Origin of the sequence: Pseudomonas sp. DR208, assembly GCF_019823005.1 — a bacterium.
In the GTDB taxonomy this organism is placed as follows: Bacteria; Pseudomonadota; Gammaproteobacteria; order Pseudomonadales; family Pseudomonadaceae; genus Aquipseudomonas; species Aquipseudomonas extremorientalis.
In genome coordinates this window covers 55,368-113,038 of sequence record NZ_CP081944.1, presented here as the reverse complement: position 1 = coordinate 113,038, position 57,671 = coordinate 55,368, and the positions used below count along the sequence as shown (strand labels likewise).

The 57,671-nt window shown below is 60.7% G+C and carries 46 protein-coding genes and 3 pseudogenes (2 of these 49 cut by a window edge); 22 read left to right on the top strand and 27 right to left on the bottom strand.

Annotated elements, in window-relative coordinates:
- From K5K89_RS00520 to K5K89_RS00500, 5 genes are all read left to right on the top strand, one after another.
- Window positions 1–475, top strand: the 3' portion of a protein-coding gene (locus K5K89_RS00520; RefSeq protein ID WP_071490828.1) for a LysR substrate-binding domain-containing protein. It extends 434 nt beyond the left edge of the window; only the last 475 of its 909 coding nucleotides appear in the window; the start codon falls outside the window, past its left edge; its stop codon occupies window positions 473–475.
- 239 nt (window positions 476–714) lie between these two features.
- On the top strand, window positions 715–1,206 hold the full coding sequence (purE, locus tag K5K89_RS00515) for a 5-(carboxyamino)imidazole ribonucleotide mutase (protein WP_003176980.1): 492 nt from the start codon (window positions 715–717) through the stop codon (window positions 1,204–1,206).
- Window positions 1,207–1,217: 11 nt separating this feature from the next.
- Window positions 1,218–2,303, top strand: a complete 1,086-nt coding sequence (locus tag K5K89_RS00510; RefSeq protein WP_222540668.1) for a 5-(carboxyamino)imidazole ribonucleotide synthase — start codon at window positions 1,218–1,220, stop codon at window positions 2,301–2,303.
- A gap of 106 nt (window positions 2,304–2,409) precedes the next feature.
- Complete coding sequence (locus K5K89_RS00505; protein WP_058424295.1) at window positions 2,410–2,655, top strand: GlsB/YeaQ/YmgE family stress response membrane protein; 246 nt, start codon at window positions 2,410–2,412, stop codon at window positions 2,653–2,655.
- A 78-nt stretch (window positions 2,656–2,733) separates the two neighbouring features.
- Window positions 2,734–3,270 (top strand): DUF3299 domain-containing protein, encoded by a 537-nt coding sequence (locus K5K89_RS00500; protein ID WP_071490826.1) that lies wholly within the window; start codon window positions 2,734–2,736, stop codon window positions 3,268–3,270.
- A 62-nt stretch (window positions 3,271–3,332) separates the two neighbouring features.
- On the opposite strand, the gene K5K89_RS00495 is transcribed toward K5K89_RS00500, so the two are convergent.
- Window positions 3,333–4,232, bottom strand: coding sequence for a D-hexose-6-phosphate mutarotase (locus tag K5K89_RS00495; RefSeq protein WP_071490825.1), 900 nt, complete (start codon window positions 4,230–4,232; stop codon window positions 3,333–3,335).
- Between the two features lie 58 nt (window positions 4,233–4,290).
- Window positions 4,291–4,695, bottom strand: a complete 405-nt coding sequence (locus K5K89_RS00490; RefSeq protein WP_003176975.1) for an acyl-CoA thioesterase — start codon at window positions 4,693–4,695, stop codon at window positions 4,291–4,293.
- A gap of 458 nt (window positions 4,696–5,153) precedes the next feature.
- Between K5K89_RS00490 and K5K89_RS00485 the strand changes: the two genes are divergently transcribed.
- From K5K89_RS00485 to K5K89_RS00450, 8 genes are all read left to right on the top strand, one after another.
- Window positions 5,154–6,443, top strand: a complete 1,290-nt coding sequence (locus K5K89_RS00485) for an MFS transporter (protein ID WP_071490824.1) — start codon at window positions 5,154–5,156, stop codon at window positions 6,441–6,443.
- A 218-nt stretch (window positions 6,444–6,661) separates the two neighbouring features.
- The gene (locus tag K5K89_RS00480) at window positions 6,662–7,648 is read left to right on the top strand and encodes a phosphate ABC transporter substrate-binding protein PstS (RefSeq protein WP_049710887.1); all 987 of its coding nucleotides are present in this window, start codon (window positions 6,662–6,664) and stop codon (window positions 7,646–7,648) included.
- Window positions 7,649–8,032: 384 nt separating this feature from the next.
- The gene (locus tag K5K89_RS00475; protein ID WP_170856048.1) at window positions 8,033–10,066 is read left to right on the top strand and encodes an ABC transporter permease subunit; all 2,034 of its coding nucleotides are present in this window, start codon (window positions 8,033–8,035) and stop codon (window positions 10,064–10,066) included.
- 15 nt (window positions 10,067–10,081) lie between these two features.
- Window positions 10,082–11,752, top strand: coding sequence for a phosphate ABC transporter permease PstA (gene pstA, locus K5K89_RS00470; protein WP_071490822.1), 1,671 nt, complete (start codon window positions 10,082–10,084; stop codon window positions 11,750–11,752).
- Window positions 11,753–11,821: 69 nt separating this feature from the next.
- Window positions 11,822–12,655 (top strand): phosphate ABC transporter ATP-binding protein PstB, encoded by an 834-nt coding sequence (gene pstB / locus K5K89_RS00465; RefSeq protein WP_058424289.1) that lies wholly within the window; start codon window positions 11,822–11,824, stop codon window positions 12,653–12,655.
- A 70-nt stretch (window positions 12,656–12,725) separates the two neighbouring features.
- Window positions 12,726–13,487: a phosphate signaling complex protein PhoU gene (phoU, locus tag K5K89_RS00460; RefSeq protein WP_058424288.1), complete on the top strand. Its 762-nt coding sequence runs from the start codon at window positions 12,726–12,728 to the stop codon at window positions 13,485–13,487.
- Between the two features lie 168 nt (window positions 13,488–13,655).
- Window positions 13,656–14,567 carry a response regulator gene (locus K5K89_RS00455; RefSeq protein WP_071490821.1) on the top strand — a complete coding sequence of 304 codons (912 nt, stop codon included), beginning with the start codon at window positions 13,656–13,658 and terminating at the stop codon, window positions 14,565–14,567.
- Between the two features lie 190 nt (window positions 14,568–14,757).
- The gene (locus K5K89_RS00450; RefSeq protein WP_071490820.1) at window positions 14,758–15,420 is read left to right on the top strand and encodes a M23 family metallopeptidase; all 663 of its coding nucleotides are present in this window, start codon (window positions 14,758–14,760) and stop codon (window positions 15,418–15,420) included.
- A gap of 3 nt (window positions 15,421–15,423) precedes the next feature.
- On the opposite strand, the gene K5K89_RS00445 is transcribed toward K5K89_RS00450, so the two are convergent.
- From K5K89_RS00445 to phoB, 3 genes are all read right to left on the bottom strand, one after another.
- Window positions 15,424–16,764, bottom strand: a complete 1,341-nt coding sequence (locus K5K89_RS00445; protein WP_010207573.1) for a hemolysin family protein — start codon at window positions 16,762–16,764, stop codon at window positions 15,424–15,426.
- 269 nt (window positions 16,765–17,033) lie between these two features.
- Window positions 17,034–18,320, bottom strand: a complete 1,287-nt coding sequence (gene phoR, locus K5K89_RS00440) for a phosphate regulon sensor histidine kinase PhoR (protein WP_256572938.1) — start codon at window positions 18,318–18,320, stop codon at window positions 17,034–17,036.
- Between the two features lie 81 nt (window positions 18,321–18,401).
- Window positions 18,402–19,091 (bottom strand): phosphate regulon transcriptional regulator PhoB, encoded by a 690-nt coding sequence (gene phoB / locus K5K89_RS00435; RefSeq protein WP_003176964.1) that lies wholly within the window; start codon window positions 19,089–19,091, stop codon window positions 18,402–18,404.
- Window positions 19,092–19,246: 155 nt separating this feature from the next.
- On the opposite strand from phoB, the gene K5K89_RS00430 reads away from it, so the two are divergent.
- Window positions 19,247–19,624, top strand: a complete 378-nt coding sequence (locus K5K89_RS00430; RefSeq protein WP_222540667.1) for a hypothetical protein — start codon at window positions 19,247–19,249, stop codon at window positions 19,622–19,624.
- Window positions 19,625–19,752: 128 nt separating this feature from the next.
- On the opposite strand, the gene ubiA is transcribed toward K5K89_RS00430, so the two are convergent.
- Together ubiA and K5K89_RS00420 are read right to left on the bottom strand one after the other, a co-directional pair.
- Complete coding sequence (gene ubiA / locus K5K89_RS00425) at window positions 19,753–20,643, bottom strand: 4-hydroxybenzoate octaprenyltransferase (protein WP_222540666.1); 891 nt, start codon at window positions 20,641–20,643, stop codon at window positions 19,753–19,755.
- On the bottom strand, window positions 20,643–21,206 hold the full coding sequence (locus tag K5K89_RS00420) for a chorismate--pyruvate lyase family protein (RefSeq protein ID WP_222540665.1): 564 nt from the start codon (window positions 21,204–21,206) through the stop codon (window positions 20,643–20,645). Before K5K89_RS00420 ends, ubiA begins: the two co-directional genes overlap by 1 nt.
- A gap of 195 nt (window positions 21,207–21,401) precedes the next feature.
- Here K5K89_RS00420 and K5K89_RS00415 point away from each other — a divergent pair, with 195 nt between their 5' ends.
- From K5K89_RS00415 to K5K89_RS00405, 3 genes are all read left to right on the top strand, one after another.
- Entirely contained in the window at window positions 21,402–21,569 is a 168-nt protein-coding gene (locus K5K89_RS00415; protein WP_015886569.1) for a rubredoxin, read from the top strand.
- 37 nt (window positions 21,570–21,606) lie between these two features.
- Complete coding sequence (locus K5K89_RS00410) at window positions 21,607–22,755, top strand: NAD(P)/FAD-dependent oxidoreductase (protein ID WP_222540664.1); 1,149 nt, start codon at window positions 21,607–21,609, stop codon at window positions 22,753–22,755.
- Window positions 22,756–22,946: 191 nt separating this feature from the next.
- Window positions 22,947–23,222 carry an HU family DNA-binding protein gene (locus tag K5K89_RS00405; RefSeq protein WP_003176958.1) on the top strand — a complete coding sequence of 92 codons (276 nt, stop codon included), beginning with the start codon at window positions 22,947–22,949 and terminating at the stop codon, window positions 23,220–23,222.
- A 681-nt stretch (window positions 23,223–23,903) separates the two neighbouring features.
- Here the strand turns inward: K5K89_RS00405 and K5K89_RS00395 are convergent.
- The 20 genes and pseudogenes from K5K89_RS00395 to tssA all read right to left on the bottom strand — a co-directional run.
- Window positions 23,904–24,535: pseudogene (locus tag K5K89_RS00395) on the bottom strand (RHS repeat-associated core domain-containing protein); the annotation flags it as partial.
- A gap of 124 nt (window positions 24,536–24,659) precedes the next feature.
- A complete protein-coding gene (locus K5K89_RS00390; protein WP_261400839.1) occupies window positions 24,660–25,307 on the bottom strand; it encodes a hypothetical protein in 648 nt (215 codons plus the stop codon).
- A 21-nt stretch (window positions 25,308–25,328) separates the two neighbouring features.
- Window positions 25,329–26,368, bottom strand: a pseudogene (locus K5K89_RS00385) (RHS repeat-associated core domain-containing protein); the annotation flags it as partial.
- Between the two features lie 15 nt (window positions 26,369–26,383).
- The gene (locus K5K89_RS00380; RefSeq protein ID WP_179028899.1) at window positions 26,384–26,830 is read right to left on the bottom strand and encodes a hypothetical protein; all 447 of its coding nucleotides are present in this window, start codon (window positions 26,828–26,830) and stop codon (window positions 26,384–26,386) included.
- Between the two features lie 22 nt (window positions 26,831–26,852).
- Window positions 26,853–27,584, bottom strand: a pseudogene (locus K5K89_RS00375) (RHS repeat-associated core domain-containing protein); the annotation flags it as partial.
- A gap of 913 nt (window positions 27,585–28,497) precedes the next feature.
- The gene (locus K5K89_RS00370; protein ID WP_071489531.1) at window positions 28,498–29,067 is read right to left on the bottom strand and encodes an Imm26 family immunity protein; all 570 of its coding nucleotides are present in this window, start codon (window positions 29,065–29,067) and stop codon (window positions 28,498–28,500) included.
- 93 nt (window positions 29,068–29,160) lie between these two features.
- A complete protein-coding gene (locus K5K89_RS00365) occupies window positions 29,161–29,772 on the bottom strand; it encodes a hypothetical protein (protein WP_222540663.1) in 612 nt (203 codons plus the stop codon).
- A gap of 11 nt (window positions 29,773–29,783) precedes the next feature.
- Entirely contained in the window at window positions 29,784–34,196 is a 4,413-nt protein-coding gene (locus K5K89_RS00360; protein WP_222540662.1) for an RHS repeat-associated core domain-containing protein, read from the bottom strand.
- Between the two features lie 66 nt (window positions 34,197–34,262).
- A complete protein-coding gene (locus K5K89_RS00355; RefSeq protein ID WP_071488103.1) occupies window positions 34,263–34,544 on the bottom strand; it encodes a hypothetical protein in 282 nt (93 codons plus the stop codon).
- A gap of 2 nt (window positions 34,545–34,546) precedes the next feature.
- Window positions 34,547–38,974 carry an RHS repeat-associated core domain-containing protein gene (locus K5K89_RS00350; protein WP_222540661.1) on the bottom strand — a complete coding sequence of 1,476 codons (4,428 nt, stop codon included), beginning with the start codon at window positions 38,972–38,974 and terminating at the stop codon, window positions 34,547–34,549.
- Between the two features lie 12 nt (window positions 38,975–38,986).
- Window positions 38,987–39,421: a DcrB-related protein gene (locus tag K5K89_RS00345; RefSeq protein ID WP_222540660.1), complete on the bottom strand. Its 435-nt coding sequence runs from the start codon at window positions 39,419–39,421 to the stop codon at window positions 38,987–38,989.
- Between the two features lie 14 nt (window positions 39,422–39,435).
- Window positions 39,436–41,376 carry a type VI secretion system Vgr family protein gene (locus tag K5K89_RS00340; protein ID WP_222540659.1) on the bottom strand — a complete coding sequence of 647 codons (1,941 nt, stop codon included), beginning with the start codon at window positions 41,374–41,376 and terminating at the stop codon, window positions 39,436–39,438.
- A gap of 156 nt (window positions 41,377–41,532) precedes the next feature.
- A complete protein-coding gene (gene tssH / locus K5K89_RS00335) occupies window positions 41,533–44,187 on the bottom strand; it encodes a type VI secretion system ATPase TssH (protein WP_071488099.1) in 2,655 nt (884 codons plus the stop codon).
- Complete coding sequence (gene tssG, locus K5K89_RS00330) at window positions 44,180–45,223, bottom strand: type VI secretion system baseplate subunit TssG (RefSeq protein WP_071488098.1); 1,044 nt, start codon at window positions 45,221–45,223, stop codon at window positions 44,180–44,182. Before tssG ends, tssH begins: the two co-directional genes overlap by 8 nt.
- A complete protein-coding gene (gene tssF, locus K5K89_RS00325; protein WP_071488097.1) occupies window positions 45,187–47,046 on the bottom strand; it encodes a type VI secretion system baseplate subunit TssF in 1,860 nt (619 codons plus the stop codon). The genes tssG and tssF overlap by 37 nt, the downstream gene beginning before the upstream one ends.
- On the bottom strand, window positions 47,043–47,558 hold the full coding sequence (tssE, locus tag K5K89_RS00320; protein ID WP_005792513.1) for a type VI secretion system baseplate subunit TssE: 516 nt from the start codon (window positions 47,556–47,558) through the stop codon (window positions 47,043–47,045). Before tssE ends, tssF begins: the two co-directional genes overlap by 4 nt.
- A gap of 78 nt (window positions 47,559–47,636) precedes the next feature.
- On the bottom strand, window positions 47,637–48,125 hold the full coding sequence (locus tag K5K89_RS00315; RefSeq protein ID WP_005792512.1) for an Hcp family type VI secretion system effector: 489 nt from the start codon (window positions 48,123–48,125) through the stop codon (window positions 47,637–47,639).
- Between the two features lie 171 nt (window positions 48,126–48,296).
- A complete protein-coding gene (tssC, locus tag K5K89_RS00310) occupies window positions 48,297–49,796 on the bottom strand; it encodes a type VI secretion system contractile sheath large subunit (protein WP_058424268.1) in 1,500 nt (499 codons plus the stop codon).
- Window positions 49,797–49,798: 2 nt separating this feature from the next.
- Window positions 49,799–50,305 carry a type VI secretion system contractile sheath small subunit gene (tssB, locus tag K5K89_RS00305; protein ID WP_010207547.1) on the bottom strand — a complete coding sequence of 169 codons (507 nt, stop codon included), beginning with the start codon at window positions 50,303–50,305 and terminating at the stop codon, window positions 49,799–49,801.
- 54 nt (window positions 50,306–50,359) lie between these two features.
- Window positions 50,360–51,379, bottom strand: coding sequence for a type VI secretion system protein TssA (tssA, locus tag K5K89_RS00300; protein WP_222540658.1), 1,020 nt, complete (start codon window positions 51,377–51,379; stop codon window positions 50,360–50,362).
- A 394-nt stretch (window positions 51,380–51,773) separates the two neighbouring features.
- Between tssA and tagH the strand changes: the two genes are divergently transcribed.
- The 5 genes in view from tagH to tssM are tightly spaced (at most 52 nt apart) and all read left to right on the top strand, a layout consistent with a single transcriptional unit that may run on beyond the window.
- The gene (gene tagH, locus K5K89_RS00295) at window positions 51,774–53,102 is read left to right on the top strand and encodes a type VI secretion system-associated FHA domain protein TagH (RefSeq protein WP_222540657.1); all 1,329 of its coding nucleotides are present in this window, start codon (window positions 51,774–51,776) and stop codon (window positions 53,100–53,102) included.
- Between the two features lie 52 nt (window positions 53,103–53,154).
- The gene (tssJ, locus tag K5K89_RS00290) at window positions 53,155–53,664 is read left to right on the top strand and encodes a type VI secretion system lipoprotein TssJ (RefSeq protein ID WP_071488094.1); all 510 of its coding nucleotides are present in this window, start codon (window positions 53,155–53,157) and stop codon (window positions 53,662–53,664) included.
- Between the two features lie 18 nt (window positions 53,665–53,682).
- Window positions 53,683–55,017, top strand: a complete 1,335-nt coding sequence (tssK, locus tag K5K89_RS00285; protein ID WP_222540656.1) for a type VI secretion system baseplate subunit TssK — start codon at window positions 53,683–53,685, stop codon at window positions 55,015–55,017.
- Between the two features lie 6 nt (window positions 55,018–55,023).
- A complete protein-coding gene (locus tag K5K89_RS00280; RefSeq protein ID WP_222540655.1) occupies window positions 55,024–56,313 on the top strand; it encodes a DotU family type VI secretion system protein in 1,290 nt (429 codons plus the stop codon).
- Window positions 56,310–57,671, top strand: partial view of a type VI secretion system membrane subunit TssM gene (gene tssM / locus K5K89_RS00275; protein ID WP_222540654.1) — the start only. The gene runs 2,139 nt beyond the window's last position; only the first 1,362 of its 3,501 coding nucleotides appear in the window; its start codon is at window positions 56,310–56,312; its stop codon lies off the right edge, out of view. The genes K5K89_RS00280 and tssM overlap by 4 nt, the downstream gene beginning before the upstream one ends.

Genomic DNA, 57,671 nt, shown 5'->3' with positions numbered 1-57,671 from the left:
GATGCTGGCGTTCTACGATCCCGACGCCGCGATGCAAATGGATTCGGACATCTTCCCGTCACTGCATCTGGGCAACACCGAAATGCTCCCGGTGTGTGCCGCCGATGCCGACGGCAAACCGATGTTCGACCTGGAAGGCGACGGCAGCGTCCCGTTGCTGGCCTACAGCGCCGGCGCGTTTCTCGGTCGCTCGGTGAATTTGCTGCTGCGCCAGCGTGCGCTGCGCTTCACCACGGTGTACGAAACCGCCATGGCCGACAGCCTCAAGAGCATGGCCCTGGAAGGCCTGGGCATTGCCTGGGTGCCGCAGTTGAGCGTGCGTGCCGAGCTGGCGCGTGGTGAGCTGGTGGTCTGCGGTGGGCCGCAATGGCATGTGCCGCTGGAGATCCGCCTGTACCGCTGTGCCTTGGTACGCAAGGCGAATGTGCGGTTGTTGTGGCGCAAGCTCGAAGGCGGGGCGGCGCAGAATACGTGAGCTCCTCGCACAAGGTTTCGTGGTGCCTTGGACTGACTTAAAAGTCAATAAAACCGCCACTTTGCGCCGCTAGACAGATGGTCATCCCAGGGGCTGTTTATCTGGATTATTACGGTATACTGCGCGGCCTTCGGCCGGTCCAACCGGCCTTAATTCGTACACCAAGCCACGCCGGATTTCCCGCGTGGCTTGTTGTTTTTTGACGCGCCTGTGGGCGCCCAGAGAGAAGAGGCACGACGATGAGTGCATTGGTTGGCGTGATCATGGGCTCCAAGTCCGATTGGTCCACCCTTAGCCACACCGCCGATATGCTGGAAAAACTCGGCATTCCCTACGAAGTGAAAGTGGTCTCCGCCCACCGCACTCCGGATTTGCTGTTCCAGTATGCCGATGAAGCAGAATCCCGTGGCATCGAGGTGATCATCGCCGGTGCCGGCGGTGCAGCGCACCTGCCCGGCATGTGTGCGGCCAAGACCCACCTGCCGGTGCTCGGCGTGCCGGTGCAGTCGGCGATGCTCTCGGGCGTGGATTCGCTGTTGTCCATCGTGCAGATGCCGGCCGGTATCCCGGTGGCGACCCTGGCGATCGGCAAGGCCGGCGCGATCAACGCCGCCCTGCTGTCCGCCAGTATCCTGGGCGCCAAGCACCCGCAATTCCATGCGGTGCTGAAAAAATTCCGTGCTGAGCAGACAGACAGCGTGCTGGACAATCCAGACCCACGCATCGCCTGAGGTTGTTGACGATGAAAATCGGTGTAATCGGTGGCGGCCAACTGGGCCGCATGCTGGCCCTGGCGGGAACCCCGCTGGGGATGAACTTCGCTTTCCTGGACCCGGCGCCGGATGCCTGTGCGGCGGCCTTGGGTGAACACCTGCGCGCTGACTACAGCGACCCGGACCACCTGCGTCAACTGGCCGACGAAGTCGACCTGGTGACCTTCGAGTTCGAAAGCGTTCCGGCTGAAACCGTGGCGTTCCTGTCGCAATTCGTGCCGGTATACCCGAGCGCCGAAGCCCTGCGCATCGCCCGTGACCGCTGGTTCGAGAAAAGCATGTTCAAGGACCTGGGCATTCCGACCCCGGCCTTCGCCGATATCCAGTCCCAGGCGGACCTGGATGCCGCGGTCGCCAGCATCGGCCTGCCCGCCGTGCTGAAAACCCGCACCCTGGGTTACGACGGCAAGGGCCAGAAAGTCCTGCGCACCGCCGCCGATGTGGTCGGCACCTTCGCCGAGCTGGGCAGCGTCGCCTGCCTGTTGGAAGGCTTCGTGCCATTCACCGGTGAAGTCTCGCTGATCGCCGTGCGTGCCCGTGATGGCGAAACCCGCTTCTACCCATTGGTGCACAACACCCATGACAGCGGCATCCTCAAGCTGTCCGTGGCCAGCACCGACCACCCGTTGCAAGCGCTGGCCGAAGACTATTCCGGCCGTGTACTCAAGCAGCTGGATTACGTCGGCGTGATGGCGTTCGAGTTCTTTGAAGTCGACGGTGGCCTCAAGGCCAACGAAATCGCCCCGCGCGTGCACAACTCCGGGCACTGGACCACCGAAGGTGCCGAGTGCAGCCAGTTCGAAAACCATCTGCGGGCGGTGGCGGGCTTGCCGTTGGGTTCCACGGCCAAGGTCGGTGAGAGCGCCATGCTCAACTTCATTGGTGTGGTGCCGCCCGTGGAAAAAGTCATCGCCATCGACGACTGCCATCTGCATCACTATGGCAAGGCCTTCAAGGCCGGGCGCAAGGTCGGCCACGCCAACCTGCGCTGCAAGGACCGTGCGACGCTGCAAGCGCAGATCCTCAAGGTCGAAGCGTTGATCGCCGAGCAATAAGCCAGGGAGCGGCGGGAACCATTCGGCGACCGCCGTCCTCTGATTGCAGGATGCCAAAGCCTGACTAGGCTTTGGCATAGCTCACCTACATTCAGAGGGAAGTGCCATGGGTATCATCGGAACCATCTTTATCGGCTTGATCGTCGGCCTGCTCGCGCGTTTCCTGAAACCAGGCGACGACAGCATGGGCTGGATCATGACCATCCTGCTGGGCATCGCGGGTTCGTTGGTCGCCACTTACGGTGGCCAGGCCCTGGGCATCTACCAGGCAGGCCAGGGCGCTGGCTTCCTCGGCGCGCTGATTGGCGCCATCGTGCTGCTGGTGATCTACGGCCTGCTGAAAAAGAAATGATCTAAGCGACGAAGCCCTCTGCGCTGCGCAGGCGCGGAGGGCTAGAATGCTCGCCACCTGTACTTGCCGAGCCTCTCCATGCGCCGTCTTTTGTTGATACTCCTCCTGCTGGGCCCTGGCCTGGCGCACGCCGGCGAACTGCCGGAAACCGACTGGCTCGATCTGATGCCGCTGTCGGATCAAAAAGCCCTCGAAGCCATGCCCGAGATCGACCACAACTCGCCCGAGGCCCAAGGCACGTTCACCGACAAGGGTGGCCTGAAGCAGAGCAAAGGCTTGCCGGCGGTGATGTATTCAACCAAGACCGTGGCGGCCATGAATGGCAAGAACATCCGCATCGGCGGTTATCCGGTGCCGTTGGAGACCGACGCCAAGGGCCGCAGCACGCTGTTCTTCCTGGTGCCTTACCCTGGGGCGTGCATCCACGTGCCGCCTCCGCCGCCGAACCAGCTGGTGTTGGTGCGTTATCCAAAAGGACTGAAGCTGGATGATATCTATACGCCGCTGTGGGTCACGGGCACGTTGAAGGTGGAGAAGGTCAATAACGATCTGGCGGATGCCGCTTATGCGCTGGACGCCGGAAAAGTACGCGTGGTCAAGGAATCCGATCTTTAAAGGGCTGCGCATAACCAATGTGGGAGGGCCGCAAGCCCCCTTCCACATTTTGATTGTCGTTCTTACAGGGCGACAGCGCTGATGCTCACGCCCAAGGTGTGGCTTTCACCGGGTGCCAGACTCACCACATCATCCAGCACATTGGCTGTCTCGATGCACAACATGCCCGTCCAGCCATCGTCAGCCATGTCATCAAACGCCTTGGCACGTTCGGTCCAGGGGTTCCAGATCACCGTTGACGTCGAGCCCTCGGCAGTGAGCTGGATACGGCGCTGCCAATCTTTATCGACAATACTCAGCTGTGCAGGCGTATCGAGGTAGATACGGTCAGTCTCGCCGGTGAAATGCAGCAACCCGGCTTGCTGCTTCGTTGCCCAGTTGTCAGCGGTATCGATATACGCCGCTCCGTCCAGTCCCTCGACGTGCACCTTGCGCACGTCGCTCACCGCAAAATAGGTGTGCAGTGCCTGGCTGAGGGTCACGGTATCGTTGCCACGGTTATGGCTGGTCAGGTGGATGTGCAACTGATCGTCCAGCAACAGGCTCAGTTTAAGATCGACCTCGTGGGGCCAGCCAGGAAAGCCGCCTGTTGGGACTGGCAGTACCAAGTCCACCCGCAGTGCCTCACCTTCAAGCGCGCTCGCGGCCAATTCCCACAGCGCCGTGCGCACGAAACCATGGGCGCCGGCCGGCTGATCGCTTTGGCGCATCGCCTTGACGCTCTGCGGGTTACGGTCGAACACGCCAAACCACGGCCAACATACCGGCACGCCGGTGCGGATGCCTTTGCCCTGCTTGAACACCGCTTCGGGGTTCGGCCAGATCAGCGGCTGCTCGCCGTCGCGCTGGTAACTGAAGATATGTGCGCCCTGTCGGGCCACCATCAGTTCGGCGCCGTTGTGGCGGATGCGCCAGCAGTCCAACTCGTCGATTTTCACGGATTCAACGTGGGGTGTCGGCATAACAAAGCACTCTTCATGGCAGGCAATGGGGCAATTGACCGTCAAAACCCGGTGAGGTTTAACGTGCGCGCGACGGCACCGAACGCGTGCGACCACTGCCATCGATGGCGACGAACACGAACACCGCCTCGGTCACCTTGCGCCATTCGCTGGACAATGGGTCGTCGCTCCACACTTCGACCATCATCTGGATCGAGCTGCGACCGATTTCCAGGGCCTGGGTATAGAAGGAAAGCTGCGCGCCCACGGCGACCGGCACCAGGAACGCCATGCGATCAATGGCCACGGTGGCTACACGCCCGCCCGCGACCTTGCTTGCCATCGCGGTGCCGGCCAGGTCCATCTGTGCGACCAGCCAGCCGCCGAAAATGTCGCCAAAACCGTTGGTTTCACGCGGCAGGGCGGTGATTTGCAGGGCGAGATCGCCTTGCGGGATAGGATCTTCTTGTTCGAGTTCGATCATGCCAAGGGTGCCTCTGACCCGTAACGCTTCATGGGTATTTCAAGTGGATAGCCGTCTTATGGAAAAACGTTTCAGCACCAACATACTCCGCGTGATGCGTTTCTCGTAAGGCGTACTAAAGGGAAGCTCTGCCAAATCGGCTGGACGGCTTCCAACGACGGTTTGGCACAGCAGCCCCTCAAGACTGGGGGTCTTGCGCTTGCAAGGGCCGAGTATATCGACACGTTGTCGCCACGACGACCTCTGGGCGTTCATTTGGTCGGCAATTCGCGGCTGTATTGCGGCTTTTTCCGGCAACTGTGCTTCTGTGCGCAGATAACGCTCAGGAAAGCGGAATAATTCGCGCGGTTGAACGGTTATTCGCTCACCGCTGTGCTTTTGCGAGCGATTTGCTATCTTGCCATGCCTGCCGCAAGTCCCGGGCTTGCCGTCCCGACTACTATAAGAGAAGCCTTGCCATGTCCTCCGTGCCCGCAAGCAGTGCGCAACCTTCGCGCCCGCTGACCCGCAACGACTACAAAACCCTGTCGCTGTCTGCCTTGGGCGGGGCGTTGGAGTTTTACGACTTCATCATTTTCGTGTTTTTCGCCACCGTGGTCGGAAAACTCTTCTTCCCGGTCGACATGCCCGAATGGCTGCGCATGATGCAGACCTTCGGCATCTTTGCCGCCGGTTACCTCGCGCGCCCCTTGGGCGGCATCATCATGGCGCACTTCGGCGACCTGCTGGGCCGCAAGAAGATGTTCACCCTGAGCATCTTCATGATGGCCGTGCCCACCCTGATCATGGGCCTGCTGCCAACTTACGCGCAGATCGGCCTGTGGGCGCCGATCCTGTTGCTGCTCATGCGCATCATCCAGGGCGCGGCCATTGGCGGCGAAGTACCCGGCGCCTGGGTGTTCGTCTCCGAACACGTACCGCCACGGCATATCGGTTACGCCTGCGGCACCCTGACCAGCGGCCTGACCGCCGGGATCCTGCTGGGATCGCTGGTGGCCACCGCCATCAATACTATTTACAGCCCGGAGCAAGTCTCGGATTACGCCTGGCGTATCCCGTTCCTGCTGGGCGGTGTGTTCGGCCTGTTGTCGGTGTACCTGCGCCGCTGGCTGCATGAAACGCCGATCTTCGCCGAGATGCAGCAGCGCAAGGCACTGGCCGCCGAGTTGCCGTTGCGCGCGGTGCTGCGCGACCACCGTGGCGCCATCGTCTTGTCGATGTTGCTGACCTGGTTGCTGTCGGCCGGCGTGGTGGTGGTGATCCTGATGACCCCGACCGTGCTGCAGACCCTCTATCACTTCAGCCCGACCGTGGCATTACAGGCCAACAGCCTGGCCATCGTCACCCTGAGCCTGGGCTGCATCGCCTCCGGCGCCCTGGCTGATCGCTTCGGTGCCGGCCGGGTACTGGTGATCGGTTGTGCGCTGTTGCTGGCCACATCCTGGACGCTCTATCACAGCCTCTTCAACCATCCTGACTGGCTGTTCCCGCTGTACACCCTGACCGGTCTGTTCGTGGGCACCATCGGCGTGGTGCCCTACGTGATGGTCAAGGCCTTCCCGCCCGTGGTGCGTTTCAGCGGCCTGTCGTTCTCTTACAACGTGGCCTACGCCGTGTTCGGCGGGCTGACGCCGCTGGCGGTATCGCTGCTGATGAAGGAAAGCCCGCTGGGTCCGGCCTACTACGTTGCCGCCCTGTGTGTGATGGGGATGGTAGTGGGTGGGTATTTGTGGAAGCGTTCGCGCTAAGCCATGGATGACGATCGTTCCCGGCCCTGGGAACGATCACGTTTCAACGTATTTCCAAGCCTTAATCTCTCCCTCCCGGGCCTCGTGCCTGCGCGCTTTTCGTGGCGTCGTTGAATAGTGGCCTTTCATCTAATTGTCACATTCCAGACATAGAGTGTTCACACGGCCTCCCGATACTTGGCCCCGATCCAATTATCCCTATCTGCTAGGAGCAAGGCATGAAACTGAAACGTTTGATGGCGGCAATGACTTTTGTCGCTGCTGGCGTTGCGACCGCCAACGCGGTGGCCGCTGGTGTTGATCCGGCAATCCCGGCGTACGTGAAGACCACTGGTGTGTCGGGCAACCTGTCCAGCGTTGGTTCCGATACCCTGGCTAACCTGATGACCCTGTGGGCCGAGGGTTACAAAAAGGAATACCCGAACGTCAACATCCAGATTCAAGCTGCCGGCTCGGCCACCGCGCCACCAGCGCTGACCGAAGGCACCTCCAACCTGGGCCCGATGAGCCGCAAGATGAAGGACACTGAACTGGCGGCCTTCGAGCAGAAGTACGGTTACAAGCCAACCGCTATTCCGGTTGCGGTGGATGCCCTGGCCGTGTTCGTGCACAAGGACAACCCGATCCAGCACCTGACCATGGAACAAGTCGACGCGATCTTCTCCTCGACTCGCCTGTGCGGTGGCAAAGCCGACGTGAAAACCTGGGGTGACCTGGGCGTGACCGGCGACCTGGCCAACAAGCCGGTGCAACTGTTCGGTCGTAACTCGGTGTCCGGCACCTACGGCTACTTCAAGGAAGAAGCCCTGTGCAAAGGCGACTACAAGCCAAACGTGAACGAACAACCAGGCTCGGCTTCGGTCGTGCAGTCGATCAGCTCTTCGCTGAACGGCATCGGTTACTCGGGCATCGGCTACAAGACTGCCAGCGTGAAGACCGTGGCCCTGGCCAAGAAAGGCAGCACTGAGTTCATCGAAGACAGCGAAGAAAACGCCCTGAACGGCAAATACCCGCTGTCGCGTTTCCTCTACGTGTATGTCAACAAAGCGCCGAACAAGCCTCTGGCCCCGCTGGAAGCCGAGTTCGTGAAACTGGTGCTGTCCAAACAAGGCCAGGAAGTTGTCGTGAAAGACGGCTACATCCCACTGCCAGCCAAAGTCGCCGCCAAGGCCCTGGCTGACCTGGGTCTGAAAGAAGGCAACTGATTGCCTCTGCGGGGCCGGCGTACCGGCCCCGCATCCGAATTTTCTAGTCCGCTGCCAGCCTTGCTTCGCGGCGGATTTGTTGCGTCACTGCACTGTCATCTTTCTGTCATACAGGATCGCTAGGGTGTGCGCATGAATGATCTGGCCAATTCCACCATGACGACGACTTCTCCCCCCAAGCGCATTGACTTCAATACGCCTGAGCTGCAACGCAAGCGCCGCATTCGCGCGCTCAAGGATCGCCTGACCCGTTGGTACGTGCTGGTCGGCGGCCTCGCCGTCCTCGGCGCCATCACCCTGATTTTCTTCTTTCTGGCCTACGTCGTCGCGCCACTGTTTCAAGGCGCCTCATTGACCAAGGAAGACGCACTGACCCCGGCCTGGATCCAGGACGCGGGCAAGCCGCTGATGATCTCCCTCGAAGAACAGAACCAGGTCGCCATGCGGGTTTCCGACAAGGGCCAGGCGCTGTTCTTCAATGTCGAGACCGGTGCCGAGCTCACGCGTGTCGACCTGCCCCTGCCCGCCGGCACCAGCGTTGCTTCTATCGGTGAAGACCAGCCCGGCAGCCCGCTGGTGATCCTCGGTCTATCCAATGGCCAGTCCCTGGTATTCCGCCACACCTATAAGGTGTCCTACCCGGACGGCAAGAAAACCATCACGCCGGCGATCGAATACCCCTACGGTGAAACGCCGATCGTGCTGGATGACGCCGGCCGCCCGCTGGAACACGTGGCCCTCAACGCCACGGATTCGTCCCTGGTGGTGGCAGGCTCCGCAGGTTCGCACTTGAATGTGCTGTCCCTGAGCCGCGAAGAAAACATGATGACCGGCGAAGTCACCAGCGAGCAGAAGCGCATCGAGCTGCCACAGATGACCGAGCCGGTGAAGGCAATCTTCATCGACCCGCGCCAGCAATGGCTGTATGTGATCAACGGCCGTGCCTTGGCCGATGTGTTCAGCCTGCGCGACAAGAGCCTCAATGGTCGCTACAAACTGCTGGAAGACGGGACTGCCGAAGTCACCGCGAGCACGCAGCTGGTGGGCGGTATCTCGTTGATCATCGGTAACTCCAAGGGCGGCCTGGCCCAGTGGTTCATGGCCCGCGACCCGGATGGCGAACAGCGGTTCAAGCAGATCCGTACCTTCCAGATGGGCACCACGCCTATCGTGGAAATTTCCGCCGAAGAGCGCCGCAAGGGCTTCACCGCCCTCGACGCGTCCGGCCAGTTCGGCGTATTCCACAGCACCGCCCACCGCACCCTGCTGGTGGACCCGGTGGTCGACGGCCAAGGCGTGTACGGCATGTCGCCACGGGCCAACCGCGTGATCGTGGAGGCGGGCGGCAAGCTGCAGCCGCTGATGCTCGACAACCCGCACCCGGAAGTGTCCTGGAGTGCGCTGTGGAGCAAGGTCTGGTACGAAAACTACGACGAGCCTAAATACGTCTGGCAGTCGACCGCCGCCAACACCGACTTCGAACCCAAGATGAGCCTGGCCCCGTTGACCTTCGGCACCTTGAAGGCCGCGTTCTACGCCATGTTGCTGGCCGCGCCACTGGCCGTTGCCGCCGCGATCTACACCGCCTACTTCATGGCCCCGAGCCTGCGCCGCAAGGTCAAGCCGGTGATCGAGTTGATGGAAGCCATGCCGACGGTGATCCTCGGCTTCTTCGCCGGCCTTTTCCTGGCGCCGTATGTGGAAGGGCATCTACCGGGCATTTTCAGCCTGTTGATGCTGTTGCCGATCGGCATCCTGGTGGCCGGCTTCATCTTCAGCCGCCTGCCTGAATCCCTGCGCCTGCGCGTACCGGATGGCTGGGAAAGCGCGATCCTGATCCCGGTGATCCTGTTCGTGGGCTGGCTCTCGCTGTACATGAGCCCGTACCTGGAAACCTGGTTCTTCGGCGGCGACATGCGCATGTGGATCTCCCACGACCTGGGCATCACCTACGACCAGCGCAACGCCCTGGTGGTCGGCCTGGCCATGGGTTTCGCGGTGATCCCGAACATCTACTCCATCGCCGAAGACGCCGTGTTCAGCGTACCGCGCGGCCTGACCCTGGGTTCCCTGGCCCTGGGCGCCACGCCGTGGCAGACCATGACCCGTGTGGTCATCCTCACCGCCAGCCCGGGCATTTTCTCGGCACTGATGATCGGCATGGGCCGTGCGGTAGGCGAGACCATGATCGTGTTGATGGCCACCGGTAACACCCCGGTGATGGAGATGAACCTGTTCGAAGGCCTGCGAACGCTTGCGGCCAACGTCGCCGTGGAAATGCCCGAGTCGGAAGTGGGCGGCAGTCACTACCGCGTGCTGTTCCTCTCGGCGCTGGTGCTGCTGCTGTTCACCTTCATCATGAACACCCTCGCCGAGCTGATCCGTCAGCGTCTGCGCAAGAAATACTCGTCGCTTTAAGAAAGGTAGAAGTCTGTGAAACAGAACTCCCTGAATGGATGGTTCAAGAGCGGCGCCCCCGGCGTCTGGATCAGCGGTGGCGCGGTGTCCATCGCGGTCATCATGACCATTGGTCTGCTGGCCGTGATTGCCGTGCGTGGCCTGGGCCATTTCTGGCCGGCCGACCTGATCCAGGCCAACTACAACGTGCCGGGCCAGGAAAACCATATCGTCATCGGCGAAGTGGTGCAGAAGGAAGAAGTGCCCCGCGAACGCCTGAAAAGCGCCGGCCTGCCGGTGCCGGACCAGGGCCCTGAGTTCATGACCCGCGAGCTGATCAAGGTCGGCAACCGTGACCTGAACGGCAACGACTTCACCTGGATCGTCGGCGAGTGGCTCAAGGACCAGACCACGCCGGCGAACCTCATGACCATCGAGCGGCGTGAGTGGGGCAACTTCTACGGCACCCTGGTCAACGTCAAGCAGGATGGCAAGGTCATTGCCGAAGGCGAGGCCGCCTGGCCGGAGCTGCAGGCCCGGGTAGACCGCGTCAACAAGCTGGCTGCCCAGCTCAAGACCCTGGAAAAATCCGACATCGGCGCGATCAACGCCGGCCTGGAACGTATCCGCCTGCATGGCCGCAAACTGGAATTGGAAGGCAAGCTCGACGCCGCCGCACAGGCCGACATGGACGCCGACCGCGCCGAGCTGAATGCCCGTTACCAAGACATCGAAGCCCGCCTGGCCGACCTGCACGCCCAGTTCAACCGCGACGCGCTGACCGCTCGCGACGGCAACGGCAAGGAAGTGGAAATCGGCATCGGCAAAGTGGTGCACGCCTACCAGCCGAACGCCATGGGTACGATCACCAAGATCGGCTTCTACTTCAGCAAGGTCTGGGAATTCCTCAGCGATGACCCACGGGAAGCCAACACCGAAGGCGGGATCTTCCCGGCCATCTTCGGCACCGTGATGATGACCCTGATCATGGCGATGATCGTGACCCCGTTCGGCGTGCTGGCGGCGGTGTACCTGCGTGAATACGCCAAGCAGAACACCCTGACGCGGGTTATCCGTATCGCCGTGAACAACCTGGCCGGCGTACCGGCCATCGTCTACGGCGTGTTCGGCCTGGGCTTCTTCGTGTATGTATTGGGTGGCTCGGTTGACCGGCTGTTCTTCGCCGAAGCCCTGCCGGCGCCGACGTTCGGCACGCCGGGCCTGTTGTGGGCCTCGCTGACCCTGGCGCTGCTGGCGGTGCCGGTGGTGATCGTGGCCACGGAAGAAGGCCTGGCGCGAATTCCTCGCACTGTGCGTGAAGGCTCCCTGGCACTGGGTGCGACCAAGGCGGAAACGCTGTGGAAGATCGTGCTGCCGATGGCCAGCCCGGCAATGATGACCGGCATGATCCTCGCCGTGGCCCGCGCCGCCGGTGAGGTGGCGCCGCTGATGCTGGTGGGCGTGGTGAAACTGGCGCCGTCGTTGCCGCTGGACGGCAACTACCCGTACCTGCATCTGGACCAGAAGATCATGCACCTGGGCTTCCACATCTATGACGTCGGCTTCCAGAGCCCCAACGTCGAAGCCGCCCGGCCGCTGGTGTACGCCACCGCGTTGCTGCTGGTGCTGGTGATCGCCACGCTCAACTTGTCGGCAGTGTGGATCCGTAACCACCTGCGCGAAAAATACAAAGCGTTGGACAGCTAAAGCTTTTCAATGTGGGAGGGGTCAAGCCCCCTCCCACACACAATGAATTGGTAGCACAGGGAGCATCCCATGCAACAAGACACCCACACCCACGGCATCAACATGTCTGCCCTGGGTCGCGACAAGCAGAGCCTGAGCCTGGCCCAGGAAACCGTGGCCATCGAAGTGCCGGGCCTGAGCCTGTACTACGGTGAAAAACAGGCGCTGTTCGACGTCAGCATGAACATTCCCAAGCAGCGCGTGACCGCCTTCATCGGCCCGTCGGGCTGCGGCAAGTCCACGCTGCTGCGTAGCTTCAACCGCATGAACGACCTGGTGGACGGTTGCCGTGTGGACGGTGCCATCAACCTCTACGGCACCAACATTTACCGCAAGGGCGAAGATGTGGCCGAGCTGCGTCGCCGCGTGGGCATGGTGTTCCAGAAGCCCAACCCGTTCCCCAAGACCATCTACGAAAACGTGGTCTACGGCCTGCGTATCCAGGGCATCAACAAGAAGCGCATCCTCGACGAAGCGGTCGAGTGGGCCTTGAAAGGCGCGGCGCTGTGGGACGAAGTGAAGGACCGCCTGCACGATTCGGCCCTCGGTCTGTCCGGTGGCCAGCAGCAGCGTCTGGTGATCGCTCGCACTATCGCCGTGGAGCCGGAAGTGTTGCTGCTCGACGAACCCTGCTCGGCTCTCGACCCGATCTCGACGCTGAAAGTCGAAGAACTGATCTACGAGCTCAAGTCCAAGTTCACCATCGTTATCGTGACCCACAACATGCAACAGGCGGCGCGGGTTTCCGACTACACCGCGTTCATGTACATGGGCAAGCTGGTGGAATTCGGCGACACCGATACCCTGTTCACCAATCCGGCGAAGAAGCAGACCGAAGACTACATCACCGGTCGCTACGGCTAGGAAGCTGTGGTTCTGATTGCACTGACGCTGCGGTTATCCGCACCTTACCGGACGCTCCAAGGACGCCAACATGATTAGCAAAGAAGGCCTTACCCACCACATCTCCGCGCAGTTCAACGCCGAGCTCGAGGAAGTGCGCAGCCACCTCCTGGCGATGGGCGGGCTGGTGGAGAAGCAAGTCAACGATGCGGTCACCGCGCTGATCGAGGCCGACTCGGGCCTGGCCCAGCAAGTGCGTGAGATCGATGACCAGATCAACCAGATGGAACGCAATATCGACGAAGAATGCCTGCGCATTCTCGCCCGTCGCCAGCCGGCGGCGTCCGACCTGCGGTTGATCATCAGCATCTCCAAATCGGTGATCGACCTGGAGCGCATTGGCGACGAAGCCACCAAGATCGCCCGACGCGCCATCCAGTTGTGCGAAGAAGGCGAAGCGCCGCGCGGTTACGTGGAAGTGCGCCACATCGGCGACCAGGTGCGCAACATGGTGCGCGATGCGCTCGACGCCTTTGCCCGCTTCGACGCCGAACTGGCACTGTCGGTGGCCCAGTACGACAAGGTCATCGACCGTGAGTACAAGACTGCGCTGCGTGAGCTGGCCACCTACATGATGGAAGACCCGCGCTCTATCTCGCGGGTCTTGAGCATTATCTGGGTGCTGCGCTCCCTGGAGCGGATTGGCGACCATGCGCGCAATATCTCCGAACTGGTGATTTACCTGGTGCGCGGCACCGACGTGCGGCACATGGGCCTCAAGCGCATGAAGGCCGAAGTTGAAGGTTCAGTCGATCAAATCCCTAATGTTCCGGGCGTACCTGACGATAAGTAAGGTTGCCCGAGAAATTAACGCCCGGCCTTTGGTCGGGCGTTTTTGTTTGCGGGTCCGAATTTTTCAGCGAGGGGGCACGAGAAAGTCCCAACGTGACTGCAGAGTTTTTGGCAAAATGCCATCAGTCAGGCGTCTTGCGTGCCGAAGTTTTTATAGGATGAAGGGTCGATGAGTAAAGTCAGTGTGTTGGTGGTGGATGACGCCTCGTTTATCCGCGACCTGGTGAAGAAGTGCCTGCGCAACTACTTCCCCGGGATCAAGCTTGAAGATGCGGTGAACGGCAAAAAGGCCCAGGCCATCCTGATGCGCGAGACCTTCGACCTGGTGCTGTGCGACTGGGAAATGCCAGAGATGTCCGGCCTTGAGCTGTTGACCTGGTGCCGCGAGCAGCCTCACCTCAAAGCCATGCCGTTCGTGATGGTCACCAGCCGTGGCGACAAGGAGAACGTAGTCCAGGCTATCCAGGCCGGGGTTTCCGGCTACGTCAGCAAACCGTTTACCAACGAGCAGTTGCTGAACAAGGTCAAGCAGGCCCTGCACAAGATCGGTCGCCTCGACGCCCTGGTCGCCAGCGCGCCGACCAAGATGAACTCGGCTTTCGGCAACGATTCCTTGAGCGCCCTGACCGGCGGCAAACCCGAAGTGGCGCGTGCGGCTCCTGTTGCGGCTGCCGCTCCTGCGCCTAACAAAGGGTTGCTCAACAGCCCACCGGTGCAGGCGCCGATAGCGGCTGCGCCGGCTGGCGGTCGTGGCCAGGGCCAATTGCGCCTGTCCAGTGGCACCCAGCAATGCGTGATCAAGGCGCTGAGCATCAAGGAAGCGCTGCTGGTGGTGCGTCGCGGTGAAGTCCTGCCCCAGGTACTGGAAAGCGCCGTGCTCGACCTGGAGCAAGGCGAAAACGCCGAAGTGGCCCGCCTCAATGGCTACCTGCACGCCATCGTCGCCTTTGAACCGAAGCCGGACAGCGATTGGCTGCAACTGACCTTCCGGTTTATCGACCAGGACGCGCAGAAGCTCGACTACATCTCCCGCCTGATTGCGCGCGGTACGGCACAGAAGCATTTTGTGCCGGGTGCGTGATCCTGAGGGACACCGTACAACTGTGGGAGGGGGCTTGCCCCCGATGACGGCGGTTCAGCTAAGCAGTCGGTGGCTGACATCCCGCAATCGGGGGCAAGCCCCCTCCCTCATTGGGATCTCCACTGTGGCGTATAGAGTTGTCATGATCCCTTGCTAACCTGCCGTTCAGTCATCCCGGCAGGTTTACGCCATGCTTATGCGCTTCTTGCTGTGCTGCGGGTTGGCGACGGTCGCTATGTCGGCCCAGGCCATGACCCTCTACAAATCCGTCGATGCCAATGGCCTGGTGTTTATCAGCGACCGGTATACGCCGGGCGCCCTGGCGTTCGTGATCCAGGAGCGCAAGGTTGAGCGACCGATGCTTGTCGTGCCCAAGCCCAATCGTGCACAACAAGCCTATCGCTACCCCTTGCCCTGGCGTGGCGGTCCTTTCCGCATGACCCAGGGACCCAACGGCAGCTTCAGCCACACCGATGCCAAAAGTCGTTATGCGATGGACATCGCCATGCCCGAAGGCACGCCGATCATTGCGGCGCGTAGTGGCATGGTGGTGAAGACCGAAAACGCGCAGGCCGGACGCGGCAGTGATGCGTCGGGGAATTTCGTGAGGGTGCGCCACGACGACGGCACCGAGGGCGTGTACCTGCACCTCAAGCAAGGTTCGGTCAGCGTCCGGGTCGGGCAGCATGTGGCGGTGGGGAGCCCGCTGGCGTTGTCGGGCAATACCGGCAACAGCAGCGGGCCGCATCTGCATTTTGTGGTGCAGCGCGCCACCGAGGCGGGGCTGGTCTCGATCCCATATGAGTTCAACCAGCCGGTCGGTGCATTGCCCAATTTTGCATTGGGCAATTGACGGTCAATCCAGCAACAGCACCTTGGCGAGTACGATCTTCGGCCCTTTCATCTTCTTGATGATGATGCGCAAGCCTTCAACCTCCAGCACTTCTTCCTCCTCGGGCACCCGTTTGAGGGTGTCATAGATCAGGCCGGCCAGGGTTTCGGCTTCGATGTGGTCCAGGTCCACGCCCAGCAGGCGCTCCACCTTGAACAGCGGCGTGTCGCCACGCACCAGCAGCTTGCCTGGCTGATAGGCCAGGATGCCGCGCTCGGCCTTGCGGTGTTCGTCCTGGATATCGCCCACCAGCACTTCCAGCACGTCTTCCATGGTGAGGTAGCCGATGATCTTGCCGTCGGCTTCTTCCACCAGGGCGAAGTGCGCGCCGCCTTTGCGGAACTGTTCCAGCAGCTGCGACAACGGCATGTGCCGCGATACACGCTCCAGCGGGCGGGTCAGCTCGGCCAGGTTGAACGACTCGGGGATGTGGTCCAGGGCCGCCAGTTCCAGCAGCAGGTCCTTGATGTGCAACAGGCCCACGAATTCGTTGCGTACCGCGTCATATACCGGGTAACGGCTGAACTTGTGGCGACGGAACAGCGCAAGGATTTCCTTGAGCGGCGCGTTGAAGTCCAGGGTTACCAGGTCTTCCCGGGAGTTGGCCCAGTCCACCACTTCCAGCTCGCCCATTTCCACGGCGGAGGCCAGTACGCGCATGCCCTGGTCGCTCGGATCCTGGCCACGGCTGGAGTGCAGGATCAGCTTGAGTTCTTCGCGGCTGTAATGGTGTTCATGGTGCGGGCCAGGCTCGCCCTGGCCGGCAATGCGCAGGATGGCGTTGGCGCTGGCGTTGAGCAGGTAGATCGCCGGGTACATGGCCCAGTAGAACAGGTACAGCGGCACCGCCGTCCACAGCGACAGCAACTCGGGCTTGCGAATCGCCCAAGACTTGGGCGCCAGCTCGCCGACCACGATGTGCAGGTAGGAGATCACGAAGAACGCCGCAAAGAACGACACGCCCTTGATCACTTCCGGCGACTCGACGCCCACGGCGCCCAGCAGCGGCTCGAGGATGTGCGCGAAGGCCGGCTCACCGACCCAGCCCAGGCCCAGGGAGGCGAGGGTGATGCCCAGCTGGCACGCCGACAGGTAGGCGTCGAGCTGGCTGTGTACGGTGCGCAGGATCTGCCCGCGCCAGCCGTTCTTGTGGGCGATGGCCTCGACCCGGGTGGCGCGCAGTTTGACCATGGCAAATTCCGCCGCAACGAAGAAACCGTTGAGCAGTACCAGGATCAGAGCAAAAAGAATCATGCCGAAGTCGGCGAAGAGTGTCGCGAGGGTGATACCAGGGGAAGGGTCCATGATGGGGTTTTGCAGGTTCCGTATGTTCAGTAAGGGGTGGCAGGCGGGCCTGAAAGGCAGGCGCAAGTCGGCCAATGTAGCGGCTGACGGGGCGCTTGCCTAGTGCCCACTGCCGGGCGGGGCTTGGAATGCACTCTCTAAAACAACACCGGTCCACTGTGGGAGGGGGCTTGCCCCCGATGGCAGTATGTCAGGCAGCACATTCATATCTGACCCGCCGCCATCGGGGGCAAGCCCCCTCCCACATGTAGGCCCGTGGTGTATTTGGATTACTCGTCGTTGCTGAGGGCTCGCGAGCGCGCCACCTGAGCCGGCGGAAAATGGCAGGTAAACGTGCTGCCGTGCCCCAGCACGCTGCTGATTTCCAGGCGTGCGCGGTGGCGCAGCAGCACGTGCTTGACGATCGCCAGGCCGAGCCCGGTGCCGCCAGTGTTGGAGTTGCGGCTGGAGTCGACACGGTAGAAACGCTCGGTCAGGCGCGGCAGGTGCTTGGCGTCGATGCCGATGCCGGAGTCCTGCACGCTCAAATGCGCGCCTTGTTCGTCGGCCCACCAGCGGATGCGGATATTGCCTTTGTCCTGGGTGTACTTCACGGCGTTGAACACCAGGTTGGAAAACGCGCTGCGCAACTCGCCTTCGCTGCCCTTGAGCAGCACGGCCGGGTCGGCTTCCAGGCTGATCTGCTGCCCGCGTTGGCCGGAGAGGGCCTGGGCGTCGTTCTTGATGGTCTGCAACAGGCTTTGCACGGCCACCGGCTGGTTGTCCGACGGATAATCGGTGGCTTCCAGCTTGGCCAGCAACAGCAGGTCGTTGAGCAGGGTCTGCATGCGCGAGCCTTGCTGCTGCATTTGCTGCAGGGCCCGGCTCCAGCGTGGGTTGATCTCGTCGACGTTGTCCAGCAGCGTCTCCAGGTAGCCGCAGATCACCGTCAGCGGTGTACGCAACTCGTGGGAGACGTTGGCGACGAAGTCCTTGCGCATCTGCTCCAGCTGGTGGATGCGGGTGACATCGCGCACCAGCATCAGGTGTTCATTGTTGCCGTAGCGCGTCAGGTACAGCTGGATGCGTACGCGGTCATTGGTGGGCGAGGGGATTTCCAGGGCTTCTTCGTAGTTCTCCTGTTCGAAGTACTCCTTGAAGCGCGGGTGGCGCACCAGATTGGTCACTGGCTGGCCGCTGTCCTGGGGTGTCTTGAGGCCCAGCAGGGTCTCGGCGGCACGGTTCCACCATTCCAGGTTGCCGTCGCTGTCGAGCATGATCACCGCGTCCTTGAGCGCGGCGGTGGACTCCTGCACCCGGTCGATCACCGCTTGCAGGCGGCCGCGCACACGCTGGTCGCGACGTTGCAGGTGGTAGATGCTGTCGAACACCTCGCCCCACAGGCCGTAGCCATCGGGTGGTGCTTCATCGGGTTTATGCTGGCGTAGCCATTCGTGCAGGCGCAGCAGTTGCTTGAGGGTCCAGCCCAGGTACAGCGCGATGCCGACTGCCAGACTCCAGCCGTAATAGCCGCTGACCAGCCCAACCAGCAGGCAGCCGGTGATCAGCAAAAGCATGTGGCGGATCAGGGTGCCATGCCAGTTTTGGTTCACTTGAACATGCGTCCTTGTCAGCTGTTAAGTCAGGATCCGATTGGCTCAGCCCTTGGTAGAGAAGCGGTAACCAGTGCCGCGCACGGTTTGTACCAGATTCTCGTAGGCATCGCCCAAGGCTTTGCGCAGGCGACGGATATGCACGTCCACGGTGCGTTCTTCCACGTACACGTTGCCGCCCCACACTTGGTCCAGCAGTTGGCCACGGGTGTAGGCGCGCTCCTGGTGGGTCATGAAGAATTGCAGCAGGCGGTATTCGGTGGGGCCCATCTCGGCCGGTTTGCCGTCGATGGTCACGCGGTGGCTGATCGGGTCCAGCAGCAGGCCGCCGACTTCGATAGGCGCTTCGCCATCGGTAGGCCCGGCGCGGCGCAGTACGGCCTTCAGGCGCGCTACCAACTCCCGTGGGGAAAAAGGCTTGGTGATGTAGTCATCGGCACCGACTTCCAGGCCCTGGATCTTGTTGTCCTCTTCGCCCTTGGCGGTGAGCATGATGATCGGGATGTCCCCGGTCAGCTCGTCGCGCTTGAGGCGGCGGGCCAGTTCGATGCCGGAGGTGCCGGGCAGCATCCAGTCCAGCAGGATCAGGTCCGGCTTGCGGTCGACGATAATGGCATGGGCCTGCTGGGAGTTCTCCGCCTCCAGGCAGTCATAGCCGGCCATTTCCAACGCAACGGCGATCATCTCGCGGATGGGCGCTTCGTCGTCAACAATCAGAATGCTCCTGCCAACCATGCTCGAAAATCCTCTTGTCATTTAACTGTCTTGCGCCGCATTAGATAACGGAATTATTGCAGTCGTGTGACAGTAATTTAGTCGCTCGGGCAATTCCCGCCTCTCTGGACTACGCTTTGAGTCCGAATCCTGACAACCACAAAAGGAAGGTTCCGATGACTTACAGCACGATTTCCTGGAAAGCCCTGCTGGTGACGGCTGCGTTGACGCTGCCGGGCCTGGCGTTTGCGGCGGAGCCGGCGATGACCAAAGACGGAATGCTGGTGGACCACAAGGGCATGACGCTCTACACCTTCGACAAGGACGCTGACGGCAAGTCCGTGTGCAAGGACCAGTGCGCGACCAATTGGCCGCCGTTGAAGGCAGAGTCCACTGACAAGTCGATGGGCAAATGGACCGTTATCACCCGCGATGACCAGACCAGCCAGTGGGCCTATGACGGTAAGCCCGTCTACACCTACAAGGATGACCACAAGGCCGGTGACAAGACCGGTGATGGCAAAGGCGGGGTGTGGCACGTGATCAAGCCTTGATGACGCGGTGCCGCTGAAATCACCGGGGGCAAGTCGAATCGTCGTACCACCCCTCCCACAGGGGAACACATTCCAAATGTGGGAGGGGGCTTGCCCCCGATGAGGTCGGGACAACCGCCACAAAAACCTCAGCGAAACGAATAGTCCGCCACAATCCCGACAAATATCGCCAACCCCGCCCAGTGGTTGTGCAGGAACGCCTTGAAGCACTTCATGCGGTCCTTGTCCCGGGTGTACCAGAACTCCCAGGCAAAACAGCCCGCCGCGCCCAGCAGACCCAGGTGGAACCAGCCACCCAACTCGAATCGCGCCCCCGCCAGCAACAGGCACACCAACGACAGCCCTTGCAGCGTAAGGATGATCACGCGATCCGCATCGCCAAATAGAATGGCGGTGGATTTCACGCCGATCTTCAAGTCGTCATCCCGGTCGGTCATCGCGTAATACGTGTCGTAACCCACTGTCCACAGCAGGTTGGCGATATACAGCAGCCAGGCCGTAGCGGGAAGGTGACCCGTTTCGGCAGTGAACGCCATCGGCATGCCCCAGGAAAACGCCGCCCCCAGCACCACCTGCGGGTAATAGGTGTAGCGCTTCATGAACGGGTAGCTCGCCGCCAGGGCCAGGCCACCGAGGGACAGCAGGATGGTGGTGGCGTTGGTCAGCAGCACCAGCAGGAAACTGATGCCCATCAGCACGGCAAAAAACACCAGCGCCTCTTTGGAGCTGATCTTGCCGCTCACCAGCGGCCGTTGCTCGGTGCGCTTCACATGGCCGTCGACCTTGCGGTCGGCCCAGTCGTTGATCACACAGCCACCGGCGCGGGTCAGCACCACGCCGAGCACGAAGATCACGATATTGATTAAAGAAGGCGAGCCTTTGCCGGCGATCCACAGCGCCCATAGGGTCGGCCACAACAGCAGGTAGATGCCGATGGGCTTGTCCATACGGGTCAGTTGAATGAAATCCCAGGCCCTGGGGTTCAGGTGGTTCAGGGACTTGAGCAGACGTTGGTACATCAGCAATTCTCCGGATGGGCGTGCAGCGCGTGCCAGAAACTGGGCAAGAAGACTTCCGCGACCAGCACGCTCAGCGGCCCGCGATCAAAGCGTGAGCGGCGTGCCCACAGCCCGTCGACCTGATCGGCCGCTGGCAACCAGTGCCGAGGGTAATGGCACACTTCGATGGCCTGGCGGGTGAAGGCCTGGTCACAGAACAGCAGTTCGCCCAGGGACCGGCTGCCCAACTCATCCATATGCAGGCCGTCGCCCTGCAGAGCGCCGCGTGCGGCCACACTGCGTGCGAACACCCACGGCTGACCATGCCCACGCAGATACACCTCGCGCACCCAACCGATACTGGCCGGCGCCAGCGCCAGGGCGGCACATTCGTCATCGCGTAGCGGTTGCCAGCCTTCGAACAGTGGCGTGACGCTGAAACCGTCGTTGGACAGCCACGTCAACCGCCGCGTCAGCGAGTCTTCGTTGAACAGCCAATTGAGGGTCAAGGACGTGGGTACAGGGGCCAGGTGGCTCTGGGTCAACCATTGGCAAGCATCGGGAGGGTCGATTGAGTGCGGCACGGTGAGTCAGTATCGGCAGCAAAAGAGGCGGCGAGCTTACCATGGCGTCCAACGTTTTTGCCGGAGGCAACCGGCTGTTTGCGTCGATCATGCTTGCATCTGCCGGCCACCATCAGTACAAAACGCCCTGAGCCGTACGGCAATGCGGGTCTATCGACCGTCGGCCAAGAAGCCTGGACTCCTGAGGAACAAGTAATGAAGAAGTGGCAATGTGTCGTCTGTGGCCTGATCTACGACGAAAAGGACGGCTGGCCGGATGACGGAATTCTGCCTGGCACCCGTTGGGAAGACGTCCCGGAAGACTGGCTGTGCCCGGACTGCGGCGTGGGCAAAATGGATTTCGAAATGATCGAAATCGGCTGATTCTCGATTTTCAGAAAAGTATTACAAGGAGAAAGGAATGAACGCACCTGTCGTGATCATCGGCACCGGATTGGCCGGTTACAACCTGGCCCGTGAGTTTCGCAAGCTCGACAGCGAAACCCCATTGCTGCTGATCACTGCGGATGACGGGCGCTCCTACTCCAAGCCCATGCTCTCCACCGGGTTTGGCAAGAACAAGCAAGCCGATGGCCTGAGCATGGCTGAACCGGGCGCCATGGCCGAGCAACTCAAGGCCGAAGTGCGCACTCACACCCGCGTCAGCGGCATTGACCCCGGTCACAAGCGCCTGTGGATCGGCGAGGAGGCGGTGGCCTACCGCGACCTGATCCTGGCCTGGGGCGCAGAAACCGTCCGTGTGCCGATTGAAGGCGATGCGGCTGACCTGATTTTCCCGATCAACGACCTCGAAGACTACGCACGCTTTCGTGCCGCCGCTGCCGGCAAGCGCCGTGTGCTGCTGCTCGGCGCCGGCCTGATCGGCTGCGAGTTCGCCAATGACCTGATCCTGGGCGGTTATGAAATCGACCTGGTGGCACCGTGCGAGCAAGTCATGCCGACCCTGTTGCACCCGGCCGCCGCCGCCGCAGTACAGGCCGGCCTCGAAGGCCTCGGCGCGCGTTTCCACCTGGGCCCGGTGCTCAATCGCCTGCAGCGCACCGCTGATGGTCTGGAAGCTCACCTGTCGGACGGTGAAGTGATCGCCTGTGACCTGGTGGTCTCGGCCATTGGCCTGCGCCCACGCGTCGACCTGGCCGCCGCCGCCGGCCTGCAGACCAATCGCGGGATCATGGTGGACCGCCATCTCAAAACCTCCCACGCCAATATCTACGCCATGGGCGACTGCGCCGAGGTCGACGGCCTGAACCTGCTGTACGTGATGCCGCTGATGAGCTGCGCCCGTGCGTTGGCCCAGACCCTGGCCGGCAACGCCACTACCGTCAGCTACGGCCCGATGCCGGTGACCGTGAAAACCCCGGTCTGCCCGCTGGTGGTTTCGCCACCGCCTCGGGGCACCGAAGGCGTCTGGAGTGTCGAAGGCGAGGGCGCCGACATCAAGGCCCTGTGCCGTGACGCCAGCGGTCGCCTGCTGGGTTACGCACTGACTGGCAGCGCCGTGATGGAAAAACTCGCCCTCAACAAAGAACTTCCGCCGTTGCTGGCGTAAATACCGGTCGTTCTGTCGGAATAAGCACGTTTTTCCCTCCAGAAAGGTCGCCGCTAGACTGGCGGAGCGTGCGAGGGCATGCCATCCTCACTCCCGTCTGCCGCAGAGTAGAGCCTGCGGCGCTTTGGGCGCTGCTCCAGAAGAGAGCAGCACGGACATAACAACAAAAAACCGTCAAAGAGGCTTCACTTATGCGTAAACCAGAACTCGCAGCCGCCATCGCTGAAAAAGCCGATCTCACTAAAGAACAGGCCAACCGCGTCCTCAACGCCGTTCTCGAAGAAATCACCGGCGCCCTGCACCGCAAGGACAGCGTCACCCTGGTTGGCTTCGGCACCTTCCTGCAACGCCACCGTGGCGCTCGCACTGGCAAAAACCCTCAAACCGGTGAGCCGGTGAAAATCAAGGCGAGCAACACGGTTGCGTTCAAGCCGGGTAAATCGCTGAAAGACACAGTCAACGCGTAATGGCGTTGCCGTCTCGAAGGGGGCGGGGTGGTAGGAGAAATGGGCACGTCGACAGGGTCGAGTGCCCATTTTTTGTAGGGTGTCGGAAGCGTTGAATTCCAAGACGCTTAAACCGATCCGCCGCCCCATTCATACGCCGTGTAGGCAGGATTAGTGAGCGGCTCTTTTTTTTGCATCCAGGTAAAAATTCAGATATTTCTTGGGTCTTTCCTGAAAGGCGCGGGCTTTACCGAACCCATAAGCTTCATCAAAGTATTTATAAGCCTCGGCTTCTTTTCCCAGTTCAAGAAAAACCATTCCCAGGTTAATCAGCGGGCCGGTATCAATATCGGACTCTCGACCATCAAATGTCTTCTGCGCCCAAGGCTCAGCGGCTTCGAAGTCGCCTTCATCCAGGTAAAAGTTGAAGAGCGAACCGGTCACCCACGACGACAAGGGTGACCATTTGAGTTTTGGCTCTGGAAGCAAATCCCAAGCTTGTTGGTACAGGGCCTTGGCCTCTGCTTTTTTGTTTTGTTCATCTAGGTCATTGCCTGAACCCATGATGGCCATGATCTGGTCTGCCAGTGTTGGATTCTCGTCTGCAAGGTCTTTCATAAAATAATCCTTACTCATATTTAGGCTTTTCTGCCGGACCGATAAAATCGCCAGGATCTTTATACCGGTCTTTTTTCCAGGCGTTCTGCCTACAGAGTTCAGGCGGCACGACATCCCCAGTGGGTCGATCCAGACATAAGGGTTGGGAGCATAGGCGTAAAAGTTCGAGCCGCCGTGTAACCCAATCGGATCCGGCGTCGTAAACCGCCCCACATCCGGATCATAAAACCTGAACGTATTGAAATGCAGCCCCGTCTCCCGATCCAGGTACTGCCCCTGGAACCGCAGGTTCTGCTCCTCGATGTAATAAGGCTCGCGCACCTCTTCCAGTGTGTTGCCCCACACCCGATAAGTCGCCTGCCAGATGCTGTGCCCATCGGCCTCGGTCAGTTGTTCGGGCAGCCCGTTCAGGTCGTTGTGGTAGTCGCGAATCTTCTGTAGCGGGCCAAGGCCGTCGACGCGGGCCAGCGGTTCATAACCGTCGTCGTAAACATACAGGCTGGTCTGGCTGTGTTTATGCTCCTGCAACAACCGCAGTCCATCCCACACAAACTGCGTTTCTCCCAGCGGATACCCGTCACGGCCATGCTCGGTTTTTTTGTTGCGTCGGCCCAGCGGCCAAACTCACCATAGCGATAACGCTTGTCCTGATAGGTCAACAACAGGTTATGCATGAAACACCCGGCGGGCCGTCCAGCCAAGTTGGCGGCGGCGTCTTATTCGGCGAATATTAATCAGCAGGCTTGGGTGATGGCACTGAAGTTGGTTATACCGTTATCAAAAAATAGGTAGGCCTGTACGCTGTCGTGGCCCAACATCGCTGATTAAAGTGCTCCTTTGCTAGAACGGGACCTCAAATATTATTTTTCCTAGTCGATTTTTAATGTGATAGCCGTTTTCATTTATTTCTGCAGTTTTGAAAAAGTCTCGTCGATCAATGAAGCTTGGAAGCTCGTGCATCCAGATTTTTTCCTTTTGAGTACTGTCTTCTTTACAGTACCAACCCTCACCGACTGCAGCACTAAGAGTCCTGTAGACGTTAAATTTGCGTTTTTTGTCTTGGCTGGATTTTGATAGTTTTTTAATTGGTGTCTCTTGCTCAAAATGACATTGCAATACTGCGTCAGCCGTCGAATTAATAATGTCTACAGTCGTGGGATTTTTCTCTTTCTTAGTTGCAATCGCAATGAGTGCTTGGCGTAGCTCCTCCAGTAGAATTTTTTCTTGGTTGACCCTGTCCATAGAGAGAAACTTATCAAAGTCGAAGTTCTCTACGAAAATATTTGTGACACCTAACACATTGTCAAATAAGTCTTCGTCGCCGCGCGGGCCTAGCGAAACAACAATTTTACTACTCCCGTTTATTTTTATCTTGGGCAATAGGCTCATGAATATCTGAGTAATGTGATGGCTTAGTTGACGTATACGAATACAATCACGGCTAGCGGATATTTCACTTTCTTGCAAGGTCAGCAGGCTAAGATTCATCGCAATTTCCACTGTAAAATATTAAATATTATCAGGCGTGCCATATAACTTAAGGTAGCCATCTCTTGTGTCAACCTGCGGCAGCGGTTTTTTGTGAATAGGTGAAGGCATGTTGCCGTTATTTCTTGCCGCGTGCTTGTCAGTGATTTTTTGCTCCGTCGTTTTGGCTTGAAGCCGTGTTTTGTTTTTCTCGACAATCACTGCCTTGTAACGCCCGGGTTGGGGTTTGTTTAGAATATTGACCTGTTGGTTGGCACGAGGTGATGTACCGTTCTTATTCAGTGGGCGCCCGCTGATTCCCGGCTTCATCATCCGCCCTGTTTTTGTATCAACAATAACGTAGACGTGATTAGGGTTTTTGCTCGCATGGCTGTTGCCGTGGACCTTTCCACTGCCTCCACATGTCAGCCCTGATGGATCGATCCAGCCGAAGGGGTTGTCGGCATAGAGGTAGTTATTGATGCCCCCCGCCAACCCAATCGGATCCGGCGTCGTAAACCGCCCCACATCCGGATCATAAAACCTGAACGTATTGAAATGCAGCCCCGTCTCCCGATCCAGGTACTGCCCCTGGAACCGCAGGTTCTGCTCCTCGATGTAGTAAGGCTCGCGCACCTCTTGCAGTGTGTTGCCCCACACCCGATAAGTCGCCTGCCAGACGCTGTGCCCATCGGCCTCGGTCAGTTGTTCCGGCAAGCCATTCAGATCGTTGTGGTAGTAGCGAATCTTCTGCAACGGGCCAAGGCCGTCGACGCGGGCCAGCGGTTCGTAGCCGTCATCATCGTAAACATAGAGGCTGGTCTGGCTGTGTTTATGCTCCTGCAACAACCGCAGTCCATCCCACACAAACTGCGTTTCTCCCAGCGGATACCCGTCACGGCCATGCTAGGTTTTTTCGATGCGTCGGCCCAGCTGCCAAACTCGCCATGGCGATAACGCTTGTCCTAATAGGTCAGCAGCTTGTTATGCACCACCAACCCAGCGCCAGCCTGCGGGCCGTCCAGCAGGTTGGCGGCGGCGTCGTAGGCGAAGGTTTGACCGTACAGGTTGTCAAGGCTAGCGCTTTTAAATACAACCTACGCCAGAATTTCCACTGCGGTTTCGCCTTCAAACGTTTGAACTGCAGTGCGATATATATCAGTCCAAATATCTCCAGCCGGCCTTTTGATAAGGTGTTTTGCGCCAAATACGTAAATGGTGTCGCCAAGAGAGATTTTTTCTTTGATGTGCTGTGCTGAAGGTGAAACTGAAAACTGACGTAAAAAAACCATAGGTTGACCCTGATGGTACAACCAAGCCGGCTCCCCCACCCATACGGGGCTCTCCTTTAAACAGAGAAATTCATTTTCCAATCGTTCAGTTAGCCATTTCTTTTTGTTTTTTGGCGCGCCTTGCTCAACGTATTCATCGTAAAGGCATCGGGCGAAATCCTCGGCCCCTTCAGCCTCCATCGAAGCGGACTTCTTTTCAGCAACAGCCATAGCCGCGCCCCAGAAAACGTGAAAATCAGTCAACTCACTCATGTCTGCTCCTTTAAAGCGTGCCTTACCATTGCCCTGTGGTTTTCACTACTCTCACCAAGTCCCAACCGGTATGGCGATACTTATCCATAGACTCATGCCCCCAAGGTGTCGCTTTGGTCAGGTTCCACTCCTCGTGAGCAACGTTTGATCGAGCTCGTTGAGGAATGTACTGATGATTCAGCTCCATCGGAACATCGATCACTTTGGTCTTGCCGACACGGCCGAGTCGTCTGTTCCTAGCACTGTCACGATAACGAACTTCAACCCTCATTCTAGGTGCTTTACCTTCCGACATCCGCGCCAGGTTTCTAGGAGAATATTTGCCAGGTGGTGCCTTGGCCGCAGCGTCTTTCCAGATACCTTTCCTTGCGGTGCCCCAACATTTCCAGCCCCAGGGGTCGGTCCAGCCCAACGGATTCGGTGCATATTGATAGAGGTTGATGCCCCCCGCCAACCCAATCGGATCCGGCGTCGTAAACCGCCCCACATCCGGATCATAAAACCTGAACGTATTGAAATGCAGCCCCGTCTCCCGATCCAGGTACTGCCCCTGGAACCGCAGGTTCTGCTCCTCGATGTAATAAGGCTCGCGCACCTCTTCCAGTGTGTTGCCCCACACCCGATAAGTCGCCTGCCAGACGCTGTGCCCATCGGCCTCGGTCAGTTGTTCCGGCAAGCCATTCAGATCGTTGTGGTAGTAGCGAATCTTCTGCAACGGGCCAAGGCCGTCGACGCGGGCCAGCGGTTCATAGCCTCATCGTCGTAAAATTTAAATTTTTAGCACTAAATAAGAACTTCCTTTTCTCTGCGAGGAATATTTGTATTTTTAACTCAGAATTTTATTCGCTAACGCCAGGTCGAACTGCTTGTTTCCAAAAATGGATTTAGTTGCGAGCGCTTTTTTTAGTGCGTCCGAATCCAGGCTCAGATTATTTTTGTAGGCAGCAAAGAGGATGGTGAGAAATGGGAATGCATAGTTATCAGGCTCAGCCAATACGTCCTCAATTAGTGCTCGTTTGCCAAGGATGCAATTCTCTGCCTTTGGGAGGTAAAAAGCCTTCAAACGGTCGGTTATTTTTTTACAGTCTGGCTTATTTCTTGCGGCGACGGCGTTCTAATGATACCGCCCATCTCGTCGCCAAACTGTTTAGTCTCTTCTGATAAGGAAGTCTTCGAAAAAAATGATGCGTTCAACAGCCGACTCTGATACGGCGGGGATTGATCTATACAAAAGCTAGATGCCTCACAGGTATATATTTCCATTCCAGCGTAGTAACCATCGGCTTTGGTCAAGTGCTGGATGTAGATGTCTGCAAGTTTTTTCTTTGCTACAAGCAGGCAAAGCTTGTTTTTGCTTACCTTCAGGTCGACGTTGGGAAGCGTTATTTGCTACAACGCTTCCAATAGTTCAACTTCCATGTTTTTACGAATTTCTAGGCTCATGTTATTCACTTGTAGATCAGAAGATTGAAGGTTGCGTTGTGCTGTGCGCCTTTTTCACCTAACGGTACCTCCAGCTTTCCTTTAGTATCAACTTTGAACGATCCTTTCGTTCCGACAACCGATAAAGGGGGCAGATTTATTCATGGTTCCTATCTGGATTAAATAGATCCGTCCCCTTATCGCTTTATCACCATCGCCTTTATCGTTGAGTAGGCAATCTATTTTTATTTGGAGTCAAACAATTCTTGCGTATGCAGGACTGCCTTGTTTACGCGCTCTGAAGCGGTAACGCTATCAATGCGTAAGTCGTCGGGTAAGTGCTCATAGTCCATGGCCTCATCCTCCGTTAGCGCCCCACGCAGATGAGCAATTACTCTGAAAATAATGTGATGCATACGCCAGCAAATTGAGGGTTCAATATTTACCAACTGTTCCTCAGATGCGGGCGTGCTTACGCCTCCAGTCCAGAATTCTGACTCAAACGCGAATTGAATTCTGTCATAATCAGAGGTCGATTTCGTGTAGTCCGGGTCACTGAAAAGAATCTTCCAGCGAGGGATATCTGAAAAACGCATGCTGCAGAAAATCGGTCGAAACAAACGTTTTGAGGTGTCCACCTCGCTGATCGAGGTAGGGATTTGTGTATATAATTTCTCAAAAACCTCAATCAAATGTCCCAGCGCAGGAGGAATCAGCTCGATATAGCGTGCAATCACAAAGCCAGGCTCATCTGAAGCGTTGAGGGCTGGGATGTAGAAAAGATCACCCGGTTTGGGTGCCTTGAGGGTTTTCATACAGCAGCCTCTTTTAGGTACAAGACCTAAGGGGTCAGATTTATTTGTAGTCCCTATCCGGATTAAATAGATCCGTCCCCTTTATTGTTAACTTTATGCCTGATTTTTATAGGGGGTAAATGATTGATTAGCGATGTAGAAGCCTAGCCCTTTGTCACCTTTGAACCGATTTTCTATCATGGCATCAGCCAAATCTTGGGAAATCAAAAGGTCGCCAGAATCACGCTCACGGGCAATCCCATCCATTCCTGCGGCGGTATCATGAAGCCAAATTTCATTGAAGTACAGTATTGAGCCACTGTCAGAGAGCTCCGGTACCGACTTGCTGTGATCAACAGCGCTAATCGCTTGGGCAGCATTGACGATGTAATAGCCGTCATCCACGGCCTCTCCGTTTGCAGCAATACTAGCGGGTTTCAAGAGCTGAATATGATGGTTGGCTTTCTGCATGAGGAAATCTGCCAACCTCTCGCTCACCAACGGTATGTCACCCAACAACCATAAGCAGTCATACGCCAATAGCTTTTTCTTTTGGCATGGGAAAAATATTTTTGGTCTATCCATGTCGGCAGGATAAGGCTCGCCTGACAGTAGCGATAAATAATCAAAGTTCGATCCCGCAGTCTCATACGAACCGATCTCGGCATCGTATGAGCCCAGCAGTGTTTCGCTGTGATAGATAGGCGCTTTCCAGCTTAAGATCATTTCTAGATATCCTAATTATAATGTGCGCCTGGGCGCGCATTTTTATTCAATTGTCTCTCGCCAGAGCGGAGTAATCTTCGCTCATCGGACACGATTTTATCTAGGGCTTTGCGGTATTGGGCCTGATCCCAGTTTTCACGTTTGCCAACCTTTTGTACTCGATCCATTTTGCTCCCAAGGTTTTGATTGACCCTAGCTGCATGGCGTCCTTGGTGAATAGACCGACGTCCGTCAGTCATCGCCCGAGTCTTGTTGGGCAGGAATATTTTATTTTGCCGACTTTGCAAATCGAATCCTGCCAATTTAAGCAGAGGGTGATTTTTAGTACTGGCATGCTTGTCGCTCAGTATGTGGTGGTCCTGGTATCCCTGTTTTTTCAGGCGTCCAATGCGTCGGTTTATGGATGACGTACAGCTCCAGCCCAGTGGGTCAACCCATCCATATGGATTGGCGGCATACAAATAAAGATTGATGCCCCCCGCCAACCCAATCGGATCCGGCGTCGTAAACCGCCCCACATCCGGATCATAAAACCTGAACGTATTGAAATGCAGCCCCGTCTCCCGATCCAGGTACTGCCCCTGGAACCGCAGGTTCTGCTCCTCGATGTAATAAGGCTCGCGCACCTCTTCCAGTGTGTTGCCCCACACCCGATAAGTCGCCTGCCAGACGTTGTGCCCATCGGCCTCGGTCAGTTGTTCCGGCAAGCCATTCAGATCGTTGTGGTAGTAGCGAATCTTCTGCAACGGGCCAAGGCCGTCGACGCGGGCCAGCGGTTCATAGCCGTCATCGTCGTAAACATAAAGGCTGGTCTGGCTATGTTTATGCTCCTGCAACAACCGCAGTCCATCCCACACAAACTGCGTTTCTCCCAGCGGATACCCGTCACGGCCATGCTCGGTTTTTTCGACGCGTCGGCCCAGCGGGTCGTAGGTCATTCGCACGACGCTGCCGTCATCGTTACGCACTTCAACCAAACGGCTTTCAGCATCGTAGGCAAACCGCTGCACGCCCCGTTTGGCGCTGCGTTTTTCAATCGTGCGGCCAAACGCGTCATAGCGATAACGCTTGTCCTGATAGGTCAGCAGCTTGTTATGCACCACCCACCCCGCGCCAGCCTGCGGGCCGTCCAGCAGGTTGGCGGCGGCGTCGTAGGCGAAGGTTTCGCGCTGGCCGTGCAGGCTGTCCTGGCTGGCGATGATGCGGCCGGTGGCGTCGTAGTGCAGCAGTTGGCGGTGTTGCGTGGCGGGCTGCTGGTCGAGTTTGCCGATCAGGTTGTCGGCGGGGTCGTATTCGAACTGTTTTTGCGCAGCCGCGGGCAGCAAGGTTGACTGACTGGCGTGACGGCGTTGGCGCGAACGCAGGCGGCCGCTGCGGTCGTATTCGCTGCGGGTGCTGAGCTGGCCCTGGGTGCGCAGCACTTCGCGGTGCAGGCGGTCGCGTTCGAAGTCGCTGATGACCTGGCCGTCGAGGTTGATCTGGTGCAGGTGGCCGCTGCCGTAGTACAGGCGATTGAGCCAGCGGCCGTCCGGCAGTTGGGTCTGGATCAGGTTGCCGAGCTCGTCGTAGTGGTGGTGCAGGCCGCCTGCCGAGCTTTGTTCGGTCACCAACTGGCCGAGGGCGTCGTAGGCGAAGCCCAGGGCCTGGGCGTTGCCTTGCAGGTCGGTGAAGGTGACAGCAGTGAGTTGGTCGAGCTCGTCGTAGCGGTACTCGGTGCGGCCATCGTCCGTGGTTTTGGCCACCAACCGGCCGACCGCATCACGTTCGAGTCGATGCACGATAGGCGCGGGTGGTATGTCGGGCACCAACGCCAGCCCATTGCCGTAAGGCGCTGGAACGGCCGTCAGCGTCGTGACATTATCCAACGCGTCGTAATCGTAGCGCTTGGCGCTGCCATCGAGGTCTTGCTGCTCAACCAGCCGATCGCCAGCGTCCCACGCGAAACGATATCGCTCGCCGTTCTCATTGATCAGTGCCTGCAACCGCCCATAGCTGTCATAGCCGAACTGCACTTGCCGGCCATGGGCATCGATGCGCTGGCGTACCTGCCCGCGACGGTTGTGCTGGTACAACGTGGTATGTCCGGCCGGGTCGGTGTAACCCACCAGTTGCCCGCTCGTATCGCGCTGGTACTGCTCGATACGACCGTCTGGCAATTGGGTGGTGAGCAAGCGCCCCTGGGCGTCATAGCTGAATTGAGTGCGTTCGCCGAGAGCATCGGTGATGACCTGCAGATAGCCGCGCTCGTCATAGCTGAAACGCGTTGGGTAACCCGAGCAGTCGATATGCTCGACCAGTTGCCCGAACGGATTCCAGCGCAGCTTTTTGCTTTTGCCGGTGGCATCGATGATTTCCACGACCTGACCGTGGTCGTCATAGCGGTAGCGGGTGACGTAGCCCAGTGGATCGGTTTCGGCGATGCAGTTGCCGCGCCGATCGTAGCGATACGCCCAGCTATTGTCGGCGGCGTCGGTCTCCACCAGTGGCAGGGCCCAGTGCTCAAGCCACAAGGTCGAATCGCTGCGCCCTAGCGGGTCGGTTTCGCCGATCAGGTTGCCGGCCTCGTCGTAGCTGTATTCAAAGCGCCCGCCCAGCGGATCAGTGGCACTGAGCAACTGGCGCTCGTCGTTCCATTCGAACAGCCAGGTGTGGCCGAGATTGTCGCTGTATCGAATGATCTGGTGTTGAGTGTTCCAATGCCGGGTACTGACGCGTTGCAGGCCATCGGTAATTCGCGTGATACCGGCCTGCAAGTCATAGTCGAACTGGTAGGCGTCGCCTTCGTCGGTCCAGTGCCGCACCACGCGCCATTCCAGGTCTTCAACCAAGGCCCACTCATAGAAGCAGCGCAATCCGGTTGGCAGTTGATGCTCCACCATCCGCTGGCCACTGTCGTAGGCGAAACGCCGCTGGACCTGGCCAGTGGTATCGCGCACTTCAGCCAGGTTGCCCTGCGCATCGAAGCCATAGCTGACGAGCACTTCGCGGCGCTGATCGGGGTACAGGCGTTCGATGCGCGCCAACTGGCCCTGATCACGGATCAACTCAACCTGCACCAGATCGAAGGTATCGCGCAGGCGCACCAGTTGCCCGGCGGCGTCGTAGTCGACATGGATGCGGTTGTCATTGCGGTCGCCGAGCTGGCTAAGGCGCAGCAACGACGGGTTGGCAGAGGGTTCAAACAAGCGATACAACCCGTCATCGCTTTCGATCAGCAACTGCCCATTGAGATGTCGCCGCACGGCCAGCCCTTCACCCGCGCTGAACACGGCGCCGCCCAAGGGAATCGAGCCCATGTCGATGGGGCGGCCTTGTTCATCGGTGTAGACCAGCGTTTCGCCGCCATCGGGGTGAGGCCGGATGTCGACGCACACTTCATACGGCACGCTCCAGCCTGCGCCGAAAAGACTGCCCGTGCGTGCGTCGCGGCTGTTGTAGAAACGTTGCCAATCAATCGGCAGGATGCCGGGCAGGACGAAATCCAGCTCATCATCGCCGCCCAGCACCTTCGCGCCGGTGGCCGCATGCACCGGATTCGAAGAGCCCATCGCTGCGTTCGCCACGGCCCCCATCGCGCTGCTGACCGCCATCGACGTAGCGCCGCCGATCAACATGCACGGCAGTTTGCTGAAGAACTTGCCCTTGCCGCCCTTGAGCATCAACAACGCCGTGACCGCCAGCCCCACGCCCGGGGTCTTGCCGCTGCGGATCTCACGCACCACCACCGAGCCGCCGCCAATGGTTACGTTGGAAGAAATCAACCCCGACGACACCACTGTCGCATCACAGGTACTGCGATCACCACTGCGCACCGCCGGTTGGCCGTTGATGGTGACTTTGTCCGATCCCTCGGCCAGAAACTGCGGCGGCATCGGCGGGTGCTTCATGCAGGTGACCAGGTCCAGCGGCTTGGGCTCGGCCCCAGGCGCGGGGGTGGCGACGGTAGGGCGCCACATCTGAGAGAAGAAACTTTCGGCCATGTCCAGGTAGCTGGCTTCGGGCTCCGGCTCGGGCGCTTCCAGCTCGGTACCGGCCGGTGCGACATGGGAGCTGATCGCCCCTGCGGCGCGTGCAGCGGGGATGTTGTTGGTCAGGGTATCGGTGGAACCGGTAAGAATATTGGCCTGCACCGTGGGTGGAAACAGCGCGTTGGCGAACGTATCGCATAAATTCGTCAGGCCTTTGTCGGCCCCGGTCTTGCTCATGGCCAGGCCGACAATCGTGCCCACCACCGCTCCCAGCAGGAAACAGCCAAGCCCACCGGTGGCGACGGTAATCCCGGTGGCGGCGACGACAGCCGCCGTCGCCACCGCCGTGATCGCGATATTGGCCGCCACCTCCAGTACACCGCCGAGGATGTCCGCCATCATCGACGTGTGGGAGAGCGCATCGCCCATCCGGGCGGCCCAGAGTGCATCAGACAAGGACTGCACTCCTGTGTCTGATTGAATTGAACGCACAACTGTCCATAGTCGCCGTGTCCTTGAGTGTTATGGCATGCGCATCAGTGCTGTCTTCAAGCGTTTTATCAGCGTGGGACTTTCCAGGCACTCCAGCGGGGTGAGGTTGTCGAGTGCCGGAACCTTTTGCCCGATCCACCACAACCCCTCTTCAAGGCCTCGTTTTCCACGCAGTATCACTGCCAGGTCGAGATGGCCGCCCAAGGCCTTGGCCATTTCACGCGCATCGTCGTCAAGGTAGTCTTCTTCATACAAGGCCACTGTGCTCTGCCAGTCCGCGTCACCCGGGTATTCGTTTTCCAGTCGTTCCATGTTCAAAAACCTGCAAAGGAGATCAAGTTGCTGCCGGTCGGGTTGCGTGCCGATGGTGCCAGGATTCCATCATAGCCGTTGGCCTTGGCCCAATTGCCGATCTGATGGGTCTCGGTGTACTTCGAGCCGGTGATGCTTTTAAGGCTGACCCCTAGCTGTTTGCGCACATCGGCGCGGGTCAGATCCAGGACATTATTGAGCTGCACTTTCTTGCTGACCAACACCCGTTTGGACAGGTCGACCTTCCAGTGCGTGACCTCGCCCAGCGCGGTTTTCCGTGAGTTCGCGCCATACACCCCGCCGACGCCTTTGGTGGTGTAGCGGTGGGTGGACTCCACATTCCACTTGTGTGCCTGCCAAGTGGTCCCGATGCGCCCCGGTTCCTCGAACCGATACACGGTGCGACTGACCTTGCGCCCCTTGGGTGGGCTGGAGCATTTCATCAGGCCCAACGGGTCAATCCAGCTCAGCGGGTTGGGCGCGTATTGGTAGAGATTCAGGCCGCCGGCCAGACCGATGGGGTCGGGTGTGGTGAAGCGCCCGATATCCGGGTCATAAAAGCGCAGAGTGTTGTAGTGCAGCCCCGTTTCCCGGTCCAGATACTGGCCCTGGAAACGCAGGTTCTGTTCTTCGATGAAGTAGGGTTCTCGGTTTTCCTCGACGGTATTGCCCCAGACTTCATAGCGCGCTTGCCACACCGTATGGCCGTCGCTCTCGGTGAGGCGTTCGGGCAATCCGTTGAGGTCGTTGTGGTAGTAGCGGATTTTTTGCAGGTGACCCGTGCCATCGACACGGGCCAGTGGTTCGTAGCCCTCGTCGGCATAGATATAGAGACTGCTCTGCTGATTGCAGTGCTCCTGCACGAGTTGCAACGCGTCCCAAGTGAAACGTGTCTGGCTGCGCTGCACACCGTTGCGGTCGTAGGTGGTCTTGGCGGTGCGCCGGCCCAGCGGGTCATAGGTCATGACGACCCGGGAGCCGTCATCGTTATGCACCTGTGCCAGCCGTTGCTCCGCGTCGTAGCTGAAGCGCTGGGTGCCGCGCCGAAGGCTGCGCTTTTCAACCATCCGGCCAAAACCGTCATAGCGGTAATGTTTGTCCTGGTAGGTCAGCAATCGGTTGTGGGCGACCTGTCCTGAGCCATCCAGCAGGTTGGCCGCCGGGTCGTAGCGGAAGGCTTCCCGCTGGCCCAGGAGGTTGTCCTGGCTAGCCAGAATGCGGCCGGTGGCGTCGTAATGCAGTAATTGGCGGTGTGCCGCGCCGGGCTGGCTGTCGTAGCGTTCGACCAGTTGGTCGCTGTCGTCATAGCCCAGGCGTGTCTGCGCCGGTGGATGTAACAGTGAATGGTCCGGTTGGCGGCGCTGGCGGGCGCGCAGACGTCCACTGCGGTCATATTCGCAACGCGTGCTGATGCGGCCCTGGGTGCGCAGCACTTCGCGATGCAGACGGTCGCGCTCGAAGTCACTGATGACCTGCCCATCCAGGTTGACCTGATGCAAGTGCCCGCTACCGTAGCGCAGGCGGTTGAGCCAGCGGCCGTCGGGAAGGCGGGTCTGGGCCAGGTTGCCCAATTCGTCGTAGAGATGCTCCAGGCAACCGGCGGCGCTTTGTTCAAGGGTCAGCTGGCCGAGGGCGTCATAACCGAAGCCCAGGGTTTGCTGCTCGCCGTCGTGGCCTGTAAAGGTGATGGCTGTGACTTGGTCGAGCTGATCGTAGCGGTACGTCGTGCAGCCATCCACGGTGCGCTTGGCGATCAGCCGGCCAGCTGCGTCCCGCTCCAGATCATGAATGATGGCGGGCTCGGTGTCGGACGATGCGAGGGTTTCTACCTGTGTGACATTGTCCAGCGGGTCGTACGTGTACCGTTTCCGGCAGCCGTCCAGGCGCTGTTCGAGGGTCAGGCGATCACCGTCGTCCCAGTCGAATCGGTAGCGCTCGCCATTTTCGTTGGTCAGGCTGTGCAGGCGGCCATAGGCGTCGTGGCTCAACTCCACACGGCGGCCATGGGCGTCGATGCGTTGGCGCAACTGGCCGTTCGACGCATGCTCAAAGCGCGTGGTGTGGCCGGCAGGGTCGCTGTAGCCGATCAACTGGCCGCTGGCGTCACGCTGATAATGCTCGTTGCGCCCATCGGGCAACTGCTTGCTGATCAGGCGGCCCTGGTCGTCATACTTGAAGGTGGTGCGTTCCCCGAGCGCGTCGGTACTGGCCAGCAGCAAGCCTCGCTTGCAGTAGCTCAAACGGGTGGTCAGGCCCGTACAGTCGGTGTGCTCGGTCAATTGACCCAGTGGGGACCAGCGCAAGGTCTTGCGCTTGCCGCTGGCGTCGATGATCTCCCTGACTTGGCCGTGTCCGTCATAGTGATAGACCGTGCGGTTGCCCAGCGGGTCGGTTTCGCGAATGCAGTTGCCCCGCGAGTCGTAATGGTACTGCCAGGTATTGCCAGCGGCATCGGTCTCCGCCAGTGGCAGCGCCCAGTGCTCCAGCCACAAGGTCGATTCACTGCGCCCCAGGGGGTCGAGGGTCTCAGTCAGGTTGCCGGCATCGTCGTAGCTGAACTGATAATGCCCACCGAGAGGGTCGGTTGCGCCCAGCAGTTGGCTTTCATCATTCCACCGGAAGGCCCAGGTTCGCCCCAGTGCATCGGTGGACGCGATGATCTGGTGTCGCTCATCCCAGTGTCGAATGCTGACACGCGCCAGCCCGTCCGTGACACGGGTGATGCCGGTGTCCAGCGCATAGTCGAATGTGTAGGTGTCCCCGGCCTCCGTCCAATGCCGGACAACACGCCATTCACGGTCATCAACCCTGGCCCACTGATAGAAGCAACGCAGGCCGCTGGGCAATTGATGCTCGACCATGCGCTGCCCGGCATCATAGGCAAAGCGGCGCTTCACGTGCCCGTCGGATTGGCGTACAGCGGCCAGGTCGCCACGGACGTCGTAGGCGTAATGCATCAGTACTTCACGGTGGTGGTCGGGATACAGCCGTTCGATCCGGCTGACGCGCTGGGGCCAAGTGCTGTCGTAGGTCAGCTCGACCCTGACCAGGTCAAAGGTGTCACGCAGGCCCAGCAGGCGACCATCGTCGTCATAGTCGAGGTGGATTCGGTTGTCGTTGCGATCTCCCAGTTGGCTCAGGCGTAGCAACGATGCGTCCTGTGGCGCCGGCTCGAATAGCCGGTACAAGCCGTCTGCGCTTTCGATCAGCCACTGGCCGTTCAAGTGACGCTTGACGCTGAGGCCTTCGCCAGCGCTGAACACGGCACCGCCCAAAGGGATCGAACCCATGTCGATACGTCGACCCTGCTCGTCGATGTACAGCGCGTAGTCGCCCCCTTCAAGGTGAGGCAGCAGCTGCACGCTGACTTCATAGGGCACACTCCAGCCGGCACCAAACAAGCCATCGCGGCGTTCATCTCGGCTGTTGTAGAAACGCTGCCAGTCGATGGGCATGATCCCGGGCAAGGCGAAATCCAGCTCCTCGGGGCCGCCCAGCACCTTGGCCCCCGTGCTCGCGTGCACCGGGTTGGAAGAGCCCATGGCGGCGTTGGCCAGTGCGCCCATGGCCTGACTGACCACAAACGAATTGACACCTGCCAGCAGCATGCAGGGAAGGTTGCTGAGGAACTTGCCTTTACCCCCCTTGAGCATCATCAGCGCAGTGACGGCCAGGCCAACCCCCGGCGTCTTGCCGCTACGGATCTCGCGCACCACGACTGAGCCGCCGCCGATAGTCACATTGGGCGAAATCAGCCCCGACGACACCACGGTGGCATCGCAGGTGCTGCGGTCACCGCTGCGTACCGCCGGTTGGCCGTTGACCGTGACCTTTTCCGAGCCTTCGGCCAGAAACTGCGGCGGCATCGGCGGGTGCTTTGTGCAGGTCACCACGTCCAGCGGTTTAGGCACTGCACCTGGCGCTGGCGTGGCGACGGTGGGGCGCCACATTTGCGCAAAGAACGCTTTGGCCATGTCCAGGTAGCCGGGCTCTTCGCTGTGTTCCGGTGCTGGCGGCGGCTCGGATTCGGTGCCCGCAGGTGCGACGTGGGAGGGCACGACGCCGGCCGCGCGCGCAGCGGGCAAGGCGTTGATCAGTGTGTCGGTGGACCCGCTGAGGATCGTGGCCATGACCGAGGGAGGGAACAGCGCGTTGCCGATTCCTTCGCACATGGCGCTCAACCCCTTGTCGGCCCCGGTCTTGCTCATGGCGATGCCGACGATGACGCCGACGACCGCGCCCAGCACGCAGGCCCCCAGTCCACCGGTCGCGACGGTAATGCCGGTAGCCGCCACCACCGCAGCGGTCGCCAATGCAGTAATCGCCACATTGGCCGCCACCTCCAGTACGCCGCCGAGGATGTCGGCCATGACAGAGGTGTGGGACAGCCCATCGCCCAGGCGCGCAGCCCAGAGCAGTGCGTCAGACATGCAAAGGCCGCTTCACTGGGGGACGTCGAACACGAGCGAGCCCTTGATCGTCGACCAATGCGCCGCCTCGGCATCCCCGAGCTTGTCCGCCTTCACATAACTCAAGGCGAGCATCTTGCGCGTACCCGGCAACACCAGCGCCAACTGGTACTGGAACACCTTGTCGTTGCCCTTGTTGAACTGGCTGCGCAGCTCGATGCCTTCGACCTCCTGGGCCGCGCCCAAACGCACGTCGACACCGGGTTGATAGCGTAAATCCTGCACCTGTTTTTCCAGGCGCTGGAGCTGGTCATTGAAGTTGCTGTGCAGGGTTTCACCCTCGGCGAGCAGGCTGCGGCTGATGATCAGGGAGGTGCCCAATTCAGGGAACTTGAGGATATTGATCGTCGCGTCCTGCAACTCGCTGGCGGGCAGTTGAAACTGGAATTCGTTGATTCGATACGTCATGAGAACAGGTCTCGTCAGGAGCTTTTAGGCGCGGGGAACGCGGCTTTGATATTGGCGTCGATGGCGGCTTTCTGGCCTTGGCCATCGGGTGTGGCGCCGGGGCCGCCACCGTTGTTCAGGTGCAGCACGCCACCGGTGTTGAACTCGGCGTCGCCGCTGGCATAGAAGCTGATCTGCACGCCGGTGAGGTTGATCTGCCCGCTGGCGTTCAACTCCAGGATGCTTTCACCGCAGACCAGGCGCAGGTTTTCGCCTACTTCGATGACGTAGCTCTGGCTGATGCTGTCGGTCTTGCGCTGGCCCACCGAGAGGATGTCTTCCTGCTTGACGATGCGCAGGCGGTTGTTGCCGATGGTCACCGTCTCGTTGTGCCCGATGCTCTTGTTGCGGTCATGCCCCACCGAATGGCTCTCATCCACCTCGACCACGATGTCCTGGTTGCGCTCGGCATGGATATACAGCTGCTCCAACCCCTTCTTGTCCTCCATGCGGATTTCATTGAAGTTGGCCGGCGTGCCGCCCTTGCTCGAACGGCTTTTCATGCCGCTCTGGGTGGCGTTTTCCGGCAGGTCGTAAGGCACGGTCTGCTCGGCGTTGTACACCCGCCCGGTGATGATCGGTCGGTCGGGATCACCTTCCAGAAAGCTCACAATCACTTCCTGGCCGATCCGTGGGATCTGCATCGAGCCCCAGTTCTTGCCGGCCCAGGATTGCGACACGCGAATCCAGCACGAGCTGTTCTCGTTGGATTGGTCGTGACGGTCCCAGTAGAAGTGCACCTTGACGCGGCCGTACTGGTCGGTCCAGATTTCCTCGCCCTTGGGGCCGACCACCAGCGCGGTCTGCGGGCCTTTGACGATAGGGCGGTGGGTGATGGCCAGCGGGCGGAAGCTCTGTTGGGCGTCAATGCAGGTGAGGCTGCTTTCGAACTGTGCCGAGCCCGAACCGCCGCCGCTTTCCAGGCTTTCCTGGACGATGTAGTAGCGGCAGCCGATGATCAGGTATTCGCGGTTCTGGTCCTGGCGGCTGAAGCCGGTGAGGCTGAACAAATGCCCCGAACCCAACCCCCGCGCATTGCCGCTGAATTCGATCTGCTCATGCAGGGTCTGCAGGGCTTCGATACGGGTGCGTGCGTAGTGTTCGCCGTCCTCGCTTTGCACGTAGGTGCCAGGGTAGTCGTACAGCGGGTAGTCGCCTGCGGTGTGCGGGCGTGGCATGGCCGAGCGCACATCAATGCTGGCGCTGGGGCGCTGGAAGTCGTAGTCGTTGAGCTCCAGCGAACCGGGTTGCACCTCCTGCGCCAGGTGCCAGTTGTGCATGTGGTCGCGTTCGCGCTGCTGCTCGTCTTTGGGGTAATACGGGACCGACGCGTAGCCCGGCACCGTGGTGTGGGCGCCGTAGGCGTCGGCCAGCACCAGCACATGACGGTCCTGCTCATGGCGGAAGAAGTAGTAAATACCTTCCTGCTCCATCAAGCGGCTGACGAAATCGAAGCTGGTCTCGCGGTACTGCACGCAGTATTCCCACTCGCGGTATGGCCGGCTCAGGGCGTCTTCGAAGTCGGAAAAACCCAGGTCACGGAACACCTGCTTGATGATCTGCGGGATGCTCAGGTTCTGGAAAATCCGGCAATCGGAGGTACGGCTGAGCAACCACAGCCACGGGCGCAGCGTCACCTGGTAACTGGCGAACTGGCCCTGGTCGATGTTCTGGCTGCACCGTGCGACGATGCCGTGGAAGTGCCGTTCACCGCCGTCCGCCAACTGCAGGCCCACGCTCATGGGTTTGCCGAGCAATTGGTTGAGGTCGATGTTGGCATCCAGGGACGTCAGTTGCAGCTCGTAGTTGAACAGCCGCCCCAGCTCTTCGCCGCCGCCCATTTCATTGAGCAGCAGTACATCCGGCCCGAGGGGGCTGGTGATTTTGGCCAGGCGTGAGGCTTGGTTGAATAGCATCGGTTAACCCGTAAATGACTTGATAACTGAAGAAACCGAATCAAGTGTGGGAGGGGGCTTGCCCCCGATAGCGGTGTATCAGGTTAGAAATTTCTGGCTGACCCGACGCCATCGGGGGCAAGCCCCCTCCCACAATTTTAATCACATTTCGACAGGTCAATCGCTGAAGTCGTAATGCAGCTCGTTATCCCGGCTGCTGATGCGCACACCCGCCAACGCCTTGCCCTCCAGCATGCGCGTGAGGAATTCACGGCTCATGTCCGGCAGCAGGCTGTTGGTCAGGATGGTGTCGATCATGCGCCCGCCGCTTTCGGTTTCGGTGCAGCGCGAGACGATCAAATCGACCACCGCGTCGTCGTAATCGAAAGCCACTTTGTGGGTGGTCTCTACGCGCTTCTTGATGCGGTTCAGTTGCAGGCGGGTGATGGCCTTGAGCATCTCGTCGCTGAGCGGGTAGTACGGAATGGTCACCAGGCGGCCGAGCAGAGCCGGCGGGAAGATCTCTAGCAGCGGCTGGCGCAGGGCCTTGGCGATGTCTTCCGGCTCCGGGATGTTCGCCGGGTCTTTGCACACCTGGGAAATCAGCTCGGTGCCGGCGTTGGTGGTCAGCAGGATCAGGGTGTTCTTGAAGTCGATCACCCGGCCTTCGCCGTCCTCCATCACGCCCTTGTCGAACACCTGGAAGAAGATCTCATGCACGTCCGGGTGGGCTTTTTCCACCTCGTCCAGCAGCACCACGCTGTAGGGCTTGCGCCGCACCGCTTCGGTCAGCACGCCGCCTTCGCCGTAGCCGATATAGCCTGGAGGCGCACCCTTGAGGGTCGACACCGTGTGGGCTTCCTGGAATTCGCTCATGTTGATGGTGATGACATTCTGTTCGCCGCCGTACATGGCTTCGGCCAGGGCCAGGGCGGTTTCGGTCTTGCCCACGCCCGAGGTGCCCGCCAGCATGAACACGCCAATCGGCTTGCTCGGGTTGTCGAGGCCGGCGCGGGAGGTCTGGATGCGCTTGGCGATCATCTGCAGGGCGTGGTCCTGGCCGATGATGCGTTTTTTCAGGTGCTGGTCGAGGTTGAGCACCGTCTCCAACTCATTGCGCGCCATGCGGCCGACCGGAATGCCGGTCCAGTCAGCGACCACCGAGGCCACGGCCTGGTAATCCACGGTGGGCAGGATCAGCGGGGTTTCGCCTTGCAGGGCGGTGAGGCGCTGTTGCAGGTCGACCAGTTGGGCGCGCAGTTCATCGTTGCCACTGTCCACGACGCCCGCCTTTTCACGCAGCGTTGCACGGGTGGCTAGCAACTCGTCCACCAAGGTTTTCTCTTCAGCCCAGCGGCTTTCCAAGGTCGCCAGACGCTCACGCTCAGCGCTCAACAGCGCCTCGGTGCTGGTTTGACGCGTGCCAATCGCAATGCCAATGGCATGTTCGCGCGCGATGATCTGCAACTCGGTTTCCAGCGCCTCGATACGACGACGGCTGTCGTCCACTTCCGCCGGCACCGCGTGCAGGCTGATGGCGACGCGGGCGCAGGCGGTGTCCAGCAGGCTCACGGATTTGTCCGGCAACTGGCGCGCCGGGATGTAGCGGTGGGACAGCTTCACCGAAGCTTCCAGCGCTTCGTCGAGGATCTGCACCTGGTGGTGTTTTTCCATGGTCGAGGCCACGCCGCGCATCATCAGCAGCGCCTTGTCTTCCGACGGTTCGGCGACTTGCACGACCTGGAAGCGGCGAGTCAGGGCCGGGTCTTTCTCGATGTGTTTCTTGTACTCGGCCCAGGTGGTGGCGGCCACGGTGCGCAAGGTGCCACGGGCCAGGGCCGGCTTGAGCAGGTTGGCGGCATCACCTGTTCCGGCGGCGCCACCGGCACCCACCAGCGTGTGCGCTTCGTCGATAAACAGGATGATCGGCTTCGGCGAGGCCTGGACGTCTTCGATAACCTGGCGCAGGCGCTGTTCGAACTCGCCTTTCATACTGGCGCCGGCTTGCAGCAGGCCCACATCGAGGCTGCGCAGCTCTACGTCTTTCAGCGCGGGCGGCACGTCCCCGGCGACGATGCGCAGGGCGAAGCCTTCGACCACGGCGGTCTTGCCCACCCCGGCTTCACCGGTGAGGATCGGGTTGTTCTGGCGGCGGCGCATAAGGATGTCGACCAGCTGGCGGATCTCTTCATCGCGGCCAACAATCGGATCGAGCTTGCCGCTGCGCGCCTGTTCGGTCAGGTCGACAGTGAAGCGCTTGAGCGCTTCCTGCTTGCCCATCGCACTCGGCGCCATGGCACCGCTGGCCTCGCCTGGAACACCGGCATTGAAACCATCGCTGGCGCTCAAGGCATTCTCCGGCGAATCACCAACGTATTCGTCAAAGCGTTCGCTCAAGGCTTCAGCCTTGATCTTGTCGAATTCGGCAGACAAACCCAGCAGCGCGTGACGCAAACTCGGCGTTTTCAGGATGCCCAGCACCAGGTAACCGGTGCGCACCTGGCTCTCGCCGAACATCAGGCTGCCATAGACCCAGCCGCGCTCGACGGCTTCTTCCACATGGGACGACAGGTCGGTGATCGACGTCGAGCCACGCGGCAGGCGGTCCAGCGCTTCGGTAAGGTCACGGGCCAGGCGTGCCGGCTCGACGTTGAACTGGCGAATGATGCGGTGCAGGTCCGAGTCCTGCAGTTGCAGCAACTGGTGAAACCAGTGGGCCAGTTCCACATACGGGTTGCCCCGCAGTTTGCAGAACACGGTGGCGGCTTCGATGGCCTTGTAGGCCACGCTGTTGAGTTTGCCGAACAGTGCGGCGCGACTGATTTCACCCATGCTCTGGATTCCTTGAGGTGGTGGCGTGGTCGGCGTAGTGCCGGGCCAGGATTAGGTCGTTGGCGTCATGCTCGGGTTTACCGAGCCAGGTGTTGAAGCCCAGGCGGAACTGGCCGTTGAGTTGCAGCGCCGGGACTTCGGGTTGTTGCAAAACCAGGTTCAGGTCCCAGTCCAGTTCATGGCCCAGGTACTCGGCCACCCACGCCACCAGTTCGTTGAATGGCTGGTGGCCGGGCAGCATGCCCATGTAGTCATCCAGCGTGAGCGGGCCCAGGCGGATACGGAATTTGTGCTGGCGGTCCCACACGAAGCTGCCCAGGCAAAAGTCCACGCCCAGGCGGTTGGCGCTCACACTCACGCGGCTGCGTTCGGGCAGTTCCAGCCATTGGCCGACGTACTCTTCGATCTCTACCGGCAGGCCGAAATACTCGCTGAGAATCGCTTTCAGGCCGTCCGGGTAGCGGGTTTGCGCCGACAGGTGGCCGCTGTAGTGCAGCTTGGCGGCATCCGGGATCAGCCCCTGATTCAGCAGGCTCGGCATGCCCCGGCCGCTCAGCGCGGCGAGGCGTGCCGACCAGTAGTCATCGTCCGGGCGGTCGTGGCTGACGGTCGGCCGCGCCTCGGCCCAGGCCCGGTAAAACAGGCTGAGCAGGCGATGGTGGAACACATCCAGGAACTGCTTGCTGGTGCTGTCGGCGTTGTTGCGCTGACGCTCGCGCACGTACTCGGTGATGTGCAGCGGCAGCGGGCCGTTGGGGCCGCCAAGGCCGAAGAAGAACTGCTCCAGGCGCGCCGGCTTGCCGTCGCCGCCGGGGTCGACCGAGGCCAGCGTGGCCGGGGCGAAGGTGCAATCGGCCTGTTGCCCCAGGCGCAGCGGGTCATCCGCCAGGCGCAGGGAATGGCCCAGGCGCGGCAGCTCCGGCGATTCGCACTCGATACGGCGCAGCGCCTGGAAGAAATCGTATTCCCAGGGCTCCTGGTGCATCGCATCCAGGGTACTCACAGGGTCGGACGACGTCCGGGCTTGGCTTTCCATCGCATGATCTCGCCGCGTTCGGTGGTACGGATCACCGTCTCGGTAAAACTGTTGATCGACACGTAGCGTGCCAGGAAGCGTTCCAATACCGCACCGAGCAGGAACACGCCGGTACCGCGAAACGCGTTTTCATCGAATTCCAGGGTGATCTCCAGGCCCCGGCCAAACACGATCGGGCCGGGCATCGGCAGGCGTCGGGTCACGGCTTTGCTGCTGACCTCGCGCAGGCCTTCGATCTGCAATTGCAGCGCGGCGTCGTTGCTGTCGCCGTACAGGCGCAGCAGTTCGCGCAAGGCGCCGGCGCCCTGGCCCTGTTCGCTCAGGGACAAATAGTTGAGCGAGAGCTGGCTGATCAGGCGCCAGGCCTTGGCGTCATGGGCGTGGCTGGGGCGCGGGCGGCTGGGGCCTGCCACGCAGCGCACCGACAATACCGGCGCGCTGTCTGCCAGGGTGAAGTCGGTCTTGCCGTTGCCCACGCTCATGAACAACGGCAGATCGCGGTTGGTGCACAGCGCGGTCACGCCGAGCTGGCGCAGATCGTGGCGGTACGGCGACTGCCGGCTGTCCACCAGGCTGACAAAGGTTTCGCTGCCCACATAGGTGGAGCGCGGCCCGTTGCGGCGCTGGTCGCTGGACAGTACGCGCGGCTCGCGACGCACGGTGTAGTACGCCTGGTCGCGGCCATAGCGCGACGGGTCGCGCACCGCGTAGAACGGCAAAAACGGCTGCTCCGGCCCGGTGCCGTGGCCGGTGATGCCGCTCAGGGAGTGAATCTCGAAATCCATCGGCCGTGTGCGATCGGCGATCACATGGTGTTCATTGACCCGGTCGGACAAGTGGATACGGTCCACGCGCTTGGGGAACAGGTTGATCGCCGGGGTGCAGAACGGCAGGAACTGCGCTGCGCCGACGCTGCCTTCCAGGCTCGGTTCGTGGCGGTCGAACAGCACGATCAGTTCCAGCTCCTGGCCGTCGCAACGCTTGACCGCACGGCTCAGCTCGGCGAATTCGACGAACAGGAAGCGGTGGGGCAGGGCGAAGTATTCCTGCAGCAGGCGATAGCCCTGGAAGGCCCGCGCCACCACCGGCATGGCCGCGTCGGCGTCATCGAAACCACGGGAGCGCAACGCGTCCTGCGGCAGGCGCTCGACCCAATCGCCACCCGGCTTGCGCGCAAACACCGCGCAGGCGTTGCCCAGCAGTTGCTCGTAGAGGCGGAACGGTTGCTCGTCGGCGCCACTGAGGTACAGCGGCAGATTATCCAGGTCGAGGCTGTTGAACGGCAGCTCGGCGCCGGTGCGCAGGGTCAGGCGCAGACCGGCCTTGGCTTTCGGCTCACTGGCGGCTAAGCGTCCCAATACAGCGGCAGGGTTGCCGAAGTACTCGGCGTTGCTCACCTGCAGCGGCCACAGCGTCACCGGGTGAGCGGTGCGGTACTCGCAGCAGGTCTGGGTTTCGCGGCCCAGGGCGGCGCGCAGGACGGTGTCGCGGGGCAGCGGGAAACCGCTGGCCAGCGAGCCTTCGTCCGGATCGGTCTGCAACTGCACCACCGTCATCGACGGTGTCGGTGCCAGGTAGTGCGGGTAGGCGATTTCCAACAGGTTGTGGGTGAAGGTCGGGTACTCGGCGTCGAGCTTGAGCTGCACGCGGGCCGTGAGGTAGGCAAAGCCTTCGAGCAAGCGTTCGACGTACGGGTCGGCGCAGTCCATACCGGACAGGGTCAGCCGACTGGCGATCTTCGGGTATTCCTTGGCGAACTCCGCGGCGCTTTCGCGCACGTGGTGCAGTTCCTGGTTGTATAGCTCCAGCAGGCGCGGGTTCATGGGCGCCTCCGCTGGTCGGCATTGACCACGCGTACGTGGCCGGATTCCAGGTCGAGGTCGGTTTGCAGCAACAGGCGCAACGGCACCGGCTGGGCCCACAGGTCGCCTTCGATCTCGAAACTCAGGGCGTTGTGGTTCATTTCGCCATGGCCGACACGGGCTTTGACACGCAGGGTGTGGCGCAGGATGCGCGGCTCAAAGGTGGCGATGGCCTGGTAGATCAGGGCTTCCAGCGCTTTGATATCCACGCTGGAAACACTGTTGCCCGCCAGCGCCGGCAGGCCGTAATTGACCACCGAGGTGCCGGCTGGAGTGTGCAGTGTGGCATCGGCATCGAGCAACGACGTGGTGTTGAGCAGCCACGCCAGGTCACGCAGCACCGAGGCTTTCAATTGGGTCAGGGACAGCACGCGTTTGTCGGCGCTTTCCTTGGGATTGGTTGGATCGTCGTCCGTCAGCCGGTCCAACAGGGACGGTTGCAGACGGTCGCGGGAAGCGATTTCAGTTACCACCAAAGCAGCTCCACGGACGGGTTGCGAGAGGGACAAAAAACCAGGGGCCGTGGCATGGCGCCACGGCCACCAGGGCTATCAGCGCTTGGTGTTGGAACGGATATTCCAGCCAAACTTGATCGCGCCGCCGTCTTTGGTGCCGTCGGCTTTCTGCGGCTGGTAGTCGACCATCACTTGGGCGAAGTTCAGGGTGACGTTCTCGGTCAGGCGGTCATCGGTGCCCGAACCGCCGGTGCTCAGCGAGGTCACCAGCACTTCTTCCAGGTTGATCACCATGTACTCGACCTGGCTTTCGCCACCGGCCTTGCGCACGGTCAGCTTGACCTTGTCGATGTGCTTGCCGCTGGCGCAGTGCATCATCAGGTTCGGCGAAGCCTTGTCGACGTACTTGGTCAGCGACAGGTCCTGGATGTTCACCTTGCCCGCGCCGCCACCGCCGCCCACGTGCATGTTGCCGGACTGGGCCATGCCCCAGCTCCAGTTCAGCACGTCGATTTCGTCCTTGTGGGCCTTGTCCATGGACTCGCCCTTGATGTCGCCGATCTTGATGAAAATATCAACAGCCATGTTTTCTCCCTGTGTGGCGTGGGCCACTGAATTTGATTAACTCCAAATGGGCAGTGCTTTTGTGTGGGAGGGGGCTTGCCCCCGATGCAGGCACCTCGGTGTGTCAGTTACACCCCGGTGATGCCATCGGGGGCAAGCCCCCTCCCACAGAAGAGCTAGCTCATCGGTGGTTTACGCGCTTTTCGCCGAAGGCAGCTTCGATACCAGGCGCAGCGACACCGTCAGCCCTTCGAGCTGGTAGTGCGGGCGCAGGTAGAACTTGGAGTTGTAGTACCCCGGGTTGCCTTCGACTTCTTCCACGATCACTTCGGCGGCAGCCAATGGGTGCTGGGCCTTGGTGGTTTCGGTGGAGTGCGCCGGGTCACCGTCCACGTAGTTGAGGATCCAGTCCTGCAACCAGCGCTGCATCTCGTCCTTCTCTTTGAAGGAACCGATCTTGTCGCGCACGATGCACTTCAAGTAGTGAGCGAAACGGCAGGTGGCGAACAGGTACGGCAGGCGCGCGGCCAGGTTGGCGTTAGCGGTGGCGTCCGGGTCATCGTATTCGGCCGGTTTCTGCAACGACTGCGCGCCAATGAACGCGGCGAAGTCGGTGTTTTTCTTGTGCAGCAGCGGCATGAAACCGTTTTTCGCCAGTTCCGCTTCACGGCGGTCGCTGATGGCGATTTCGGTAGGGCACTTCATGTCCACGCCACCGTCATCGGTCGGGAACGTGTGGGCCGGCAGGTTTTCCACTTCACCGCCAGACTCGATGCCACGGATGCGCGAGCACCAGCCGTAGTGCTTGAACGAACGGTTGATGTTCACCGCCATCGCATACGCGGCGTTGGCCCAGGTGTACTTGGAACTGTCGGCACCGTCGGTGTTTTCTTCGAAGGCGAAGGCCTCCACCGGGTCGGTCTTGGCGCCGTACGGCAGGCGCGCCAGGAAGCGCGGCATGGTCAGGCCGATGTAGCGCGAGTCTTCCGATTCACGCAGCGAACGCCAGCCGGCGTATTCCGGAGTGGTGAAGATCTTGGTCAGGTCGCGCGGGTTCGACAGCTCTTGCCACGAGCCCATGCCCATCACGGTCGGCGAAGCGGCAGCGATGAACGGGGAGTGCATGGCGGCGCAGACTTTCGACAGTTCGCCCAGCAGTTCCACGTCGGGTGGCGACTGGTCGAAGTAGTAGTCGCCCACCAGGCAGCCGTAGGGTTCGCCGCCGAACTGGCCGTATTCTTCTTCGTACATCTTCTTGAAGATCGGGCTCTGGTCCCACGCGGTGCCCTTGAATTTCTTCAGGGTCTTGTGCAGGTCCGGCTTGGAGATGTTGAGCACACGGATCTTGAGCTGCTCATCGCTCTCGGTGTTGTTGACCAGGTAGTGCAGGCCACGCCAGGCGCTTTCCAGCTGTTGGAAGTCCGGGTGATGGATGATCTGGTTGACCTGGGCGGTCAGCTTGGCGTCGATGGCCGCGATGATCGATTCGATCGACTTGATCGCGTCATTGGAGACCAGGTCGGTTTGCGCCAGGGCCTGTTCGGCCAAGGTGCGCACGGCGGTTTCCACGGCTTCGCGGGCGCGCTCGGTCTTGGGCTTGAATTCCTGCAGCAGCAGGTTGGCGAACTCGCTGGCTTCTTCGGTCTGGGTGCCCAGGATCTGGGAGCCTTCGCGGGCGGTATTGTCAGTCATGATTACTGGTCCCCTGCAGGCTTAGGCGCGCTGGCAAGTGCTTGCAGCAGTGCCGGATCCTTGATCGCCTTCATGATGATTTCTTCAGCGCCGGTCTTGCCGTCCATGTAGGTCAGCAGGTTGGCCAGCTGGGTGCGGGCTTCGAGCAGTTGATTCAGCGAGTCGACCTTGCGTGCCACGGCGGCCGGGCTGAAGTCGTCCATGCTTTCGAAGGTGATGTCCAGGCTCAGGTTGCCTTCGCCGGTCAGTTCGTTCGGTACGTGAAACGCCACGCGCGGCTGCATGGCCTTGAGGCGCGAGTCGAAGTTGTCGACGTCCACTTCAAGGAACTTGCGGTCGGCCACCGGCGCCAACGGCTCGGCAGGCTTGCCGGCGAGGTCGGCCATCACGCCCATTACGAAGGGCAGCTGGACCTTTTTCTCGGCGCCGTAGAGCTCGACGTCGTACTCGATCTGCACTCGAGGCGCACGGTTGCGCGCGATGAATTTCTGAGAACTTTGCTTCGCCACGTTGCTGCTCCTGGTCGCTTGAGCGACGGTGTTGTTACTGCACAGTGGGATGGCTTACTCGCCGTCCGGCCCGCGCAGGTTTTCAAATTGGGACATGCCGTCGGGAATCAGATTGCGCACGATGGCCGCAAAGTCGGCGTGCACCAGATTCTTCGCCCGGTTCAACAGCACCGGCAGCGGGCTCGAAGGCTCGTGCCGGGTGTAGTACGCAAGGATCTTGTCGAGACTGCGCAACACATCGTCGCGGCTGGCGATATCGCCAACGGGACGCGGTGCTGCGGGGGCGGCGGCGAAGTCGGCCGAGGGGGCATTGTCGTCACTGACGGCCTCGGGTTCGCTGCTGCCGGCGGCGCCGGGCACCGCTTGATTGAGTATCTGCAACGCCTGCTTGAGCGGCTGCTTCAAGGCGCTGAGGTCCACGCCCTGGGCCGAACCGACCTGATCGTTGACCTGTTGTTCGATCGCTTCGCACGCCGCACGCGCCGTAGTCAGGGCGTCGCGGGTGGCCTGTAGCTGCTCGGGGTCGCTGTCGAGGAACGCCGCGTTGAGCTGCTGCGCGCCGAGTTGTTCATCGGGGAAGCTCAACAGGCCACTGGCGTTGAGCGCCGCGCGCAGGCTCACGGGGCCGAAGGTGCGCGAGCGCGTGAGGATGCTTTCGCGCAGCAGGCGGATGTTGGTGTCGCAGGTCAGGCCGGTGAGGGCGTTGATGCGTACGGTGGGGTCGTTATCGTCGTCGGCGTCCAGGCGCGGGTGCAGGTCGGACCAGTAATCACGCAGCAACGCATCGATCAGCGTCAGCGCTTCGGCCAGGCCGGCCACGCCTTGGAGGGCAAGGGTGCTTTGCAGCAGGAAATGGGTGATGCGCAGGTCTTTGCTGCGCGCGAGCAAGTCGAGGCTTTGCTGCTGGATGCTGCGCCATTCCGGCGGTTCAGCGGGCAGGATCGAGTCGCCCATGCTGCGCTCGGGTTGGCCCTTGGCATCACGCTCCAATTGCAGAAATTGCGCGTCATATTCCATATCTTCGCCACAGGGCGAAGTCGCGGAAACGGCGGTGAGCAGCAACGGCACATCCACTGAATTTGATCTCCCTATCAGCCCGTTAGATCGCGGGCAATTCATGCATTAGTTGCGTAAGGAACTTTGCATGTTTTCTTGGTCATATAAGCAAGATGCCACTAATGTGCCATCACTGGTATTCAAGAAGTTGTGCATTTTTGGTGTAGTACTTATGCCTTGTCAAGGTAAGCTATTCGCCCTCTGTGACAGATGTGCGGTGCTTAACAACCTGCGCGACTAGTGGGTCGAACGACGTACCGGGACAGGATTTTTGTCATAGAGCCCAGTTAAGATCAGCGATCATGCTGGTATTGGCAGGTTTTGGACGGTCGATTGCTCGACCTGATGGGGATATCCCGGGAAGCGCTGTCCCGGGAATCGACCGCGCGCGAAGTATCAGCAAGGAGGCAAGATGTCGCTGTGTTTGACTATCACTAGTTATCACAAGATTACCCCTGGGCAGTGCTCCGAAAAGTCCATGAATCAGGGCTCGATGGCTATCGGCCGCAGCTCGGATAATGACTGGGTATTGCCTGATCCTGAGCGTCTGGTCTCCTCGCAGCACTGCGTTATTCAGTACAAAGATGGCCGTTATTATTTAACTGATAACAGTACCAACGGAGTGGAGTTGGTTAACGCCGGCATTCGTTTGCGTAGGGGTAACAGCGAGCTGTTGCAAGATGGCGAGCTGATCCGCATCGGCGATTACGAGATCCAGGCGCGTATCGATTTCAACGTACAGGCCGTCGACAGCCAGCCGTTTGCCGGCGAGTCGCCGAACAGTTTCGAAGCGCTGATGGGCGCCGTGTCGAATAAGCCCGCGCCTGTTCCGGTGATTGCGCCGCAATTCCAGGGCGCTTCATCGATGGACACGCTGCCGGACCTGTTCGATTTCCTCAGTCCTACCGCCGTACCGCCGCCAACCGTGCCGGACCACGTGCCTTCCGAGCAACATGACTTCCGCCCGCCGACACCGGTGGCTGTGCCGGTAGTGGCACCGCCGGTGGTGTCGGGCGCGGTGATTCCCGAAGACTGGGACCTGTTTGGCGACACGCCAGCACCCGTCGTCAGCGCTGCGCCGCCACCTGCGCCGCCACCGGTCATCCAGTCGCCCCCCGTGGTCGAGCCCCCACCGCCCGTGGCCGAAAGCCAGCAACCGGACCTTCTGCAAGCCTTCCTGCGTGGTGCGGGCCTGGACCAACTGCGCCTGGACAAAGCCCAGGCCGAGGCCCAGATGGAAAACATCGGCCGCAGCTACCGCCTGATGGTCGAAGGCCTGATCGATGTGCTGCGGGCCCGCGCCAGCCTCAAGGGCGAGTTCCGCATGCAGCAGACCATGATCCAGCCGGCAGAAAACAATCCGTTGAAGTTCGCCCCGAATGCCGACGAAGCGTTACTGCTGCTCCTGCGCCACGGCAACCAGGCGTTTATGGCACCCGACCTCGCCGTACGCGACAGTTTCAACGACCTGCGCGCCCACCAGTTGGCGGTGATGGCCGGCGTGGAAGCGGCCATCAAGCACCTGCTCAGCCGCTTTGAACCGGCGCAACTGGAAGAACGCATGGGCAAGCCCGGCGGGCTGTCGAGCCTTTTCAACGGTTCGCGCCAGGCCCAGTACTGGCAGCAGTTCACCGAGCTCTACAGCAATATTTCCCGCGAGGCCCAGGAAGATTTCCAGGACCTGTTCGGCCGCGAATTCAGCCGGGCCTACGAAGAACACAGCGCACGACAGCGACGCTGAACCGCAGCACATGGATTTAACGGATAGCTAAGTACGTCATTGAGGACGCAGGATGATTCCCAGGTTTTTACTCGCAGTCGCCACACTGCTTTTGCTGACGGCGTGTGCCAAAGACGCCGCCAAACCCGAAACAGCCGCCGAGGCCGAAGTGGATACGGCCGCCGTCGAGCTGCACTTTCATGCGATCAGCGGGCTCAACCCCGGCGCCAACGGCCAGGCCGCCCCGGTGCGGGTGCGCATTTTCGAACTGAAAAACGCCGCCACCTTCGCCCGCTCCGATTACTTCGCCCTGGCGGACCGTGCGCAATCCACACTGGGCCTGGACCTGCTGGACCAGGACGAAGTGATGGTGCAACCCGGCGAGCAACTGAGCATCCAGCGTGACCTCGACCCGTCCACGCGCCAGATCGGTTTGCTGGTGGGCTATCGCGAGCTGGACCGCGCGCAATGGCGCACGGTGATCAACGTGCCCGCGCGCCAGTACACCGAATACCAGATCAGCCTCGATGTGCGTGCCGTGCGCGCCGACGTCGTGGTTACCCCATCCAGCCCTGCCCAATAAGAAGCAATCGGAGCCCCCATGTCCTGGAACAATCGCGTGGTCTGGTCGGAAGGCATGTTCATCGGAACGCAGCACTTCCAGCAGCATGACCGTTACCTGGAAAACCTGATCGATGCCCGCAGCCGCCCGTTGTCCGCCGGCGCCTGGGGTTTTTCCGAGCTGCTGATCGACCAGGGCCTGCTGGCCCAGGGCAAGCTGGCGATCGTGTCGGCGCGTGGCCTGCTGCCCGACGGCACGCCGTTCAATATCCCCCAGGATGACCTGGCGCCAAGCCCGCTGAATATCGATGACAACCTGCGCGACGGCCTGGTGTACCTGGCCCTGCCGCTCAAGCGCGCCGGCGCCCGCGATACCGTGGATGAAGGCGAAGCCCTGGAGGCTGCGCGTTATGTGAGCCAGGTGCGCGAAGTACGCGATGACAACTCACCTTTCGAAAACCGCGCCCCGGTGGCCGTGGGTTCCCGCGCCCTGCGCCTGCTCACCGCCCAGGATGGCATCAGCGATTACGCCGCCGTGGGCCTGGTGCGCATCAAGGAAAAACGGGCCGACCGCGCCTTGGTGCTCGATGACACCTACATCCCGCCAGTATTGGATGTGGCCGCGAGCAAACCGCTCACCGCCTTTCGCAGCGAACTGCTCGGCCTGCTGCACCAGCGCGGCGAAGCCCTGGCGGGGCGGGTGGTGGCATCGGGCGCCGGTGGCGCGTCGGAGATTGCCGACTTCATGCTGCTGCAACTGGTCAACCGCGCCCAACCGCTGGTCCAGCATTTGAGCCAGTTGAGCCCGTTGCACCCAGAGCGCTTCTTCAGCGAGCTGGTCAGCCTGGCCGGCGAGTTCTCGACCTTCTCCACCTCCGGTCGTCGCCCCCAGGAATACCCGCAGTATCAGCACGATGACCTGGCCCTGAGCTTCGCGCCGGTGATGGCGGCATTGCGTGAAGCGTTGTCGATGCTGATCGACAGCAAGGCCACACCGATCCCGATTGTCGAGAAAGCCTATGGCGTGCACGTGGCGATGCTGGCCGACAAGACTCTGCTCGACAACGCCAGTTTCATCCTGGTGGTGCGCGCCGATGTGCCCGGCGAAACCCTGCGCGCACGCTTCGGCCAGCAGAGCAAAGTCGGCTCGGTGGAGCACATCCGCGACCTGGTTAACCTGCAACTGCCGGGTATTGGCCTGTTGCCTCTGCCGGTGGCGCCACGCCAACTGCCGTACCACGCAGGCTCGACGTATTACGAGCTCGATCGCGGCAGCGAGCATTGGCAACAACTGGGCAATTCCGGCGGTTTTGCCTTCCATATCGCCGGGCAGTTCCCGGGCTTGAACCTGGCCTTCTGGGCGATCCGAGGATAATCCGCGATGCATCCCAATGATGATGACCGCACCCAGTTCATGCCGCGTCCGGGTGGCCGGGCGCCGGAGCCTGTGCGTGCCGAAGCTTCGCCCCTGGCCATGCCGGCCGCACCGATGCTCACCGGCAAGAGCCACGGCCTCAACCCGCTGGAAAGTGCCGCCGGCCCGCTGTTGGCGCTGCTGACGCGCCTGCGCAACACCATCGCCCACCCGGCGCCGGCCAGCTTGCGCGCACAATTGCTGGCCTACCTGCGCCAGTTCGAAGAGCGTGCCGAAGCCGCTGGCATCGCCCGTAACGAAGTGCTTCTGGCGCGTTACGCGCTGTGCACTGCTCTGGATGAGGCGGTGTTGAGCACGCCCTGGGGCAGCACCAGTGACTGGGGCAAGCAGAGCCTGCTGATCACCGTGCACAACGAGGCCTGGGGCGGCGAAAAAGTCTTCCAACTGTTGGACCACTGCCTGCAAAGCCCACGGGAACGCCTGTACCTGTTGGAGCTGTTGTACCTGTGCATGTGCCTGGGTTTCGAAGGCCGCTACCGCGTAATGAACGACGGTCGCAGCCAGCTGGAGACCCTGCGCGAACGCACCGCCGCGGCCATTCGCAGTGCGCGTGGCGAGCATGAGCGTGAGCTGTCGCCGCACTGGCGCGGCGTGACCGTGGCGCGCGATCGCCTGGCGCAATTCATGCCACCCTGGATCGCCGTGGCCATCGGTGTCGCGTTGCTGCTGGCGTTGCTGTTCGGCCTGCGCCTGAAGCTGGCGGCGGATGCCGAGCCGGTGTTCAAGAATATCCATGCCCTGGGCGAGATTCCGGTGCAAGCCATCGACCGTCCGGTGGCGCAGCCCAAAGTCATCGAGCGCCCGCGCCTGGCGGGCTTCCTGGTGGAAGACATCAAGGCCGGCCGCGTGGCGGTGGAGGATGCGGTCGACCGTTCCGTGGTGACCATTCGTGGCGATGAGCTGTTCGCCTCCGCCAGTTCCAGCATCGTCGACGACTACCAGCCGCTGATGCTGCGTATCGCCGACGCCATTCGCAAGGTCAAGGGCCAGGTGCGGGTGACCGGGCACAGTGACAACCGCCCGATTGCCACGCTGCGCTTCCCGTCCAACTGGGCGCTGTCCGAAGCGCGGGCCAAGTCGGTGCTGGAGATCCTGGCGGCCAAGACCGGCCAGGCCGAGCGCTTCAGTGCCGAGGGCCGCAGCGACACCGAGCCGGTGGCGACCAACGCCACTGCCGAAGGCCGTGCCCGCAATCGTCGGGTTGAAATCACCGTATTGGCGGAGGGCGTCGAGTGAAGGCGTTTTTCAGTTTCATGATTCGCTGGGTGATCCCCGTGCTGGGTTTGATTGCCCTGAGCCTGATCATCTGGTTTGTCGGGCCGTTGCTCGACGTGCTGATACCGGAAGGCCGGCGCTGGGCGCTGATCATCCTGGTATTCGCGGTGTGGCTGGCCTACCGCGTGTTCCGCATCATCCAGGCGCGCCGTCAGGCCGCCGAAGTGATGCGCAGCCTGGCCGCCGAAACCCCTGCCGACCCCAACAGCGTCGCCACCGCCGAAGAACTCACCACCCTGCGCCAGCGCATGGACGAGGCCCTGGCCCTGCTGAAAAAGGCCAAGCTCGGTGGTGATGAGCGCCGCAACCTCTACGAGCTGCCGTGGTACGTGATCATCGGCCCGCCGGGTTCGGGCAAGACCACCGCGCTGGTCAATTCCGGCCTGCATTTCCCGTTGGCCGCGCAACTGGGCGCTGGCGCCGTGCGTGGCGTCGGCGGTACGCGCAACTGCGACTGGTGGTTTACCGATCAAGCCGTGCTGCTCGACACCGCGGGCCGCTACACCACCCAGGACAGCAACTCCACGGTGGATAAGGCCGCATGGCTGGGCTTCCTCGACCTGCTGAAAAAACAGCGCTCACGTCGCCCCATCGATGGTGCGTTTATCGCCATCAGCCTGTCGGACCTGCTGCTGGGCACTGACGCCGAGCGCGCCGCCCATGCCGCTGCCATCCGCCTGCGTATCCAGGAGCTGTACACCCAACTGGGCGTGCGCTTCCCGATCTACCTGATGCTGACCAAGCTCGACCTGGTGCCGGGCTTCATGGAGTTCTTCGACAACCTGAGCAAGGAGGAACGCGCCCAGGTGTGGGGCATGACCTTTGCCCTGGACGATGGCAAAAACAGCGACAGCCCATTGGCACACCTGCAAAGCGAGTTCGCCGGGCTGGAACAGCGCCTCAACGAACGCCTGGTCGAACGCCTGCAACAGGAGCGCGACCCGGCGCGGCGCGACCTGATCTATGGCTTCCCGCAGCAGTTCGGCGCCTTGAAGGATTGCTTGCAAAGCTTCCTCGAAGGCGTGTTCAAACCCAATGCCTTTGAAGAGCGCGTGTTGCTGCGCGGCGTGTACTTCACCAGCGGCACCCAGGAAGGCAGCCCGATTGACCGCCTGATCGGCGCCATGGCCCAGAGCATGAACCTGGACCGCCAGCACCTGGCGCGCCAGAGCGGCACCGGGCGCAGCTACTTCATCGAAAAACTCTTCACCGCCGTGGCGTTTGCCGAGCGTGGCCTGGTGGGGGTGAACCCGAAGGTCGAGCGGCGGCGCAAGTGGATTGCGCGGGGTGTGCTGGCCGCCACTGTGGCATTGGTCGTG

Excerpts from the sequence above, each read along its gene's own strand:
- purE (WP_003176980.1), top strand. The coding sequence starts at position 715 with ATGAGTGCATTGGTTGGCGTGATCATGGGCTCCAAGTCCGATTGGTCC.
- K5K89_RS00510 (WP_222540668.1), top strand. The coding sequence starts at position 1,218 with ATGAAAATCGGTGTAATCGGTGGCGGCCAACTGGGCCGCATGCTGGCC.
- K5K89_RS00505 (WP_058424295.1), top strand. The coding sequence starts at position 2,410 with ATGGGTATCATCGGAACCATCTTTATCGGCTTGATCGTCGGCCTGCTC.
- K5K89_RS00500 (WP_071490826.1), top strand. The coding sequence starts at position 2,734 with ATGCGCCGTCTTTTGTTGATACTCCTCCTGCTGGGCCCTGGCCTGGCG.
- K5K89_RS00495 (WP_071490825.1), bottom strand. The coding sequence starts at position 4,232 with ATGCCGACACCCCACGTTGAATCCGTGAAAATCGACGAGTTGGACTGC.
- K5K89_RS00490 (WP_003176975.1), bottom strand. The coding sequence starts at position 4,695 with ATGATCGAACTCGAACAAGAAGATCCTATCCCGCAAGGCGATCTCGCC.
- K5K89_RS00485 (WP_071490824.1), top strand. The coding sequence starts at position 5,154 with ATGTCCTCCGTGCCCGCAAGCAGTGCGCAACCTTCGCGCCCGCTGACC.
- K5K89_RS00480 (WP_049710887.1), top strand. The coding sequence starts at position 6,662 with ATGAAACTGAAACGTTTGATGGCGGCAATGACTTTTGTCGCTGCTGGC.
- pstB (WP_058424289.1), top strand. The coding sequence starts at position 11,822 with ATGCAACAAGACACCCACACCCACGGCATCAACATGTCTGCCCTGGGT.
- phoU (WP_058424288.1), top strand. The coding sequence starts at position 12,726 with ATGATTAGCAAAGAAGGCCTTACCCACCACATCTCCGCGCAGTTCAAC.
- K5K89_RS00455 (WP_071490821.1), top strand. The coding sequence starts at position 13,656 with ATGAGTAAAGTCAGTGTGTTGGTGGTGGATGACGCCTCGTTTATCCGC.
- K5K89_RS00450 (WP_071490820.1), top strand. The coding sequence starts at position 14,758 with ATGCTTATGCGCTTCTTGCTGTGCTGCGGGTTGGCGACGGTCGCTATG.
- K5K89_RS00445 (WP_010207573.1), bottom strand. The coding sequence starts at position 16,764 with ATGGACCCTTCCCCTGGTATCACCCTCGCGACACTCTTCGCCGACTTC.
- phoR (WP_256572938.1), bottom strand. The coding sequence starts at position 18,320 with ATGCTTTTGCTGATCACCGGCTGCCTGCTGGTTGGGCTGGTCAGCGGC.
- phoB (WP_003176964.1), bottom strand. The coding sequence starts at position 19,091 with ATGGTTGGCAGGAGCATTCTGATTGTTGACGACGAAGCGCCCATCCGC.
- K5K89_RS00430 (WP_222540667.1), top strand. The coding sequence starts at position 19,247 with ATGACTTACAGCACGATTTCCTGGAAAGCCCTGCTGGTGACGGCTGCG.
- ubiA (WP_222540666.1), bottom strand. The coding sequence starts at position 20,643 with ATGTACCAACGTCTGCTCAAGTCCCTGAACCACCTGAACCCCAGGGCC.
- K5K89_RS00415 (WP_015886569.1), top strand. The coding sequence starts at position 21,402 with ATGAAGAAGTGGCAATGTGTCGTCTGTGGCCTGATCTACGACGAAAAG.
- K5K89_RS00410 (WP_222540664.1), top strand. The coding sequence starts at position 21,607 with ATGAACGCACCTGTCGTGATCATCGGCACCGGATTGGCCGGTTACAAC.
- K5K89_RS00405 (WP_003176958.1), top strand. The coding sequence starts at position 22,947 with ATGCGTAAACCAGAACTCGCAGCCGCCATCGCTGAAAAAGCCGATCTC.
- K5K89_RS00390 (WP_261400839.1), bottom strand. The coding sequence starts at position 25,307 with ATGAATCTTAGCCTGCTGACCTTGCAAGAAAGTGAAATATCCGCTAGC.
- K5K89_RS00380 (WP_179028899.1), bottom strand. The coding sequence starts at position 26,830 with ATGAGTGAGTTGACTGATTTTCACGTTTTCTGGGGCGCGGCTATGGCT.
- K5K89_RS00370 (WP_071489531.1), bottom strand. The coding sequence starts at position 29,067 with ATGAAAACCCTCAAGGCACCCAAACCGGGTGATCTTTTCTACATCCCA.
- K5K89_RS00365 (WP_222540663.1), bottom strand. The coding sequence starts at position 29,772 with ATGATCTTAAGCTGGAAAGCGCCTATCTATCACAGCGAAACACTGCTG.
- K5K89_RS00355 (WP_071488103.1), bottom strand. The coding sequence starts at position 34,544 with ATGGAACGACTGGAAAACGAATACCCGGGTGACGCGGACTGGCAGAGC.
- K5K89_RS00350 (WP_222540661.1), bottom strand. The coding sequence starts at position 38,974 with ATGTCTGACGCACTGCTCTGGGCTGCGCGCCTGGGCGATGGGCTGTCC.
- K5K89_RS00345 (WP_222540660.1), bottom strand. The coding sequence starts at position 39,421 with ATGACGTATCGAATCAACGAATTCCAGTTTCAACTGCCCGCCAGCGAG.
- K5K89_RS00340 (WP_222540659.1), bottom strand. The coding sequence starts at position 41,376 with ATGCTATTCAACCAAGCCTCACGCCTGGCCAAAATCACCAGCCCCCTC.
- tssH (WP_071488099.1), bottom strand. The coding sequence starts at position 44,187 with ATGGGTGAAATCAGTCGCGCCGCACTGTTCGGCAAACTCAACAGCGTG.
- tssG (WP_071488098.1), bottom strand. The coding sequence starts at position 45,223 with ATGGAAAGCCAAGCCCGGACGTCGTCCGACCCTGTGAGTACCCTGGAT.
- tssF (WP_071488097.1), bottom strand. The coding sequence starts at position 47,046 with ATGAACCCGCGCCTGCTGGAGCTATACAACCAGGAACTGCACCACGTG.
- K5K89_RS00315 (WP_005792512.1), bottom strand. The coding sequence starts at position 48,125 with ATGGCTGTTGATATTTTCATCAAGATCGGCGACATCAAGGGCGAGTCC.
- tssC (WP_058424268.1), bottom strand. The coding sequence starts at position 49,796 with ATGACTGACAATACCGCCCGCGAAGGCTCCCAGATCCTGGGCACCCAG.
- tagH (WP_222540657.1), top strand. The coding sequence starts at position 51,774 with ATGTCGCTGTGTTTGACTATCACTAGTTATCACAAGATTACCCCTGGG.
- tssJ (WP_071488094.1), top strand. The coding sequence starts at position 53,155 with ATGATTCCCAGGTTTTTACTCGCAGTCGCCACACTGCTTTTGCTGACG.
- tssK (WP_222540656.1), top strand. The coding sequence starts at position 53,683 with ATGTCCTGGAACAATCGCGTGGTCTGGTCGGAAGGCATGTTCATCGGA.
- K5K89_RS00280 (WP_222540655.1), top strand. The coding sequence starts at position 55,024 with ATGCATCCCAATGATGATGACCGCACCCAGTTCATGCCGCGTCCGGGT.